This is a genomic window from Catenulispora sp. MAP12-49 (assembly GCF_041262705.1).
Classification (GTDB): Bacteria; Actinomycetota; Actinomycetes; order Streptomycetales; family Catenulisporaceae; genus Catenulispora.
Map to the genome: position 1 here is coordinate 170,583 of NZ_JBGCCP010000010.1, position 57,671 is coordinate 228,253.

Annotated in this window: 44 protein-coding genes (1 of these 44 only partly in view); 29 read left to right on the forward strand and 15 right to left on the reverse strand. The window is 71.5% G+C overall.

What is annotated here, in order from left to right:
* Positions 1 to 31: 31 nt before the first annotated feature.
* The 6 genes from ABIA35_RS20410 to ABIA35_RS20435 form a co-directional block, all read right to left on the reverse strand.
* Positions 32 to 1,522: a methyltransferase gene (locus tag ABIA35_RS20410; protein ID WP_370335956.1), complete on the reverse strand. Its 1,491-nt coding sequence runs from the start codon at positions 1,520 to 1,522 to the stop codon at positions 32 to 34.
* Positions 1,523 to 1,589: 67 nt separating this feature from the next.
* On the reverse strand, positions 1,590 to 1,943 hold the full coding sequence (locus ABIA35_RS20415; protein ID WP_370358904.1) for a hypothetical protein: 354 nt from the start codon (positions 1,941 to 1,943) through the stop codon (positions 1,590 to 1,592).
* Positions 1,940 to 2,350: a DUF6247 family protein gene (locus ABIA35_RS20420; protein ID WP_370358905.1), complete on the reverse strand. Its 411-nt coding sequence runs from the start codon at positions 2,348 to 2,350 to the stop codon at positions 1,940 to 1,942. The genes ABIA35_RS20415 and ABIA35_RS20420 overlap by 4 nt, the downstream gene beginning before the upstream one ends.
* A gap of 202 nt (positions 2,351 to 2,552) precedes the next feature.
* Positions 2,553 to 4,988: a sodium-translocating pyrophosphatase gene (locus ABIA35_RS20425; RefSeq protein ID WP_370335958.1), complete on the reverse strand. Its 2,436-nt coding sequence runs from the start codon at positions 4,986 to 4,988 to the stop codon at positions 2,553 to 2,555.
* Positions 4,989 to 5,287: 299 nt separating this feature from the next.
* The gene (locus tag ABIA35_RS20430) at positions 5,288 to 5,812 is read right to left on the reverse strand and encodes an ATP-binding protein (RefSeq protein WP_370335960.1); all 525 of its coding nucleotides are present in this window, start codon (positions 5,810 to 5,812) and stop codon (positions 5,288 to 5,290) included.
* A 108-nt stretch (positions 5,813 to 5,920) separates the two neighbouring features.
* Positions 5,921 to 6,262 carry an anti-sigma factor antagonist gene (locus ABIA35_RS20435; protein ID WP_015796998.1) on the reverse strand — a complete coding sequence of 114 codons (342 nt, stop codon included), beginning with the start codon at positions 6,260 to 6,262 and terminating at the stop codon, positions 5,921 to 5,923.
* 262 nt (positions 6,263 to 6,524) lie between these two features.
* Between ABIA35_RS20435 and ABIA35_RS20440 the strand changes: the two genes are divergently transcribed.
* From ABIA35_RS20440 to ABIA35_RS20475, 8 genes are all read left to right on the forward strand, one after another.
* Complete coding sequence (locus ABIA35_RS20440) at positions 6,525 to 8,945, forward strand: DEAD/DEAH box helicase (RefSeq protein ID WP_370358906.1); 2,421 nt, start codon at positions 6,525 to 6,527, stop codon at positions 8,943 to 8,945.
* A 10-nt stretch (positions 8,946 to 8,955) separates the two neighbouring features.
* Positions 8,956 to 10,773 carry an ABC-F family ATP-binding cassette domain-containing protein gene (locus ABIA35_RS20445; protein WP_370335964.1) on the forward strand — a complete coding sequence of 606 codons (1,818 nt, stop codon included), beginning with the start codon at positions 8,956 to 8,958 and terminating at the stop codon, positions 10,771 to 10,773.
* Between the two features lie 151 nt (positions 10,774 to 10,924).
* Positions 10,925 to 13,207 carry a sensor histidine kinase gene (locus tag ABIA35_RS20450; RefSeq protein WP_370358907.1) on the forward strand — a complete coding sequence of 761 codons (2,283 nt, stop codon included), beginning with the start codon at positions 10,925 to 10,927 and terminating at the stop codon, positions 13,205 to 13,207.
* Positions 13,207 to 13,953: a LuxR C-terminal-related transcriptional regulator gene (locus tag ABIA35_RS20455; RefSeq protein WP_370335968.1), complete on the forward strand. Its 747-nt coding sequence runs from the start codon at positions 13,207 to 13,209 to the stop codon at positions 13,951 to 13,953. The genes ABIA35_RS20450 and ABIA35_RS20455 overlap by 1 nt, the downstream gene beginning before the upstream one ends.
* A 126-nt stretch (positions 13,954 to 14,079) precedes the next feature.
* Complete coding sequence (locus tag ABIA35_RS20460; RefSeq protein WP_370335970.1) at positions 14,080 to 14,802, forward strand: response regulator; 723 nt, start codon at positions 14,080 to 14,082, stop codon at positions 14,800 to 14,802.
* Positions 14,803 to 14,827: 25 nt separating this feature from the next.
* Positions 14,828 to 16,321 carry a polysaccharide biosynthesis protein gene (locus ABIA35_RS20465; protein WP_370358908.1) on the forward strand — a complete coding sequence of 498 codons (1,494 nt, stop codon included), beginning with the start codon at positions 14,828 to 14,830 and terminating at the stop codon, positions 16,319 to 16,321.
* A gap of 192 nt (positions 16,322 to 16,513) precedes the next feature.
* The gene (gene msrB, locus ABIA35_RS20470; protein ID WP_370335973.1) at positions 16,514 to 16,930 is read left to right on the forward strand and encodes a peptide-methionine (R)-S-oxide reductase MsrB; all 417 of its coding nucleotides are present in this window, start codon (positions 16,514 to 16,516) and stop codon (positions 16,928 to 16,930) included.
* Between the two features lie 76 nt (positions 16,931 to 17,006).
* On the forward strand, positions 17,007 to 17,918 hold the full coding sequence (locus ABIA35_RS20475; protein WP_370335975.1) for an alpha/beta fold hydrolase: 912 nt from the start codon (positions 17,007 to 17,009) through the stop codon (positions 17,916 to 17,918).
* A 25-nt stretch (positions 17,919 to 17,943) separates the two neighbouring features.
* Here the strand turns inward: ABIA35_RS20475 and ABIA35_RS20480 are convergent, their stop codons facing one another.
* Both ABIA35_RS20480 and ABIA35_RS20485 read right to left on the reverse strand, forming a co-directional pair.
* Positions 17,944 to 19,086, reverse strand: a complete 1,143-nt coding sequence (locus tag ABIA35_RS20480) for a D-alanyl-D-alanine carboxypeptidase family protein (protein WP_370358909.1) — start codon at positions 19,084 to 19,086, stop codon at positions 17,944 to 17,946.
* Positions 19,087 to 19,332: 246 nt separating this feature from the next.
* Complete coding sequence (locus ABIA35_RS20485) at positions 19,333 to 20,508, reverse strand: acyl-CoA dehydrogenase family protein (protein WP_370335979.1); 1,176 nt, start codon at positions 20,506 to 20,508, stop codon at positions 19,333 to 19,335.
* Between the two features lie 49 nt (positions 20,509 to 20,557).
* Between ABIA35_RS20485 and ABIA35_RS20490 the strand changes: the two genes are divergently transcribed.
* On the forward strand, positions 20,558 to 21,712 hold the full coding sequence (locus tag ABIA35_RS20490; RefSeq protein ID WP_370358910.1) for a CaiB/BaiF CoA transferase family protein: 1,155 nt from the start codon (positions 20,558 to 20,560) through the stop codon (positions 21,710 to 21,712).
* Here the strand turns inward: ABIA35_RS20490 and ABIA35_RS20495 are convergent.
* Positions 21,697 to 22,353 carry a GntR family transcriptional regulator gene (locus ABIA35_RS20495; protein WP_370358911.1) on the reverse strand — a complete coding sequence of 219 codons (657 nt, stop codon included), beginning with the start codon at positions 22,351 to 22,353 and terminating at the stop codon, positions 21,697 to 21,699. The genes ABIA35_RS20490 and ABIA35_RS20495 overlap by 16 nt on opposite strands.
* Before the next feature lie 113 nt (positions 22,354 to 22,466).
* Between ABIA35_RS20495 and ABIA35_RS20500 the strand changes: the two genes are divergently transcribed.
* Positions 22,467 to 22,760: a type II toxin-antitoxin system Phd/YefM family antitoxin gene (locus tag ABIA35_RS20500; protein WP_370358912.1), complete on the forward strand. Its 294-nt coding sequence runs from the start codon at positions 22,467 to 22,469 to the stop codon at positions 22,758 to 22,760.
* Complete coding sequence (locus ABIA35_RS20505; RefSeq protein WP_370358913.1) at positions 22,757 to 22,996, forward strand: type II toxin-antitoxin system RelE/ParE family toxin; 240 nt, start codon at positions 22,757 to 22,759, stop codon at positions 22,994 to 22,996. The genes ABIA35_RS20500 and ABIA35_RS20505 overlap by 4 nt, the downstream gene beginning before the upstream one ends.
* Positions 22,997 to 23,104: 108 nt before the next feature.
* Here the strand turns inward: ABIA35_RS20505 and ABIA35_RS20510 are convergent, their stop codons facing one another.
* Positions 23,105 to 24,160, reverse strand: a complete 1,056-nt coding sequence (locus ABIA35_RS20510; RefSeq protein WP_370335988.1) for a LacI family DNA-binding transcriptional regulator — start codon at positions 24,158 to 24,160, stop codon at positions 23,105 to 23,107.
* A gap of 261 nt (positions 24,161 to 24,421) precedes the next feature.
* Here ABIA35_RS20510 and ABIA35_RS20515 point away from each other — a divergent pair, with 261 nt between their 5' ends.
* The 4 genes from ABIA35_RS20515 to ABIA35_RS20530 all read left to right on the forward strand — a co-directional run bounded on the left by ABIA35_RS20515 (position 24,422) and on the right by ABIA35_RS20530 (position 29,598).
* Positions 24,422 to 25,864, forward strand: coding sequence for an extracellular solute-binding protein (locus ABIA35_RS20515; RefSeq protein WP_370335990.1), 1,443 nt, complete (start codon positions 24,422 to 24,424; stop codon positions 25,862 to 25,864).
* An 89-nt stretch (positions 25,865 to 25,953) separates the two neighbouring features.
* Positions 25,954 to 26,901 carry a carbohydrate ABC transporter permease gene (locus ABIA35_RS20520; protein ID WP_370335992.1) on the forward strand — a complete coding sequence of 316 codons (948 nt, stop codon included), beginning with the start codon at positions 25,954 to 25,956 and terminating at the stop codon, positions 26,899 to 26,901.
* A gap of 112 nt (positions 26,902 to 27,013) precedes the next feature.
* Positions 27,014 to 27,850 carry a carbohydrate ABC transporter permease gene (locus tag ABIA35_RS20525; RefSeq protein ID WP_370336489.1) on the forward strand — a complete coding sequence of 279 codons (837 nt, stop codon included), beginning with the start codon at positions 27,014 to 27,016 and terminating at the stop codon, positions 27,848 to 27,850.
* Positions 27,851 to 27,963: 113 nt separating this feature from the next.
* Positions 27,964 to 29,598 (forward strand): glycoside hydrolase family 13 protein, encoded by a 1,635-nt coding sequence (locus tag ABIA35_RS20530; protein ID WP_370335994.1) that lies wholly within the window; start codon positions 27,964 to 27,966, stop codon positions 29,596 to 29,598.
* Here the strand turns inward: ABIA35_RS20530 and ABIA35_RS20535 are convergent.
* Positions 29,595 to 30,254 (reverse strand): ATP-binding protein, encoded by a 660-nt coding sequence (locus tag ABIA35_RS20535; protein ID WP_370358914.1) that lies wholly within the window; start codon positions 30,252 to 30,254, stop codon positions 29,595 to 29,597. The two genes, ABIA35_RS20530 and ABIA35_RS20535, sit on opposite strands and share 4 nt — an antisense overlap.
* A gap of 233 nt (positions 30,255 to 30,487) precedes the next feature.
* Here ABIA35_RS20535 and ABIA35_RS20540 point away from each other — a divergent pair, with 233 nt between their 5' ends.
* From ABIA35_RS20540 to ABIA35_RS20550, 3 genes are all read left to right on the forward strand, one after another.
* Positions 30,488 to 31,447, forward strand: coding sequence for a helix-turn-helix domain-containing protein (locus tag ABIA35_RS20540; protein ID WP_370358915.1), 960 nt, complete (start codon positions 30,488 to 30,490; stop codon positions 31,445 to 31,447).
* Positions 31,448 to 31,699 (forward strand): DUF397 domain-containing protein, encoded by a 252-nt coding sequence (locus tag ABIA35_RS20545; RefSeq protein WP_370335999.1) that lies wholly within the window; start codon positions 31,448 to 31,450, stop codon positions 31,697 to 31,699.
* A gap of 123 nt (positions 31,700 to 31,822) precedes the next feature.
* Complete coding sequence (locus ABIA35_RS20550) at positions 31,823 to 32,215, forward strand: ArsR/SmtB family transcription factor (protein ID WP_370358916.1); 393 nt, start codon at positions 31,823 to 31,825, stop codon at positions 32,213 to 32,215.
* 58 nt (positions 32,216 to 32,273) lie between these two features.
* Here ABIA35_RS20550 and ABIA35_RS20555 read toward each other — a convergent pair whose 3' ends face one another.
* Genes ABIA35_RS20555 through eccCa form a run of 3 tightly spaced genes read right to left on the reverse strand, consistent with a single transcriptional unit; the run spans position 32,274 to position 40,510 of the window.
* Positions 32,274 to 35,153 (reverse strand): protein kinase, encoded by a 2,880-nt coding sequence (locus ABIA35_RS20555; RefSeq protein ID WP_370358917.1) that lies wholly within the window; start codon positions 35,151 to 35,153, stop codon positions 32,274 to 32,276.
* A gap of 42 nt (positions 35,154 to 35,195) precedes the next feature.
* Positions 35,196 to 36,458, reverse strand: a complete 1,263-nt coding sequence (locus ABIA35_RS20560) for a S8 family serine peptidase (RefSeq protein WP_370358918.1) — start codon at positions 36,456 to 36,458, stop codon at positions 35,196 to 35,198.
* Positions 36,455 to 40,510 carry a type VII secretion protein EccCa gene (eccCa, locus tag ABIA35_RS20565; protein ID WP_370358919.1) on the reverse strand — a complete coding sequence of 1,352 codons (4,056 nt, stop codon included), beginning with the start codon at positions 40,508 to 40,510 and terminating at the stop codon, positions 36,455 to 36,457. Before eccCa ends, ABIA35_RS20560 begins: the two co-directional genes overlap by 4 nt.
* A 94-nt stretch (positions 40,511 to 40,604) precedes the next feature.
* On the opposite strand from eccCa, the gene eccD reads away from it, so the two are divergent.
* The 3 genes from eccD to ABIA35_RS20580 are packed head-to-tail and all read left to right on the forward strand — an operon-like array spanning position 40,605 to position 44,751.
* Positions 40,605 to 42,107, forward strand: coding sequence for a type VII secretion integral membrane protein EccD (eccD, locus tag ABIA35_RS20570; protein WP_370358920.1), 1,503 nt, complete (start codon positions 40,605 to 40,607; stop codon positions 42,105 to 42,107).
* A 3-nt stretch (positions 42,108 to 42,110) separates the two neighbouring features.
* The gene (gene eccB / locus ABIA35_RS20575; protein ID WP_370358922.1) at positions 42,111 to 43,535 is read left to right on the forward strand and encodes a type VII secretion protein EccB; all 1,425 of its coding nucleotides are present in this window, start codon (positions 42,111 to 42,113) and stop codon (positions 43,533 to 43,535) included.
* A gap of 31 nt (positions 43,536 to 43,566) precedes the next feature.
* Positions 43,567 to 44,751 carry a hypothetical protein gene (locus tag ABIA35_RS20580; RefSeq protein ID WP_370336013.1) on the forward strand — a complete coding sequence of 395 codons (1,185 nt, stop codon included), beginning with the start codon at positions 43,567 to 43,569 and terminating at the stop codon, positions 44,749 to 44,751.
* An 85-nt stretch (positions 44,752 to 44,836) separates the two neighbouring features.
* Here ABIA35_RS20580 and ABIA35_RS20585 read toward each other — a convergent pair whose 3' ends face one another.
* Positions 44,837 to 45,535, reverse strand: coding sequence for a winged helix-turn-helix domain-containing protein (locus tag ABIA35_RS20585; RefSeq protein WP_370336015.1), 699 nt, complete (start codon positions 45,533 to 45,535; stop codon positions 44,837 to 44,839).
* 127 nt (positions 45,536 to 45,662) lie between these two features.
* Here ABIA35_RS20585 and ABIA35_RS20590 point away from each other — a divergent pair, with 127 nt between their 5' ends.
* From ABIA35_RS20590 to ABIA35_RS20625, 8 genes are all read left to right on the forward strand, one after another.
* Positions 45,663 to 46,004, forward strand: a complete 342-nt coding sequence (locus tag ABIA35_RS20590; RefSeq protein WP_370336016.1) for a WXG100 family type VII secretion target — start codon at positions 45,663 to 45,665, stop codon at positions 46,002 to 46,004.
* 82 nt (positions 46,005 to 46,086) lie between these two features.
* The gene (locus ABIA35_RS20595; RefSeq protein WP_370336018.1) at positions 46,087 to 46,374 is read left to right on the forward strand and encodes a WXG100 family type VII secretion target; all 288 of its coding nucleotides are present in this window, start codon (positions 46,087 to 46,089) and stop codon (positions 46,372 to 46,374) included.
* A gap of 51 nt (positions 46,375 to 46,425) precedes the next feature.
* On the forward strand, positions 46,426 to 47,052 hold the full coding sequence (locus ABIA35_RS20600) for a hypothetical protein (protein ID WP_370336020.1): 627 nt from the start codon (positions 46,426 to 46,428) through the stop codon (positions 47,050 to 47,052).
* On the forward strand, positions 47,052 to 47,747 hold the full coding sequence (locus ABIA35_RS20605) for a hypothetical protein (RefSeq protein ID WP_370336022.1): 696 nt from the start codon (positions 47,052 to 47,054) through the stop codon (positions 47,745 to 47,747). Before ABIA35_RS20600 ends, ABIA35_RS20605 begins: the two co-directional genes overlap by 1 nt.
* 2 nt (positions 47,748 to 47,749) lie before the next feature.
* Complete coding sequence (locus ABIA35_RS20610; protein WP_370358923.1) at positions 47,750 to 48,616, forward strand: hypothetical protein; 867 nt, start codon at positions 47,750 to 47,752, stop codon at positions 48,614 to 48,616.
* 121 nt (positions 48,617 to 48,737) lie between these two features.
* Complete coding sequence (locus ABIA35_RS20615) at positions 48,738 to 49,166, forward strand: YbaB/EbfC family nucleoid-associated protein (protein WP_370336026.1); 429 nt, start codon at positions 48,738 to 48,740, stop codon at positions 49,164 to 49,166.
* Entirely contained in the window at positions 49,163 to 49,543 is a 381-nt protein-coding gene (locus tag ABIA35_RS20620) for a WXG100 family type VII secretion target (RefSeq protein ID WP_370336028.1), read from the forward strand. The genes ABIA35_RS20615 and ABIA35_RS20620 overlap by 4 nt, the downstream gene beginning before the upstream one ends.
* 1 nt (position 49,544) lies before the next feature.
* Positions 49,545 to 57,671, forward strand: the 5' portion of a protein-coding gene (locus ABIA35_RS20625) for a hypothetical protein (RefSeq protein WP_370358924.1). The gene runs 7,335 nt beyond the window's last position; 8,127 of the gene's 15,462 nt are visible here — the first part of the coding sequence; it begins with the start codon at positions 49,545 to 49,547; the stop codon falls past the right edge of the window.

A 57,671-nucleotide genomic window follows, 5' to 3' on the forward strand; every position in this document is an offset into this window, starting at 1 on the left:
CATCGACGCTGATGGCAGCACCGGGTACGCACTACGCCACGGGGAACAGATATCCGTCCTCGACCAGCCCCCGGATGGCCTCGACGGCCCCGGTGCGCAGGCTCCGGCCGTCGATTCCGTAGCGTTCGCCGACAGCGTCCAGGATTTCCCCGAGCGGGGTCTCCCCGTCCGAGGCGCCCACCACCGCGGCCCCGACCGGGTCGATGTCCGCCGAACGCATGAAGCCTTCCTGCTGGCTCAGCCGCGAGGAGTCGCTGCCCCAGCCGCTACCGCCCCCGTACGTCGGCTGCGCGACCTGCTCCCAGCGCACGTCCGGGGCCACCGCCAGGCGGCGCTGCATGAGCTCGTCGTCGTCGGTGCCGCGCAGGAAGTCGTGGCGGGCGAACCAGCTCGGGATGTGCGGCCCGAGCGGCTGCTCCACCGGGTGCGAGATCTCCTCCAGGCGCATCAGCGGGCTCTCGGCGCCGGCGTTGTGCAGGGTGATCCAGCCGAAGCCGATGGCGTTGACCTTGTTCTGCTCGAAGTAGTCCAGCCAGGCGTCGTAGCGCGCCGGATAGTCCGGGGTCCCGTACTCGCCGGAGTCGCGCAGCCAGAGCTCGACGTACTCGGCCGGATCCTGGGCCTCGCGCTGCACCACCCAGGCGTCGCAGCCGGTGTCCCGCACCCAGCCGGCCACCCGCTCGCGCCAGTCCACGCCGTCCACGTGCAGCCAGTTCGCCAGCACCTGGCACCAGCCGTCCTCGGCCAGGTGGCGGTGGGCGTTGCTGACCAGCTGCCGGCACACCTCGTCGGCCGGCAGCCCGGAGTCGCGATAGACGAAGCGACCACCCTGCGCGGCGTTGTCCGGCGAGATCACGAACGGCGGATTGGACACGACCAGATCGAACAACTCGCCCTGCACCGGCTCGAACAGCGAGCCCTCACGCAGGTCGAAGGGCTCGACCCCGGAGAGCTGCTGGGTGAGCCGGGCCAGCTTGAGCGCCCGCGGGTTCCGGTCGGTACCGACCACCCGGTCGACGTGCGTCGACAGGTGCAGCGCCTGCACCCCGCCACCGGTGCCGACATCGAGCGCGGACCGGAACGGGTCACGGATGGTGAGCTGCGCGAGCGTGGTGGAGGCGCCGCCGACGCCAAGAACGTGGTCCTCGCGCACCGGATGGCCCTGCCCCTGCGCATGAAGGCCGCCCGACAGGTCGGAGACGAGGTACCAGTCGTGGCCGTCGTCATCGCCATAGGGCCGGATGTCCATGGCGGCGCGCACCAGCTCCCCCTCGACCGTGACGAGCCCGGCCGCGACCGAGTCCTCGACCGGCAGCGCGGCCTCGACCGCCTTGCGCGCCACCGGCTGCTGAAGCAGGAAGAGCCGGATCAGGGTCTCCACCGGCGACCCCCCGCCAGTGGCCCGCAGCGCCGGGACGCTCTCGCTCCGGGCCAGCGCCGCGTAGGCCAGCGGGCCGAGGACCTCCAGGACGCCGTCCACGGTGTAGTCGGCCTTCATCAGCGCTTCGCGCAGCTTCTCCATGGGTCCATTGTCGCGGGAAACGTGCGGCGCCCCCGACCCGGAGGGCGAGGGCGCCGGCTGCGGTGACTCAGTCGGTGGCCTTCGGGTGACCGACGCCGGCGTAGTCGAGCCAGACCGTCCGGTTCGCGGCATCGATGTGGTACCAGATACGGCCACCGCCGGTGACCTCGTACTGCCAGTGCTCCATGCGCACGCCACCGCTGATCACGAAGGCGTATCCGTACTTAAGCCGGTGGTGACGGTCCGTTGATTCCGCAGGTCTGGGGTCCGCGCGGATGACCTCAAACGCCTTCCGCGTATTGCGCGGAGCCTTGCTGCACAGATCGCGCCAGCCATTGACGGTCGCCGTATCCGCGTAGCGGATCCGCCACTCGCCGTCGATCGGCGGAGGTGCCACGTCATCGTTCCGTTTCGGGCTCATGCATCGCCCTCGTCCGGCACGACAGGTACTTCCACCGGCCCGAAGTCATCCTTCCCAGAAAACTCCCTGTTCAGCAGCCGATACAACTCCGGATCCGCGTAGATCTCGGCCGTGTGCTGCCACTCGATGATCACCTGCGCGACCGGCCGCAGGTTGCGAATCTCGGCTGACGCCCTGGCCACCTCCACCAGTTCAGCCAGGAACTCGTCGACCGCATCGTCCGGAAGGAACCTCGTCCAGGCGAACACACCGGTCAGGGAGCTGCGAAGCACGTCACGCGACGGTTCCCGGGCGATTATCCCCACCAGCAACCGGGTCGTGATGTCGAAGATCTCGGCATCGCGCTCGGCACGCTCGACGGTCGCCAACATCAGGTCCGGCTGGTTCCGGCGCACCAGGCGCAGCATCTCGGTTTCGTCCAGCCGCGAGGTCGTCTCGCGGGGATGCTGAATCAGCTCGGAGAACGGTACGGAGTCACTCACAGTTCCCATGTCTTCAAAGGTACTTCAAAGGTCCGGGTCTGGGGAACGCAAGTCACCCAAAAAAGGCGCCCCCGGCCCGAAGGCCGAGGGCGCCGCATTAATAGGAGAAGACTCCCGGAGCCACCGCTCAGATCGACTGGGCGGAAGCCTCCATCGTCGTGTCCTCGTCCCCGTTGCGCGGGGCGCCCGGGGCCGGCGGGGCCGCCGCCTCCACCGCCGCGCCGGGGCCGGTGGCCGGGGCGTTGGAGTCCGAGTTGGAGTCCGAGACGGCGATCGACTTGCGCTTGCTGTTCCACACCGCCACCGCGATGACCGCCAGGGCGGTGATCGCGATCAGGGCGCGGACCGGGGCGTTGGCGGAGGTGCCGATCGACAGCTGGACCACGGCCGGCACGATCAGGAGGCTGACCAGGTTCATCACCTTGATCAGCGGGTTGATCGCGGGGCCGGCGGTGTCCTTGAAGGGGTCGCCGATGGTGTCGCCGACGATGGTCGCGGTGTGCGCCTCGGAGCCCTTGCCGCCGAAGTTGCCGTCCTCGACCAGCTTCTTGGCGTTGTCCCAGGCGCCGCCGGAGTTCGACAGGAAGACCGCCATCAGGACGCCGGCGCCGATGGTGCCGGCCAGGTAGGAGCCCAGGGCTCCGACGCCGAGGGTGAAGCCGACCGCGATCGGCGCCATCACCGCCAGCAGACCCGGGGTGACCAGCTCGCGCAGCGAGTCGGTGGTGACGATGTCCACCACGCGGCCGTACTCGGGCCGTCCGGTGCCCTCCATGATCCCGGGGATCTCCCGGAACTGGCGGCGGACCTCGTACACGACCGCGCCGGCCGCCCGGGACACGGCGTTGATCGCCAGGCCGGAGAACAGGAACACCACGGACGCGCCGATGATCAGGCCGAACAGGTTGCGCGGGTCGCCGACGTTGAGGATGCCGCCGAACTGCAGGGCCTCCTCCTTGCTGGACACCGTCGGGTTGTGGACCTGGGCGACCGTCTCGGTGATCTTCTGGGTGAACGCCCCGAACAGCGCGGTCGCGGCCAGCACGGCCGTCGCGATCGCGATGCCCTTGGTGATCGCCTTGGTGGTGTTGCCGACCGCGTCCAGCGAGGTCAGCACCTTCGCGCCCTCCTCGCCCACGTCGCCGGACATCTCCGCGATGCCCTGCGCGTTGTCCGAGACCGGGCCGAAGGTGTCCATCGCGACGATGACGCCGACCGTGGTCAGCAGGCCGGTGCCGGCCATGGCCACCGCGAACAGCGACAGGGTCAGCGAGGCGCCGCCGAGCAGGTAGGCCAGGAACACGCCGCCGCCGATCAGCAGCGCCGAGTACACCGCGGACTCCAGGCCGATCCCGATGCCGGCCAGGACCACGGTCGCCGGGCCCGTCAGCGAGGTCTTGCCGATGTCCTGGACCGGACGCCGGTTGGTCTCGGTGAAGTACCCGGTCAGCACCTGGATGGCGGCCGCGACCACGATGCCGATCACCACGGCGCCCAGCGCGATCAGGCGCGGGTCCTTGGTCGCGGCGTCGGCCAGCACGCTGGGATCGACGTGGTCCAGCGAGGAGATCTTGCTGGGCAGGTAGGTGAAGCACGCGATCGCCACCAGCACCACCGCCACCACGGCGCTGACGAAGAAGCCGCGGTTGATCGCCGCCATCGCGTTCTTGTCCCCCGTGCGCGGGGACACCGCGAAGATGCCGATCACCGCGGTGATGACGCCGAGCGCCGGCACCATCAGCGGGAACACCAGGCCCTGGGTACCGAAGGCGATCTTTCCCAGAATCAGTGCGGCGACCAGCGTCACCGCGTAGGATTCGAACAGGTCCGCGGCCATGCCCGCGCAGTCGCCGACGTTGTCGCCGACGTTGTCCGCGATGGTCGCGGCGTTGCGCGGGTCGTCCTCGGGGATGTTCTGCTCGACCTTGCCGACCAGGTCCGCGCCGACGTCGGCGGCCTTGGTGAAGATGCCGCCGCCGACGCGCATGAACATCGCCAGCATGGCGGCGCCGAAGCCGAAGCCCTCCAGCACGTTCGGGGCGTTGCCCTTGTAGATCAGCACCACCACGGCCGCGCCGAACAGGCCCAGGCCCACGGTGAACATGCCGACCACGCCGCCGGTGCGGAACGCGATCCGCATCGCCCGCGGCGAGCCGGACTCGTTGGCCGCCGCGGCCACCCGGACGTTCGAGCGCACCGCCAGCCACATGCCGATGTACCCGGTCGTGGCCGAGAAGACGGCTCCGACCAGGAAGAAGATCGAACGGCCGATGCGCTGTGACCAGTCGTCGGCCGGCAGCGCCAGCAGCAGGAAGAAGGCCACGACAGCGAACATCGCCAACGTACGGAACTGCCGCGCGAGGTACGCGGACGCGCCTTCTTGCACCGCGGCCGCGATGCGTTTCATATTCTCTGTGCCCTCACTGGCCGCCAGCACCTCTTTGACAAGGATGCCGGCGACGCCAAGCGCACCTAGGGCGATCACGGCCACCACGAAGATCCAGGCGAGGTTGCCCCCAGCCAAAGGGATCACCGTCGAGCCGCTGTCCGCAATTCGCGGCATGCGTCCTCCACTGTGACGATCCGTATTCCGACGCTGTAACTCAGATCACAGCCAATGGCAGGGGAGTCTACGCGCGAATACACGAGGTCGGTCAACAGATCGTTTCGCCGACCTCACGGATCGCTATGTGATGAAGGACACTTTTCACTCGGTTTGGTGAATGGAAGCGTCGCTTGATGTGGGGTGATGCCCAAAGAATCGGCGGGGCGGCCATGGATGGGGCGCCCCGCCGCGAAGAGTTGCGACCGCCTGCAGTTCGGGCCTACTGCGATGGCCCGAACCGGCGTTCATATAAGTGTTCAGAAATCCTTGACGGGCCAACCCATACGGACCGCGCCGCCCTCGGATCCGGAGGTGATGTCGAGATCGTCCACCAGCCCGGTCAGGACCGCCAGACCCATCTCGGCGTCGTCGAGGTCCTCCTCGTCCTCCGGCTGCGCCGCCGTCTCACCCTCGGCGGCGGCCGGGGCGCCGACCCCGTCGCGGGGACCGGGTACCGCACCGGAGACCTTGTCGGCCACGGTCACCACGAACCGGTCGGGCACCAGGCCCGAGCCGGAGGCGTCGATCGCGTCCAGCACCACGACCACCGGCTCGCCGGGGCAGTGCCGCTGGTGCAGGCCGACGGCCCGGGAACAGGCCTCGCCGACGGCCAGGCGGACCTCGTCGAGCAGCCCGGCCTCCACGCCGACCCGGCGGGCGTGGGCGACCGCGACCAGGCGCGCGGTCCTGACGTGCTCGGGCTGCGGGGTGAACCGCAGCAGAACGGCCGTGGCGCTCTCCGTCTTGGCCACCGTGCCGACGGCCGACGATTGCGCATCCATGTTGGCAGACCCCTTAGGAACAAGTACGGGATGGGACGGCCGGAGGCGGGCCCCGGTGCGCGGCGAGAGCTCTCGCACGGCGCGGCCGGCGAAGCCCGCCGGGCCCGGCTAGTCGACCGCGGTGACGGCCTGCTCCACGCTGTCGCTGATCGGGAAGACCTTGGTCAGGCCGGTGATCCGGAAGATCTTCAGGATCCGCTCCTGGGTGCAGACCAGGCGCAGCGAGCCGTCGTGCGCCCGGACCCGCTTCAGGCCGCCGACCAGCACGCCCAGGCCCGTGGAGTCCAGGAAGTCGACGTCCTCCATGTCCACGATCAGGTGGTACTTCCCGGCACCGACCAGCTCGACCAACTGCTCCCGGAGCTTGGGAGCGGTGTACACGTCGATCTCCCCGCCGACCTTGACGATCGTCCGGCCGTTCTCGTCTCGCGTCTCCAGCTTCAGGTCCACTGCCGGCCTCCAAAATGGTGCCTACCCGCCGCGGCGGGGGTGAGAAAAGGTGTGTCCTCGGCAACACAAAATACAGCTTCACCCGGGTCAGGGCTTGAGCACAGTCAATCACCTCGGGATGACACTCGGCCACGATTCGCGTCAAGTGCCCTCTAATGGTGCGTCGTCCTGCGCCTATGATCGCGCGCCGACGGGTGTCTGGGGGGCGCGCGTGGCCGGAAGGTCGTGTCGTGTCGGGTTCCGTGTCGGATACTGGTCTGCGATGTCGCCGATTTCTCCCTACCAGCAAAACCCCGGCACGGGCGGTGTGTCCACACCGGCACCGGCACTGAATGCTGCCAATACGGAGAACGGCGCTATCCCGGCAACGCTGGAGAGGCTGATCTCGGTTCCCGCGTCGCGCGCGGAGCGAGTGACGCATGTGCGCGTGGTACCGGCCCGGGACGCGGAGCACGGCGAGTGGCCGGAGTGGGCCGACGAAGCCGTGGTGCACGGGTTCCGCGAGGCCGGCGGCGTCGCCCGGCCCTGGCTGCACCAGGTCGCGGCGGCCGAGGCGGCGCGGGCGGGGCAGCATGTGACCCTGGCGACCGGCACCGCCTCCGGCAAATCGATGGGCTTCCAGCTGCCGGCCCTGACCGCGATCCGCGAGAACGCGGGCACCACGCTGTACCTGGCCCCGACGAAGGCGCTGGCCGCGGACCAACTCAGGCGTCTCACTCGGTTGGACGTACCGGGGGTCCGCGCGGGCCTGCTGGACGGCGACACGGACGCCGAGGCCCGCGACTGGGTCCGCCGCTACGCGAACTACGTCCTGAGCAACCCGGACATGCTGCACTACTCGATGCTGCCGGGCCACGCGCGCTGGGCCCCGTTCCTGCGCAAGCTCCGCTATGTCGTCATCGACGAGTGCCACACCTATAAAGGGGTCTTCGGCTCGCACGTGGCGGCGGTCCTGCGGCGGCTGCGCCGCATCTGCGCCCGCTACGGCGCCAGTCCGACCTTCATACTGGCCTCGGCCACGACCGCCGACCCGGCCGTGTCGGCCTCCCGGCTCACCGGGGTCGAGGTCGCCGCGGTCACCGACGACTCCTCCCCGCGCGGTCCTCTGGTGTTCGCCCTGTGGGAGCCTCCCCTGACGACCTTCATCGGGGAACGCGGAGCGCCGGTACGGCGGTCCGCTACAGCGGAAGCCGCGGACCTGCTGACGGACTTGGTGCTGGACGACGTCCGCACCGTCGTCTTCACCCGGTCCCGCCGCGGCGCCGAACAGGTGTCGATGCAGACGCGCGACTACCTGGAGGAGCGCCGCACCGGATACGGCAAACGCATCGCGGCCTATCGCGGCGGCTACCTGAAGACCGAACGCCGCGCGCTGGAAGCCGCCCTGCACATGGACCCGGCCAAGGACGGCGCCCTCGTCGGCCTGGCCGCCACGACCGCCCTGGAGCTCGGCGTGGACGTCGCAGGGCTCGACGCCGTCCTGATGGCCGGGTTCCCCGGTACCCGCGCCTCCCTGTGGCAACAGGCGGGGCGCGCTGGAAGGGCCGGACAGGGCGCGCTGGCCGTCCTCATCGCCCGCGACGACCCGCTGGACACCTACCTGGTCCACCACTCCGAGTCGATCTTCGACCGGCCGGTCGAGGCGTCGGTGCTGGACCCTGACAACCCCTACGTATTGGCGCCGCACCTGTGCGCGGCCGCCGCGGAACTCCCTATTACGGATTCCGACTTGTCGTTGTTCGGCCCGACTTCCGAAGCGCTGCTCTCGGACCTCACCCGCCGCGAGTACCTCCGCCGCCGCCCCACCGGCTGGTACTGGACCCGGCGCGAGCGCCCCTCCGCGCTGACCGACCTGCGCGGCACCGGCGGGCCGTCGGTCCGCATCGTCGAGGACAAGACCGGCCGCCTGCTCGGGACCGTGGACGAGGGCGCCTCGCACTCCTCGGTGCACGACGGAGCCGTGTACCTGCACCAGGGCCACACGTACCTGGTGGACAAGCTGGACCTGGAGCAGAACATAGCGCTGGTGCACCGGGCGAACCCGGACTACACCACGATGGCCCGCGACGTGGTCCAGGTGGGCATCCTGGAGACGGAGCAGACCCAGGACTGGGGCGACGCCTCCCTGCACTTCGGCTCGGTCGAGGTGAGCACGCAGGTGGTCTCGTACCTGAAGCGCAAGGCCGGCACCGGCCAGATCATCGAGACCAAGCCGCTGGACCTCCCCGAACGCATCCTGCGCACCCGCGCGGTCTGGTGGACCGTCGACCCGGCCGCCCTGCGCGACGCCGAACTCGACGCCGCCATGAGCGCCGGCGCCGCGCACGCCGCCGAACACGCCTCCATCGGCCTGCTCCCGCTGTTCACCCCGTGCGACCGCTGGGACATCGGCGGCGTCTCGATGCCGATGCATCCGGACACCGAGCGCCTCACCGTGTTCGTCTACGACGGCCACCCCGGCGGCGCGGGCTTCGCCGAGCGGGCCTACGGCGCGGCCGTGGCGTGGCTCACGGCGACCCGGGACGTGATCGCGGCGTGTGAATGCGTGGAGGGCTGCCCGTCCTGCGTGCAGTCGCCGAAGTGCGGGAACGGGAACAACCCCTTGGACAAGTCCGGTGCGGCCCGCCTGCTGAACCTGGTCCTGACCTGCGCACAGGAAGGACCCCCGCCCGGGACCCGGTAGCGTTGGCGCAATGGCACCCCAAGCTGTCAACCTCGTCAACCTGGAGAACGTCTCCAAGGCCTATACCGCCCGCACGCTCATGGACAAAGTCTCCCTGGGCCTGTCCGAGGGCGACCGGATCGGTGTGGTCGGCCGCAACGGCGGCGGCAAGTCCACCTTGCTGCGGGTGCTGGCCAAACTCGACGAGCCCGACTCCGGGCGGGTCACACACACCGGCGGGCTGCGCATCGCGTTCGTCGGGCAGCACGACACCCTGGATCCGGCGGCGACGATCCGGCACGAGCTGGTCGCGGACAAGCCCGACCACGAGTGGCTGGCCGACGCGCGGGTGCGCGACGTCATCACCGGACTGTTCGGCGGCACCGACTTCCCGGCCTTCCCCGAGGGCATGGACACCCGGATCGGTCCGCTGTCCGGGGGCGAGCGGCGCCGCGTGGCGCTGGCCAAGGCCCTGATCAACGAGCACGACCTGCTGCTGCTCGACGAGCCCACCAACCACCTGGACGTCGAGGGCATCGCGTGGCTGGCCCGGCACCTGGCCACCGCCAAGCCGGCGCTGCTCACCGTCACCCACGACCGCTGGTTCCTGGACGCCGTCACGACCCGCACCTGGGAGGTCGTCAACGGGCAGGTACTGGACTACGACGGCGGCTACTCCGCGTACGTCCTGGCCCGCGCCGAGCGGCAGCGGCAGGCCGACACCGAGTGGGACCGCAAGCAGAACCTGCTGCGCAAGGAGCTGGCGTGGCTGCGGCGCGGCGCCCCGGCCCGGACCAGCAAGCCGAAGTTCCGGATCGACGCGGCCAACCAGCTGATCGCGGCCGAGCCGCCGGCCCGGGACAGCACGGAGCTGCAGAAGTTCGCGACCAGCCGGCTCGGGCGGACCGTCTACGAGCTGGAGGACGTGTCCTACGCCGTCGGGGACGGTGTGGAGAAGAAGGAGCTCTTCAAGCGCGTCACCTGGCAGCTCGGCCCCGGCGAGCGGCTCGGGCTGATCGGCGTCAACGGCTCCGGCAAGTCCTCGCTGGTCCGGCTGCTGCTCGGCGAGGCGCACCCGGACTCGGGGCGGGTCGTCACCGGCCTCACGGTGAAGCCGGCGCACCTGTCGCAGGAGGTCGCGGAGATCGACCCCACCTGGCGGGTGCTGGAGGCCGTCGAGAAGGTCCACTCCACGGTCGAGATCGGCAAGGGCAAGACGCTGACCGCCGGGCAGCTGCTGGAGCGGTTCGGCTTCGCCGGCGAGAAGCAGTGGACGCGGGTCGGCGACCTGTCCGGCGGCGAGCGGCGCCGGCTGCAGCTGCTCAGGCTCCTGATGGACGCCCCGAACGTGCTGCTGCTCGACGAGCCCACCAACGATCTGGACATCGACACCCTCACCGCTTTTGAGGACATCCTCGACGGCTGGCCGGGCAGCCTGCTGGTGGTCAGCCACGACCGCTACTTCCTGGAGCGCACCACCGACCGGGTCGCCGCGCTGTACGGGGACGGCCGGATCCGGCTGCTGCCCGGCGGCGTCGACGAGTACCTCGCCCACCGCGAGCAGCGCCCACCAGAGGTTTCCAACTCCCGCACAACCAAAGCGCCCGCCCAGCCGTCAAACTCCTCAAGCGGCGGTACGGGCTCGCGCGAGGACCGCGCCGTGAAGAAGGAGCTGGCGCGCATCGAACGGCGCCTGGACAAGATCGCGGAGCTGGAGGCCAAGCTGCATGGGGAACTCTCAGAGATTGGGGGAGACTATCTCGCAGCGGCCGATGCGGACGCTAAGCTACGCGAGTTGCATGAGGAACGTCTCCGTCTAGAGGATGAGTGGCTCTCACTCTCCGAGTAGACGGGGGCCGACTTGGCCTCCGGTGCGCACCGGAGGCCGGAGCAAGGGGGAGGCGCGTGGCACAGTACGCGGACGGACGGCCGGGACAGGCCGCGTGTCCGCTTTGCCGCGCGCGCGACCGGACCCGGAACCGCTGCGGTGGGGGACGATCATGAGCACGACCACGGACACCGCCACACCGGGGGCGGACATGGGGGAACCGTCCGGGGGCGGATCCGCGCCGAAGGACCCGTACATCCGCGGCACGGACGAGACCGTCCTGCTGGACCTGCGCGAACTGCGGGCCCAGGAGGCGGCGGACAAGGCGGCGCGCGAGGCGGCCGCCGGGCGCGGCGCGGAGCTCGCGACCACCGGGACTGCCGGGGCCGCCGGAACCATCGAAGTCGCCGGCACCGCCGGCGCCACCGGGGCGGAGCTGGAGCGCTACCACGGCTCGCACCGCCGCGACGCCGTGCTGTACGCCGACGGCGGCACCGCGATCCCCCTGGACCGGGTCCGCGAGGTCTGCCACGACCTGCGCCAGCCGGTCGCCGCGATCCTGATGCTGGCCTCGGCGGCCGAACTGCGGCCGGACGTCCCCGAGCGGGTCCGGGACGTGCTGGGGGAGATCATGTCCCAGACCGAGGAGATATCCGCCACGGTCCGCCAGTTCCTCGACGACGCCAAGCAGGGCGTCGACGGCCTCGGCGCACCGGTCCCGTGCAACGTCGCGGGCCTGGCGGCGGAGTCCGTGGAGCGCTGGCGGGCCACCTTCGACGGCGCCCTGGACCTGGCCGCCGCCGAGGACCCGCTGCACGTGACGGTCGACCCGGTCCTGTTCAAGCGGGCCCTGGGCAACGTCCTGTCCAACGGCACCCGCGCCGCCGGCGACACCGGCCGCGTCCAGGTGACCGTCCGCCGCTTCGAGACCGCCGAGGGCGAACGCGCGGTGATCGAGGTCGACGACAGCGGCCCCGGCTTCGGCAACATCCCCAGCGGCCACGGCCTCGGCCTGGCCGTGGTCCGCCGCACCATAGAGGCGGCCGGCGGCTCGGTGGAACTGGCCGAGGGCCCCCTGGGCGGCGCCCTGGTCCGCCTGGTCCTCCCGGTCACCCCGATCCGCCCCCTGAGCGCCGACGACGAGCTGACGAAGACCTTCCACGGCGAGATCTCCCTGTCGCAGCTGGCCGCGGAACTCGCGGCGGGCGGCCCCGGCCGGCACCCGGCGCTGGCGGAGTTCGAGGGCGGGCTGTTCGACGACGATCTCTTCGACGAGGACGACGACGACTTCGAGGACGGCTTCGAAGGCGGTTTCGAAGGCGGTTTCGAGGACGAGGACGAGGCCGACGACGAGGAGGAGTTCGCGGAGGAGTTCGCGGAGGTTGTCGAGACCCCGGCGCCCGCCGCTCCCTCGCTGACCGGCGGCCACGCGTTCCTGACCAAGCTCAGCGCCTGGCCGGAGCCGATGGCGATCCCGAGCACGCAGGAGCAGCTGGCGATCGGCGGGCCCGCGGGGCCGGGGAACCCGTTCGCGGCCCGGGCGACGGAGCAGCAGGAGGCGGTCGCGGTCGCCCCCGCAACGCCACCGCCCGCAACGCTCCCCCCGGCAACTCCCTCGCCGGCCATCGCACCGCCGGCCGACAACCGCACCTACTTCGGCCTGCCGCTGAAGGACGACCCGGCGCCCCAGAACCGCCTCTACGGCGGATCCGCGGACATCGCCGCACACCCGGTCCCCGCCAGCGTGTTCGCCGCACACCAGAACGCCGCGCACACACCTCAGGCCCCCGGCGAGATCGCCGCCGCCGCGCACCAGGGCCGGTCGGCGGCGCAGGGCCCTGCCGCCCAGCTGCCCGCTGCTCCCGCTCAGCCGCCTGCTGCCGCACCGGCCTTTCCCGCGCTGTCACCGGCGGCCAACCTGCCCGCGTCCCCGCTGGCCGGTCCGGCGCAGCCCGCCGCCCGGCCCTCGGTCGCCTTGCCTGGCGCCGCGCCAGCCGCTCAGGCTCCTGCCGCCGTGCCTGCCGCCTTCGCCGCACCGGTCACGCCCTCGGCGCAGGCCGCCGAGCCACCCGCCGCCGCGCCTGCCTTCGCCGGTCCGGTAGCGCCCTCGGCGCAGCCCGCCGCCACGGTGCCGCCCACCGGCCACCCCTCGGCCGCCGAGCCGCCCGCCGCGCCAGCCACTCAGGCCCCTGCCGCCGCGCCTACCGCCTTCGCCGCACCGGAAGCCGCCCAGCCCACCGAAGCCACCCCCGCCACCACCCCCACCGAACCCACCTTCGACCCCGGCGACACCCAGCCCCTCCACATCATCCCCACCGGTCAGGACGACACCGCCCTCGCCTCGATCCAGCTCCCCTCCCAGGCGACCCTGACCCATCCGCCGCGCATTCCCGCCTCGGCGCTGCAGCCGGTCGCCTCGGTCCAGCTCTCCCTGCTCCCAGGAGGCGCTTTCTGATGCCCACCAGGATCGTGCTCTGCGACGACCACACCCTGCTCACCGAGTCCCTGGCCGCCTCGCTGGCCGCGAAGGGCTACCAGGTCGAGGCCGTGACCTCGACGCCGGCGCAGGGGTTGGCCGCTGTGGCGTCCCTGGATCCGGACATCCTCATGCTCGACGTGCACTTCCCGATGACCGTCTCGGCGCGGGCCGCCGCGTCGCCGCTGGCCACGGCCGGGGAGCAGGCGTTCCCGGTGTCGCGGCCGGGGAGTCGGATGGTGACGGCCGGGCTGGAGCTGGCGCGGGCGGTGCTGGAGCGGCATCCGCGGACCAAGGTGCTGATGGTCTCGGCGACCGATGATCCGGCGATCGTCAGCGCCGCGCTGGATCTGGGGGTTTCCGGTTTCACGCGCAAGGACCAGCGGATCGACGGGATCGTGCAGATCCTGGAGCGGGTCGCGGCCGGCGAGGTGGCGGTGGATCCGGAGCTGCTGCGGGCGGCGGTGCGGCATCTGAAGGCGCCGGACGTCGACCAGGCCGAGCGGACGCTGCGCTACCTGACGCCGCGCGAGCGCGAGGTGCTGCGGCGGATCGTCGAGGGCGAGTCCACCAAGCAGATCGCCCGGGCCATGGACATCGCGCAGTCCACGGCCCGCACCCACGTGCAGAACGTGCTGGTCAAGCTGGGTGCGCACTCCCGGGTCGAGGCCTCGGCGATCGTCGCCCGGGTCGGCGCGGTGGACCGGCTGGGCGCCTCGCAGTAACCGCCGGCGACGCCCCGGTGAACCGGCGGGGCCCGCGTCTAGACATGCGTCTACGTCATTTGGAGTACCGGCGGCTCCACTACATGGTGGTGGGCGGAAGCCCCGCGGCTTGCGAGGATGGGGAGCATGCTTGACGCCTCCACGATCGGACTCGAGGACCGCCTCGAGGAGCGCCTTGACGTGACGGGCCTCGGGGAGGTCCGGATCCTCGTCGTCGACGACCACCGCACCTTCGCCGAGGCCCTGGCCTCGCGCCTGCGCGCCGAACCCGGCTTCGGTGTGGCGGCGACCACCACCATCGACGGCGCCCGCCGCCTGATCGACGAGCGCCGCCCGGACGTGGTCCTGCTCGACGTCGATCTCGACGGCCGCGACGGCATCCGCTTCGCCGCCGAGATCCGCGCGAGCCATGCCGACGTCCGCATCGTCATGGTCACCGCCGGCGAGGAGGAGCGCCGGGTCGCCGAGGCGGTCCGGGGCGGTGTGAACGCCTGGGTCGCCAAGGACGGCTCGGTGGAGCACCTGCTCCAGGTCGTCCGCGGCGTCCTGCGCGACGAGACCCACATCCCGCCGCGCCTGCTCACCTACGTCCTGAGCGACCTGATGGCCGCCGAACAGGAGCGCAACGAGCACGAGACCCTGGTCGGCGCCCTCACCCCGCGCGAGCGCGAGGTGCTGCAGTGCATGGTGTCCGGCATGACCCGGGCCTCCATCGCCCAGCACCTGTTCCTGTCCCCCAACACGGTCCGCACCCACATGCAGAACGTCCTGGGCAAGCTCGGCGTACACTCCACGCTGGCCGCCGTGGCGGTGGCCCGACGTGCCGGAATCGGGGAAGACCCCCGCTGACCGGCGGAGGAACCGACGAGGAACGATGACCGGAAAGCCCGATGCGCTGTGGGATGGGCCCGAACGGCCCGCCCTGCTGCACACGCTGATCATCGGCGCCGGACGGGCCGGCCGGGCCCTGGCCCGGGATCTGCGCGACGACGAAAGCCACGGACTCCACCCGATCGGCTTCCTCGACGATGCCAAAGGTACCCGTGACGCCGAAGGTACCGACCGCCCGGTACCACCCCGCCTCGGCACCCTGGCCGACCTGCCGCGTCTGCTGGACGAGCACGCAGCCGACGCCGTCGTGCTCGCGATCCCCGGCCTGCCGACCCAGCGCGTCCGCGAACTGACCAGCACGGTGATCGCCGCGGGCGCCGTCGTCCGCCACCTGCCCTGGTACGCCGCCGCCCTGGCGCGCGAAGCGACCGCCTCCGACCTGCTGCCCCTGGACGTCAGGGCCCTGATCGACGGCCCGGAGCCGTACGTCGTCTCGCCCGAGGTCAAGGAGATCGTCACCGGCAAGCGCGTCCTGGTCACCGGCGCCGGCGGCGCGCTCGGCGCGGAGCTCTGCCGGCAACTGCACGCCTTCAACCCGGACAGGCTGTTCCTCCTCGGCGGCGAGAAGCCGTCGCGAAGCCTGCTCGCGGACGTATGGGGCGAGGAACCGGCCACCGACCTCCTCGACCGCGACGAGGCCGACCGGACGTTCCGCGACCTGCGGCCCGAGGTGGTGTTCCACGCCGCCGGGCTCAGGCACCCCGCCATCCTGGAACGCCGACCGAGCCAGGGCGTGACGGCCAACGTCCTCAGCACCGACAACCTCGTCCGCGCGGCGGCCCGACACGGCACCGAGCGCTTCGTCCGCCTCTCCACCGACGCCGACCCGGCCTCGATGCTCGGCGCCTCCCACCGCGCCGCGGAAGCCGTCGTGCTCGGCGCCGCCCAGAAGATCGACAGGACCGGCGGGACCAGCGGGACCACCACGGCAGGCAAGACCAGCAAGACCGGCAAGTCCGGCAAGAAGCACCGCGCGGAAACCGTGTTCGCCACCGTCCGCATCGGCGACGTCCTGGACGCCCGCGACTCCCTCCTGACCGTCCTGGCCCACGAGATCCGCGCCGGCGGCCCGGTGGCCGTCACCCACCCGGAAGCAGCCCGCTGCTTCGCGACCGTCGAGGAGGCCGTGGCCCTGACGCTGGAAGCAGCCCGGATGGCCACCGGCGGCGAGATCTACACCCTCGGCCTCCCCGAGCCGATGCGCGTCACCGAGGTGGTCTCGCGTTTCACCCGGCAGTACCGACTCCCCGAGGTGCCGATCCGCTACGTCGGGCAGCGCCAAAGCAGCAAAGCCCTCGAACAGGGCAGAACCATCCCCACCGCGCACCCGCAGATCTTCACGACGCCCGACCACGCGGACTCCGCCGAGGACGCGCGCCTGCCGGAACGCCTGGACAAGATCTACAAGGCCGCCGCCAAGAACCGGGACCCGAAGGTGCGTCAGATGCTGCTGAGTCTGGCTAAATCAACAACCTGATCAGCATCCGACGCCTGATTCCCCCTACTGCATATCCACAACGCCTCGGGCGGATACGGATTCGTACACGCATTCGCCCAGATGAGAGCACTGACCGCCGCTGCCCGGGCTCCGCCCCGGTACACGCTCCTCGCTGAGTAACGCCTCTCCAAAACGCTGGCGCCCGCGCGTCACATGAGTAGGCTCGACTACATGGCGTACAAGGTCGAGCGCACCGAGGCAGAGTGGCGGCAGCATCTGGGACCCGCCGCCTACAAGACCCTGCGCGAGTTCGGAACCGAGAACCCGTGGTCCGGCGCCTACGTCGAGAGTGACGATCCGGGCAACTACATGTGCCGGGGCTGCGACACCGCCCTGTTCGGCTCCCAGTCCAAGTTCAACGCCGAGTGCGGGTGGGCCGCCTTCTCCGGCCCCCTCACCGACGACCTCATCGAGCAGCACGAGGACCGTTCGCAGGGCATGCTGCGCACCGAGATCCGGTGTGCCACCTGCGGTTCGCACCTCGGCTACCTGTTCAACGACGCACCGGAGGAGTTCGGCGGCTGGCGCTACTGCGTGAACTCGATCGGGCTGATGCTGAAGGAGTCGATGTCCAGTACGGCTTCCTGAGGGGACGCGCGCCCGCCTTCTCGTGCGGAGAGGCTTCTAACGCATAGACGCCACACTATCCATTAGAATCATCGGCATGAGCGCTCTTGTCCTGCCCGCGATCCGCCACCGCGCCGTGACCGTCTCCGGCGTGAACGTCTTCTACCGGGAGACCGTCCCCGAACGCGCCGAAGCCCTTGCCGCGCCGGCCGTCCTGCTCCTGCACGGCTTCCCCAGCTCCTCGGCGCAGTACCGGCGCCTGATGGACGCCCTCGGCGGCGAGCACCGCCTGGTCGCCCCGGACTACCCCGGTTTCGGCCGCACGACCGTGCCGGAGGACTTCGTCCACTCCTTCGAGTCCCTCACCGATGTCGTCGAGGCCTTCGTCGAGGCCCTCGGGCTCACCGCCGGCGGCCGCCGCCTGGCCGTGTACGCCTTCGACTTCGGCGGCCCGGTCGCCTTCCGGCTCGCGGAGCGCCACCCGGAGTGGATCGCGGGGCTGATCGTGCAGAACGCCAACGCCTACGCCGAGGGCCTGTCCGAGATCGCCAGGAGCCTGACCGCCGAGAAGCCGGGCGTCCCGGGCGCCGAGGACCGCGTCCGCGCCATCCTCACCGAGGAGGTGACCCGCTCCCAGTACGAGGGCGGCACCTCGGACGTCGAGCTGATCGCCCCCGACGGCTGGACCCTGGACCAGCACTACCTCGACCTGCCGGGCCGGGACGCCGCGCAGATCGCGCTCGCCCTGGACTACCACGGCAACGTCGAGCGCTACCCGCGCTGGCAGCGCTGGCTGGCCGAGCACCGTCCGCCGGCGCTGATCCTGTGGGGCGACGGCGATGCGTTCTTCACCGTCGAGGGCGCGAAAGCGTATCTGCGGGACCTGCCGGACGCGCGGCTGCACGTCTTCCGGACCGGCCACTTCGCCCTGGAGGAGAAGCTTCCCGAGATGGCGCCGCTGATCGGCGACTTCCTCGACGAGTTGGGGCGAGCCGACGCGGTGCGGTAAGCCGACGCACTGCAGTGAGCCGCCGTCAGCGCTCCTTGCGCTGCTTCCACAGCACCCGGGCCCGCAACCCCCCGACCGCGAGCACCAGGAAGCCCAGGACGTAGAGCAGCGTCTCGAAGGCGTCCCCCAGGAAGGTGGACCCGGCCTCCTTGTGCGGCGCCGTGACGGCTGCCGGAGGCGGCGTGGTCAGGGTGCCGTCGTCGTCCGACAGCGACTGCTTCTTCGAGTGCAGCGCGTCCGGTGGCGGCAGCGTCTCGTTCGGCACCGCCGACTTCAGCAGCGGGTCCGGCGCCGCCAGCTGGTCCACGCCGGCCGCCGTGGCCGGCACCGCGAAGCCCCAGTCGAGCAGCTTGGCCGTCTGCTGGTAGATGTCGGTGCCGGCGTCGAACACCGAGACGATGAGCATGCGGCCGTTGCGCTCGGCGGCGCCGACGAAGGTGTGGTGGGCCAGCGAGGTGTAGCCGTTCTTCACCCCGAGCATGCCGGGGTACTTGCCCAGGAGCCGGTTCTCGCTGTCGATCTCGAAGGTGGTGCCGTTCACCGAGGGGAACTTGGCCTTCGCCAGCGAGCAGTACGCGCGGAAACCCGGGTCCTGCAAGCCCGCGCGCGCCATCAGGGCCAGGTCGTAGGAGGTGGAGACCTGGCCGTCGGCGTCGTAGCCGTCGTCGTTGACCACGACGGTGTCGTTCGCGTGCAGCCGCTGCGCGGTCTGGCGCATGAGGTCCACCGTCGCCGGCTCGCCGCCGGCCATGGCCGCCAGCGTGGCGATCGCGTCGTTGCCCGAGCGCAGGAACACCGCGTTCCACAGGTCGGAGACCCGGTAGGACAGCCCGGGCTTGATGCCGACCGCGCTGCCGCCGGGCTCGGCGGTGGCCAGGGCGGCGATGTCGCCGGGTACCGAGAGGTGGACGGCCGAGGGGTCCAGCCGGGGCATCAGGGCCAGCGCGGTCAGGACCTTGAGCGTGGAGGCCGGGCGCAGGCGGTCGTGCGGGGCTCGCTCGGCCAGGATCGCGCCGGTGGCCTCGTCGGCGATGACGAACGAGCCGGCCTGGACGTCCGGCGGGATCGGCGGGGTCCCGGGGCTGGCGACCGTCGGCCCGAGCGGCGTGGAGCTGGGCGCCGGGGGCGTCGGCGTGGGCGCCGCAGCCGCACCCGCGCTTGTAGCCACACCTGTACCGACACAGATCAGCGCCGTGCACGCCGCGGCGACCGTGATGGTCCGACGAACCAATGACCCTCGCATGCCTGCGGAGTATCCAGCCGACCGGCCCCGCCAAACCCCGGACCCGCCGGACGCGTGACGCCGTCCGCCGACGCCGTCCCCCGCTCCAGCCATCGGTGACTCGCTGCTCCGCACGGAGCCCAGACTATGCGGCCGGAGTGCGCGAACGGAGCATCATCGGGCACTGCGTCGCTACACGAAGGCCGAGACCCCGGTCAGCGCACGCCCGATGACCAGGCTGTGGATCTCGCTCGTGCCCTCGTAGGTGAGGACCGACTCCAGGTTGTTCGCGTGCCTGAGCACCGGGTACTCCAGCGTGATCCCGTTGGCGGCCAGGATGGTGCGGCACTCCCGGGCGATGGCCAGCGCCTCGCGCACGTTGTTGAGTTTGCCCAGGCTCACCTGCCGCGGGTCCAGCTTCCCGGCGTCCTTGAGCCGGCCCAGGTGCAGCGCCAGCAGCATGCCCTTGCCGAGCTCCAGCGCCATGTCGGCGAGCTTCTGCTGGGTCAGCTGGAAGCCGGCCAGCGGCCGGTCGAAGACCTCGCGGTCCATGGCGTAGGCGATCGCCGCCTCCAGACAGTCGCGCGCGGCCCCGAGGGCGCCGAACACGATGCCGAAGCGCGCCTCGTCCAGGCACCCGAGCGGCCCGGACAGCCCGGCGGCCTCCGGCAGGACCGCGTCGGCCGGCAGCCGCACGTCCTGCAGCACCAGCTCGCTGGTGACGCTGGCGCGCAGCGAGAGCTTCTTCTTGATCTCCGGCGCGCTGAACCCGGGGGTGTCGGCGGGCACGACGAAGCCCCGGATCCCGTCCTCGGTCCCGGCCCAGACGACCGCGACGTCGGCCACCGAGCCGTTGGTGATCCACATCTTGGTGCCGTTGAGCACCCAGCCCTCGCCCTCGCGCTTGGCGGTGGTCCGCATCCCGGCCGGGTTGGACCCGAAGTCGGGCTCGGTCAGCCCGAAGCAGCCGATCGCCTCGCCGGCGGCCATGCGCGGCAGCCAGGCCTGCTTCTGCTCCTCGGAGCCGTACCGCCAGATCGCGAACATGGCCAGCGAGCCCTGCACGGAGACCAGCGAGCGCAGCCCGGAATCGACCGCCTCCAGCTCCATGCAGGCCAGGCCGTAGGTCAGGGCGCTGGTTCCGGCGCAGCCGTAGCCGTGCAGGTGCATGCCCAGGACGCCGAGTCCGCCCAGGCCCCGGGCGATGTCGCGGGCCGGCAGCTCCCCGGCCTCGAACCAGTCGGCGACGTGCGGGCGCAGCTCGCGGGCGCCGTAGGAGCGGACCAGGTCGCGCATGGCGCGTTCCTCGTCACTGAGCAGGCCGTCGATCGCGAACAGATCGAGGGGGGACACAGGCTTGGAGGGCATGGCCCTACTCCACCACAGAATGGATTTTGGATCCAGTATGGTGGCCGCCATGGCTCCCCTGACTCCCAAGGCTCTCCCGCTGCACGGCGTCCTGGTCGCGGACTTCAGCCGCGTCCTGGCCGGCCCCTACGCGACCATGCTCCTGGCCGACCTCGGCGCGGACGTGGTGAAGGTGGAGCGCCCCGGCAGCGGCGACGACACCCGCGCGTGGGGCCCGCCGTTCGCCGCGGACGGGACGGCGACGTACTTCCAGGCCGTGAACCGCAACAAGCGCTCGGTGGCGCTGGACCTCCGGGCACCGAAGGACGCGGAGCTGGCCAAGGAGCTAATACGGCGCGCGGACGTGGTGGTGGAGAACTTCCTGCCCGGAACCATGGAGCGCCTCGGGCTCGGATACGAGCAGATGCGGGAGCACGACCCGGGAGTCATCTACTGCTCGATCACCGGGTTCGGCGATGGCGCGGGCGCGGAACTCCCGGGCTACGACCTGCTGGCCCAGGCGGTCGGCGGCCTGATGAGCGTCACCGGCGAGCCGGACCGCCCGGCGAAGGCGGGGGTGGCGCTGGTGGACGTGATCACCGGACTGCACGCGGCGTTCGGGATCCTGGCGGCGCTGCGCCACCGCGACGCCACCGGCGAGGGACAGCGGGTGTCGGTATCGCTGCTGACATCGCTGCTGTCGGGAATGGTGAACCACGCCTCGGCGTACCTCGGAGCCGGCGTGGTGCCGCGCGCGATGGGCAACCGGCACCCGAGCATCGCGCCGTACGAAGTCTTCGACGCCGCCGACCGGCCGCTGGTGATCGCCGCGGGGAACGACCGGCAGTTCCACAGCCTGTGCACAGCGCTCGACGCGCCGGACCTGGCCGCCGATCCGCGCTTCGGCACGAACACTTCGCGGGTCGCGCACCGCGACGCCCTGGCCGAGGAGCTGAACCGGCGGCTGGGCACACGGCCGGCCGAGGAGTGGTTCGCCTCGCTGACCGAGGCCGGGGTGCCGTGCGGGCCGATCAATGATGTGGCCGGCGCCTTCGCGCTGGCCGAGCACTTGGGACTGGACGCGGCGGTGGATGTCGGCGGCGCGCGGCAGACCGCGCATCCGGTGCGCTTCAGCGCGACGCCCGCCGACTATCGGACCCCGCCGCCCGCGCTGGACGCCGACGGCACGGCCATCCGCGAGTGGCTGAGTCAGCCCTCGATCTGAAGCGCCAGCGTCTCGACCGCCGCGGCCCTGTGCCGGTCGAACCACCGCACAGCGCCCTCGGCGTCACCGGCGCGCAAGGCCGCCAACGCGGCCCGGTGTTCGGCGACGACGTGCCGCCGATTGTCGTCGCCGGCGTAGTAGAGGGAGCGGTAGGCGTCGGTGCTGTCCCAGAGCGTGCCGATGATGCGCATCAACCGCGGCATCCCCGCGGCCTCGAAGAGCGTGAAATGGAACCGCCGATTGGCCCCGGCCATCATCGCGACGGCGCCTTCATCGGCAGCCTTCTCCACCTCGGCCTGCGCAGCCTCCAGCCGCTCGAAGACCGCCTCGTCGAGCAGCGGCACCGCCGCCCGCACCGCCTCGGCCTCCAGGATCTCCCGCAGCCGGTACACCTCGCGCAGATCGGCCATCGACAGCTCGACGACCCGATACCCCCGGTGCGCGCGATAGGTGACGAGGCCCTCGCCCTCCAGCGTCTTCAGGGCCTCCCGCAACGGAACGCGGCTCACCTCAAGACGCTCGGCCAGCGCCTCCTGCCGGATGGCGGACCCCGGCTTCAGCTCGCCAGTGGTGATGGCCCGGCGCACCTCGGCCAGCACGAACTGCTGCGCGGTCGGCGGTCGCGACCCCACCTCGGTCACCGTCGCCTCCCGCCGCTCACGCCCTGAACTGGATCCAAAACGGTAGCACGGGGTGGCGTTCGACCCCCGCAAATGCAAAAGTGCGCACTTTGCTGACTGCGTACACTATGAGCATGATGACGATAGGGATGACCGAGGCCCGTGGACAGCTGCGCGAACTGGCCGCTCGCACCCGACACGGCCACGAACGAATCGTGATCACCGACCACGGCCGGCCCACGGCCGTCCTCATCTCCCCCGAGGCCGCCGAGGAGTTCGCCCGCCTGGAAGCCGCCGAACTCGTCCGCGAGATCGCCGAGGCCAAGGAGGCCTCCGCCGGCAAGCCGATGGTGGTGGTCGGCGACATCACGGCGATGTCGTTCGAGGAGTTCGACGCCGTCGCCACCGACAGAGCCGACGACGCATGACGTTTCGCACCGTCCTTGCCGACGTCGCCAATCGCGCCTTGGCAGTCCTGGGCTCCGATGACCGCCGATCCGTCTACACCTCGCTGCGCGAGCTCGCAGGCAATCCCGAGCCCCGGCACGGCAACGTCGGGCGCCTGCACGCGGGTTGGCTGCGCGTCACCTACGAGATCTCCGCCGAGCCGAACGAAGACGGCACGACGACCATCACGGTGTGGAAAATCGGGACGGTCGCCTAGGAGCGCCGACCGGGGTCAAGCGCTTCATCTCTTACGTGCGCCGACCCCGCTCCACGGGCTGTCGACCAGTACTTGCCAACCAGTGCCACCGATCAGCCGACCGGCGTCCTACCCCTCCCCGCCCTCCGCCAACTCCTCCGCGTCGACCCCGGCCCCGCGCCCGACCGCGGACCCCGTGGACCCGCGCACCACCAGTTCCGGCTCGAACAGCAGCTCCTCGGCCGCCACGCGCGCGCCCTCGATCTGGTTCACCAGCAGGGTCACCGCGGCGCGGCCCAGGGCCTCGATCGGCTGGCGGACCGTGGTCAGCGGCGGGTCGGTGCAGTTCATGAACGCCGAGTCGTCGTAGCCGATCACCGAGACGTCGCGCGGTACCCGCAGGCCGGCGCGGCGGACCGCGCGGATGGCGCCCAGGGCCAGCGGGTCGCTCGCGCAGATGATGCCGGTCGCGCCGACGCGCAGCAGGCGCGAGGCCGCGGCCTGGCCGCCTTCGAGGGCGAACATCGCGTGCTCGATCAGGTTCTCCTCGACCGTGCGTCCGTACTTCTCGCATTGCGCGCGGTACTCCGCGAGCTTGCGTTGGGAGGGCACGTGGTCCTCCGGGCCCAGGACCAGGCCGATGCGTTCGTGCCCCAGCGAGGCCAGGTGCGCGTAGGCCTGTTCCACCGCGACCGCGTCGTCCGTCGACACCTGCGGCAGTTCCAGGTGCTCCACCGCCGCGTTGAACAGCACCACCGGGATGCCGCGTTCGCGCAGCAGGTGGTAGTGCTCGTGCGGGGCTTCGTCCTCGGCGAAGTGGCCGCCGGCGAAGACCACGCCCGAGACGTGCTGGTCCAACAGCATCGTCACGTAGTCCGACTCCGACAGGCCGCCGGCGGTGCGGGTGCACAGCACCGGCGTGAAGCCGCGCTGGGCCAGGGCCCCGCCGACCACCTCGGCCACCGCCGGGAAGATCGGGTTCTGCAGTTCGGGCAGCACCAGACCGATCAGGCGTACGCGCTCACCGCGCAACTGCGTGGGGCGTTCGTAGCCCAGGACGTCCAACGCGGTCAGAACCGCCGTCCGCGTGCTCTCCGACACCCCCGGCCGGCCGTTGAGTACCCGGCTGACGGTGGCCTCGCTGACCCCCACCTTCTGCGCCACCTCGGCGAGTCTGCTCGTCATATCGCAAGAGTAGAACGGAAGCCGGTAAGAACGCGATGGGTTCTCGCCAACTGGCGCAAGAAATTTCGAGCGGTCCGCAAGCAGGCGGTGACCCCGCTACCTGGCGTCAGACACCTGAGTGGATCATCCGTAACCTAGTCGTGTTCTTTCGATTTTTCATCAGACTCTTGCAGTCGACTGTTTACGGCTGTACCTTCTCGGCACGCCGATGACTGCGGCAAGGCACCTCCCCGATCCACCGAACGAAGGGGTGAAACACGCATGAAACACAACGCATCACGCATGATGGTCGCGCTCGTCACGGCGGCCGGTATAGCCATGGCGGGCGCCGCCTGCTCGTCCAGCCACAGCTCCAGCAAGGGCTCCACCGGTTCCACCAACTCCGCCGACGGTGTCGCCGACGGCAAGCCGCTGGACCCCAACGCCACGGTGACCATCACCATCGACGGCGCGCCGGGCGCGGACCAGGCGGCCAACAAGGCCTCGTACGCCGACGACCTGCAGGCGTTCAAGATCCTCTACCCGAACGTCACGGTGAACGCCAAGCCGTACGTGGGCCAGGTCGAGGACCCGGCGCAGTTCACGGCGAGCCTGAAGGCCAAGAACGAGACCGAGGCCTTCCACGCCTACTTCACGGACAAGAACCAGGTCCTGGACTCCGGCGACACGACGGACATCAGCGCCTACGTCAACGACCAGACCGTGCCGGGCTGGTCGCAGCTGCTGCCGGGCGTCAAGCAGAACCTGCAGGACAGCGGCAAGACCTACTCGCTGCCGATCAACTACTACACCGAGGGTCTGATCTACAACCGCGACCTGTTCACCAAGGCCGGTCTGGACCCGAACAAGCCGCCGACCACGTGGGACGAGGTCGAGGCGGACGCCGCCAAGATCTCCCAGCTCGGCGGCGGCGTGACCGGCTATGAGGACTACAGCGGCGGCAACACCGGCGGCTGGCACTTCGCCGGCGAGCTGGACAGCCTCGGCGGCCAGATGGTCAACTCCGACGGCACCAAGGCCGCCTTCAACAGCGACCAGGGCAAGCAGGTCCTGCAGCGCCTGCACGACATGCGCTTCAAGGACGGCGGCATCGGCGGGACGCCGGTGACGCAGTGGGCTGACGCCTTCCCGCCCATGGCCACCAGCAAGGTCGGCATGTTCCTGGGCGCTCCGGACGTGATCCAGCACCTGGTCGAGGTCCTGGGCGCGGACCCGAAGCTGTACGGCATGGGCCCGATCCCCGGCTCCACCGGGCCGGCGACCGGCACCCTGGCCGGCGGCGACCTGTACTACTTCAAGAAGGGTCTGACCCCGAACCAGATCAAGGCCGAGATCGCCTGGATCGACTTCGAGTACCTGACCCCGGGCAAGGGCCAGTTCGACTTCGCCCGCAGCAAGGCGCTGGCCACCTCCGACAAGCCGGTGGCGATCGGCATCCCGCAGAAGTTCTTCTGGAACCCGACCTCGCCGCAGATGCAGCAGGTGCAGTCGGACCTGAAGACCTCGGCGACCCTGCCGATCGACCAGTACGCCGACTTCGTCAACAACCCGATCGCGCCCGTCCTGGAACCCCCGGCGGCGCAGCAGCTCTACAAGGTCCTGGACACCGCGATGTCGGCGGCGATGACGGATGCGAACGCTGATCCAGCCAAGCTCCTGAGCACAGCCGAGTCGCAGGTCAACCAGATTCTGGCCAACCAGTAACGCCGCGTCCGCGGCAGGCGGCCGGTCCATGTTGAGGGACGCGGACCGGCCGCCCCACGCGGCCCGACCCACGGAAACGGAGTCGAACGATGGCCTACGCCTTGGCCACTGAGCGGCTGCACGACGGCACCGAACGCAGCGCCGGCAGATCGTCGTCCTGGAAGGCGCTTCGCCGCTCCGCCGGACGCAACCTGCGAGCGCACGCCTTCCTGTTCGGCGCACTGGTCTGCTTCGCGCTGTTCACCTGGTATCCGATGGTCCGCGAGATCATCATGTCCTTCCAGCGCGTGCACCGCGGCCAGACGACGTGGGTGGGCCTGGGCAACTACCGCCAGATCACCGCCGACCCCGAGTTCTGGCAGGCCTGGCGCAACACGGCGGAGTTCACGGCCCTGGCCCTGGTGTTCGGCTTCGCCGCACCGTTCTGCGCGGCCATCATCGTCAACGAGTTCCGCCACGCGCAGGGCTACCTGCGGATCCTGGTCTACCTGCCGGTGATGCTGCCGCCGGTGGCCGGGATCCTGCTGTTCAAGTACTTCATGGACCCCGGGTTCGGCCTGTTCAACCAGGCACTGCACTTCCTGCATCTGCCCCGGTCCCAGTGGCTGGCGTCCAAGTCCTCCTCGATGCCGTCCATCGTGGTGGTCTCGACCTGGAGCAACATGGGCACCGCGACGCTGGTGTACCTGGCGGCGCTGCAAGGGATTCCGGGCGACCTGTACGAAGCGGCCGAACTGGACGGATGCAACGTCTTGCAGCGGATCCGGCACGTCACCATCCCGCAAACCCGGCTGATCCTGTCGCTGATGGCGATGCTGCAGGTCGTCGCGACGATGCAGATGTTCACCGAGGCCTTCGTACTGACCGGCGGTGGACCGGAGGGATCCACCACCACCGTCGTCTACCTGCTCTACAACTACGCGTTCAGTTACAACAAGTTCAACACCGCTGCCGCGCTCGGCGTGATCATGCTGCTGGTGCTGGCGTGCTTCTCCGCGATCTACATCGTGCTGGAACGACGCGGAAGCGAGGACTGAGAACATGCCCCAGGCGAGATTCATCCGGGCCCTGGATACCCGGAATCGTTTCCACGCCCAGCGGATCAAGGCCCCGGAGACCTATCACCGGACCCTGATATCGCGCACCCAGATGAACACGGTGCGAGGCAAGCGCCTGTACTGGACCGCGCTGACCGTGGCCCTGGTACTGGCCACCGTGGTGTTCATCGGACCGCTGTTCTGGATGGCCACCGGCGGGTTCAAGACCTCCCAGGAACTGGTCCGCAACCCCCCGGTCCTGCTGCCCTCGCACCCCTCGACCCACGCCTTCAACCTGGCCTGGAACCGGCTGGGGATGGCGCAGCTGCTGTGGAACACGATCGTGTACGCCGGCGGGGCGCTGGCGTTCCAGCTCATCTTCTGCGTGGCCGCCGCGTACTCGCTGTCCAAGCTCCGGCCGATCTTCGGCAACTGGATCCTGGGGCTGATGCTGGCCTCGATGATGATCCCGGCCGCGGCGCTGGTCATCCCGCAGTACCTGACGGTGCTGGACCTGCCCTTCGTGCACTGGAATCTGCAGAACACACCGTGGGTGATCTGGCTGCCGACCGTGGCCAACGCCTTCAACGTGTTCCTGCTCAAGCGGTTCTTCGACTCCATCCCGAACGACCTGCTGGACGCGGCCTCGGTGGACGGCGCGGGCCCGCTGCGCACGCTGTGGCGCATCGTGCTGCCGATGTCCCGGCCGATCCTCGGGGTGGTCTCGATCTTCGCGGTGGTCGCGGTCTGGAAGGACTTCCTGTGGCCGCTGATCACCGTGCCGGCGCACGAGACGCTGAACGTCGGCGTCAACACGGCGGCCACCTCCATGCCGGACAACGCACTGATCGGCGGGCTGTTCCTGGCCTCGCTCCCGACCATCGTGCTGTTCCTGTTCTTCCAACGGAACATCATGTCCGGCCTGACGGCCGGCGCCGTCAAGGGCTGACAGGGCCCTGATCCCGTCGGACGGCCGACCGCCGTCCGACGGCTCCCCCTGTCCCTTTCACCGTCGGCTGTCCCGCCGTCGCTTCTGCTTCGAGTACAGAGAGCAGGTTCCCGGTGTCCGCGCATACTTCCCAAGCGCCTTGGTGGCGCTCGGCCGCCATCTACCAGATCTACCCGCGCAGCTTCGCCGACGGGTCCGGCGACGGCATGGGCGACCTGGCCGGCGTCCGCGCCCGGCTGCCGTACCTGGCCGAGCTCGGCGTGGACGCGGTGTGGTTCAACCCCTGGTACCTGTCCCCGCAGGCCGACGGCGGCTACGACGTCACCGACTACCGGGTGATCGACCCGCTGTTCGGGACCGTGGACGACGCCGAGGCGCTCATCGCCGAGGCGCACGAACTGGGCATCCGCGTGGTCGTGGACATCGTGCCGAACCACACCTCCTCGGCGAACCCCTGGTTCCAGGCCGCGCTCAAGGCCGGTCCGGGCTCGCCGGAGCGCGAGCGCTTCTGGTTCCGGCCCGGCCGGGGCCAGGACGGCGAACTGCCGCCGACCAACTGGCAGGGCATGTTCGGCGGCCAGACCTGGACCCAGGTCGTCGAGCCGGACGGCGAGCCCGGCGAGTGGTACCTGCACCTGTTCGACCCGGCGCAGCCGGACTTCAACTGGCAGCACCCCGATGTGCCGGCGGAGTTCCAGGACGTGCTGCGGTTCTGGTTCGACCGGGGAGCCGACGGCTTCCGCATAGACTCGGCAGCGCTGCTGGTCAAGGACCCGGCGCTGCCGGACCAGATCGGCGAGGACGACTCGGCGTTCGTCGACCGCGAGGACGTGCACGCCATCTACCGCTCCTGGCGCGAGGTCTCGGACTCCTACCAGGGCGACAGGGTCCTGATCGGCGAGATCTGGCTGCCGGACGCCGCGCGGCTGGCCCGCTACCTCGGCCCGGACGAGATGCACACCGTCTTCAACTTCCCCTACCTGGGCTGCGCCTGGGAGGCGGACAAGCTCCGCGAGGTCATCGACGAGACGCTGAGCCTGCACACCCCGGTCGGCGCCCCGCCGACCTGGGTGCTGTCCAACCACGACGTGGACCGCGTGGTGACCCGCTACGGCCGCGAGGACACCTCGTTCGCGATCTACGCCCGGCAGCTGGGCCGGCCGGTGGACCTGGAGCTGGGGACGCGGCGGGCCCGCGCCTCGGCGCTGCTGACCCAGGCGCTGCCCGGCTCGGTGTACATCTACCAGGGCGAGGAACTGGGGCTGTGGGAGGTCGAGGACATCCCCGACGACCTGCGCCAGGACCCGATGTGGGAGCGCAAGGGCCGCAACCCGGCCGACCCGGGCCGGGACGGCTGCCGGGTGCCGCTGCCGTGGTCCGGGAGCCAGGCGCCGTTCGGCTTCAGCCCGGAGGGTTCCAAGGCCGAGCCCTGGCTGCCGCAGCCGGAGTCCTGGAAGGACTACACGGCCGAGGGGCAGCTGGCCGATCCGACCTCGATGCTGACGCTCTACAGCACGGCTCTGCGGCTGCGCCGGGAGACCGAGGGCCTGGGCGACGGACCGTTCGCCTGGCTGGAGGCGGCCGACGGCGTGCTCGCCTTCGAGCGCGGCCCCGGCTTCGTGTGCGCGGTCAACTTCGGCCCGCGACCGTCGGACCAGCCGGTCGCGGGCCGAGTGCTGCTGGCCAGCGGGCCTTTGACGGAGGACGGCCGGATCCCGGCCGACACCGCCGTCTGGATCGCCCGCTAGGCCGTCCCCCCGTCCTCGCCGCCGGCGGACCCTCCCGCGGGACCGCCGGCGGAGCTGTGCGCGAGCCCGGTTCCGGATGCCGATCCGGAGCCGGGCTCTGGTGTCTGCCTTTCGGGTTCTGATGCCGGTTCTGATGCCGGTCCTGATGCCGGTCCTGATGCCGGCGAGTGTCCGGGTTCTGATGCCCCCGGCCAACCGGACCGCGGTCCGACCGGACCCGCGCCGGACCGCGCCAGCGGACTTCTGCCGGACCCGGGCCGTTCGGCGTTCTGACGTCCGACCTCGAACGAGACGGTCTTGCCGGCCTCGCCGACGTCCACGCGGAACCGGTCCACGGTCATCTCGACCAGGTCCATTCCGCGTCCGCACACGTCCTCGCAGTCGGCGTGCCGGTACCGCGGCTCGCGGACCGAGCAGTCGGCGACCTCGCAGGTCACCGCGCCGGCGCGGATCCGCGCGCACACCGTCACCGGCCCCACGCCGTGCACCACGGCGTTGGTCGCGACCTCGCTGTAGGCCAGCACCACGCGATCGGCGTCCTCGCCGGCGCCCCAGGCCTGCTCGACGGCGGCGGCCAGCCAGCGCCGGGACAGGCTCACGTCCAGGGCCGAGCCCGGGAACGACCAGTACAAGGCAGTGTTCTGCGGTACTGCCACCCCGCTGCCGGCGCCTTGCTGGCCGGTTCGGCACACCGCCGGAGCGGGGTGGCGTAATTGCTGCATGAGGGCCTCACATCGTCGATGTCTGCGCGATTCGTCTCCCCCAGCGCGCACCCCACAATGAAATATCCCACCGCTCGCCGGGCCGCCGCAGGGGAATCCTCGAAATCGCCGAGGCCGGGTCGGGCACAATGGCTCGCATCGCAAAAGCGAACCGCAGGGGGTTGGCGATGACATCCGCAGAAGTCCCCGGACCCGCCACCGGGACCGCGCCGGACGGCGGGCCGGACGAACCCGCCGGCGCGGTCGAGCGCGCGGCCCGGGTCCCGTCCGGGCCCTCGGCGCCGCCGATCCGCCGCCGCCGGCTCGGCGCGGCGCTGCGCCGGCTCCGGCTCGGTGCCGGACTGACGCTGCAGGGCGCGGCCGAGCGGCTGGAGATCTCCGACTCGACCCTGTCCCGGCTGGAGAACGGCCAGGGCCGGCTGCGGCGCATCGACGTGGCGGCGGCGCTGGACGTGTACGGCGTCCAGGACGATGACCTGCGCACGACGCTGCTGAACCTGACCGGCCAGATCAGGGACAAGGGCTGGTGGCAGTACTACCGGCGGGCCATCCCGGAGCCGTACGCGGACTACATCAGCGTGGAGGCCGCGGCGACGTCGATCGACGCGCACACCGTGCAACTCGTCCACGGCCTGCTGCAGACCGAGGCCTACACCCGGGCGCTGGCCGAGGCCTGGCGGATCCGGGCTGAACCGCTCGATGTGGACGCCCTGGTCGCGGTCCGCCGCGCCCGGCAGCGCATGCTCGGCGGCGCCGAACCGCTGCGGCTGCGGCTGGTGATGCACGAAGGGGCGCTGCGCCAGAGCGTCGGAGGACCCGAGGTCATGCGGGGTCAGATCGAACGCGTCATCGAGGAATCACGCCGGCCGAATATCGTCATCCAGATCATCACCCATTCAGCAGGGGCATATTCCGGTCTTGACGAGCCGTTCGCGATTGTAGGCTTTGGTAATCCTCTGGAACACGACGTGGTATGCCTGGACAACCTGACACGGACGCATTTCCTGGAGACCTTCGACGAGGTGCGCAATTACGCGTCGGTGTTCGACCAGCTGCGTGCCGCGGCACTTTCCCCCGAACGGTCGGCGCTCTGGCTGGCCGACCTGCTGACGAAGATGGAGAGCTAGTTGAGCACCAGCACAACACCGCACCAAGGCACCGACGACGCCGGGCACCCGGACCTGGCGAGCGCCGCCTGGCGCAAGAGCAGCCTCAGCAACGGCGCCACCAACTGTGTCGAGGTGGCCATGCTGGCGGACGGCTCGGTCGGCGTGCGGCACTCGCGCCGTCCCGACGGCGAGGTGATCGTGTACTCGGCATCCGAGTGGGCGGCCTTCGTCGCCGGCGTGAAGGCCGAGGAGTTCGAACCGGTCGGCTGAGCGCCGGCCAGGGTCCCGTTCCATGTGGCGCGGGGCCCGCCCCACCAGGCCGGGCAACCGGTGCGAAGCGCCGTGCGAACCGGCGGGCCACCGGCCGTCCGCGCAGGTGAGAGGATGGCCCCCATGGCCCACCCAGGCGAGCATCCCGACTCCCCCGCCGATCCCCCGGGCCACCACCCGGACCACGCCGACGCCGCCGACCGCACCCTGCCGGACCCGGTCGTGGACACCGCGGTCGGCTTCCTGGACCTGCTGGCCGAACCCAGCCGCCTGCGCCTGCTGTGGGCCCTGCGCGACGGCGAACTCGGCGTCGGCGCCCTGGCCGAGACCGCCGGCTGCACGCCCACCGCCGCCAGCCAGCATCTGGCCAAACTCCGCCTCGGCGGCCTGGTCGAGCAGCGCGCCGAGGGACGGGCCCGGCTCTACCGTCTGCGCGGCAGCCACATCAAGCGGCTGGTCGAGGAGGTCGTGGGGCATGCGGAGCACGCGGTGCGCGGCATCCCCTACGACCTGTGAGTCGCTGTGAGCCGCCGCAGCTCAGGGCTTGCTCAAGGCTCAGGACTTACTCAAAACCTCAGGGCAGGAACCACTCCTGCGCCTTGTCCCCGGCCACACAGGGCTTCAGCGCCAACGTGTTGGTCTGGCCGCTGTCGGTCAGACACTGCCCGGCAGCCCCCTGGCTGTTGATGTAGAAGGCACCGCTCGGCGTACTCGAGTCCTGCGACAGCCACCACATCTGGAACACCGACCCGCAGGAGCAGTGCGACAAGGTGACCTTGCCACCGGTCGCGTCGATCAGCTGGCTGGTGTTCAACCCGTCGCCGAACTCGTACACCGCCTGCCCGTTCGACGTCAGCGCGGTCGCCTGGAAGCTCTGCCCGGCCCGCCCCGCCTGCGGCTCGACGGTCAGCGAGGAACCGTCGGCGAACAGGGGCGACCCGGAGGAGTTGCCGAAGACGTCGATGGCATCGCCGTCGCCGACGTTGGTGATGTACCCGGACTTGTGCGGCACGGCCGGCGAGGACGGAGTCGTCGGCGGCGGGACCGCGGCCGAGGACGTGGCCGAAACCGGAGGCCGCGACGTCAACGCCGAACCGGAACTACTCGTCGGCACCGGCTTGCCCCCGACACTGGCCGGCGGCGCCGCAGAAGTCGCCACGGGCTTGCCGTGCACACTCGACGCCGAGGTCACAACGATCGTCGAGGTCTCAGAGACCACCGACGTGACACTCACATCAGAAGTGGAGACCCCGCCCGAAGCACTCGTCGCACTCGCCACACCCACCGGCGCACCACTCGCAGCCGAGGCATGCGAACCACCATGCGCGAGCGGATACGCCACAGCGATAGCCACCACGGCGGCGACCCCCACAGCGGCCAGAACGATCGCCCGCCGCCGACCCGGCCCGGCCTCCCGAGGCCCGGAAGCCTCCTCGGCACCGGCCGGACCGACGATGGTGAAGGAGCCCGGCCCGCCGGAACGGTCGGAATCACCGGAGTCGCCGGAGCCGCCGGACTCGGGCACGACACCGACGGTGAACGAATCCTGCGGAACGACGCGGCCGGCCGGGGCCTCTTCGACCGGATCCAGGTCGACGCCCGCGTTGAAGGAGTTCAGGGGCATGGCATGGCCGGCGGCGATGCGCGGGGGCAGGTCCGGGTCAGGGTCCGGGGCGGGGGCGGGGGTCGGGTCCGGCTCGGCTTCCGAGTCCGGTTCAAGCTCCGGCTCGGGTTCTGATTCGGGTTCCGGGGCGGCGCCGGCATCGAGGGCTTCGCCGGGCGCGCTGGAGTCGGTCGGCTCTGCGGCAATCGCATGCTGATCGCTCGGCTCGGTGGCAATCGCCTGCTGCTCAGTCGGCTCTGCGGCGGCTGCCTGCTGGCCGGTCAGCTCTACGGCGGCTGCCTGCTGGCCGGTCAGCTCTACGGCGGCTGCCTGCTGGCCGGTCGGCTCTGCGTCCGCTGCCTGTCGGCCGGTCGACTCCGGCTCGCCGATTGTGCGGGCCTCCTGCTGCTCCTTCTGCCCCTGCTGCTCCGCCGCATTCCGCTTGCGCCACCGAGCACCAAATCCAGCTCGCGCAGGCTTGCCGACCTCGGTTGCAGGCGCGCTCTGCTGAGCAGGCAGACCTTCGGCGTCCCGATCCACACCGGCCATGAACGAGTCCTGCGGCACCACCCGCCCGGCCCCGGCACGTTCCTCAGCCTTCGACTCCGGCTCGGCCGGCGCTTCGACGTCAGCCGTCGTCTCGCCAGAGGGCAGCGGCTCAGTCCCGTCCGCCGGTCCGCGCACCGTGAACGAGGCCCAGTCCGTCCCCTCCGCCTGCGGCCGTATCGCGTACGAAGCCCACGCCGGCGAACCCTCAGCGCCGATGCCGATGCCGGCCCCGGTCCCGGCCTTCGCCGCGCCGCCATCACCAGTGCCACTAGCAGCGCCAGCAGCACCTGGCACCTCGCCGTCGGCCTCCGCGTCCCCCGCGGCCTCCGCCTCCGCCGCGTCGTCCCGAGGCACCACCGTGAACGACAGGAAGTCCCCGTCCCCCCGCGCCGCCTCCGCGATCGCCGCGGCGGCCTCCACTGCCGCGACGTCCACGCCGGTCTGGAAGCTGTCCTGCGGTGTGCCGATCCGCGTGAGGCTCTCGCTGCGCGCTGCCAGGCGGCGGGCGGTCTCGGCCATTTCGCGGGCGCTCGCGAAGCGTTCCGCGGGGTCCTTCGCCAGGGCTCGCATCACCAGGTCGCGTACTGGTGCCGACACGGTGTCGGGCAGTGGGGGGACCGGTTCTTGGAGGTGCTTCATCATGATGCCGAGAGGGGTGCCGCCGTCGAAGGGCGGGGAGCCGGTCAGGCATTCGTAGGCGATCACGCCGACCGCGTACTGGTCCGCCGCCGCTGTGACCGCTGTGTGGCGGGCCTGTTCGGGGGCTGCGTAGACGGCGGTGCCGAGGACCACGTCGGCCGCGGTGAGGCGGCGGGCGTCGGCGGTGCGGGCGACGCCGAAGTCGGTCACGACCACACTGCCGCCGCGGAGCATCAGGTTGGCCGGTTTCACGTCGCGGTGGACGATTCCGCGGTCGTGCGCCGCCTGGAGGGCCTCCAGGGTCTGGGCGACGATGGTCAGGGTGGTGGCCTCGGACAGCGGGGCGCTCTCGTCCAGCAGGTCCGACAGCGGGCGGCCGGCGATGAGCTCCATCACCAGGAAGGCCGTGCGCGGGTCGTCGGCCTCGCCGTAGTCGAAGACCGAGACGATGCCGGGGTGGCTCAGCGCGGCCAGGACCCGGGCCTCGGTGTGGAAGCGCGCGGCGAAGCCGGCGTCGTCGAGCAGCGCCGGCAGCAGGATCTTGACCGCCACCTCGCGGCCGAGCACCGTGTCCAGAGCCCGCCAGACGTCGCCCATCGAGCCGCCGCCGATCCGCTGGCGCAGCTGGTACCGGCCGGCCAGGACGGTTCCCTCACCCCACATAAAAGCCGTACCCCAAGAGAATCGTGTCGGTCGGGACTCAGATCAGAGTTTTCCAGCAGGGACCGGCGGCTGCATGACACGCCTTCGGCGCCGAGCCAACCACGCAGCCCCGGCGACTCCCCCGGCGGACAGTATCCCGCCTCCGCCAACAGCCAAAGCCCGCCCGGTGAAATCCCTCTGTGCCGGTGCCGCTGCGAACGAGAGCGGAGCTGGAGAAGCAGGAGGCGGAGTCGTTGCCGGCGCCGGTGTTGAGACGGAAGTCACTGCCGCGTAGGGGTCGACGATGCCCCATCCGTAGAACGCATCCGGCGCCCCGGCGGCCATCCGGTCGGCGGTCGCGTACAGCCGCTGCCGTACCTGCGCGGCGGTCAGCGACGGGTAGCGGCTCCAGACCAGAGCGGCGGTGGCGGTGACGTAAGGCGCTGCGAACGACGTCCCCAGCCCCGAGGCCAGCGTCCCGTTGTCGGCCGGTCCGACGCCGAGCAGCGGAGCGTCCGCCGACCCGCCCGGAGCGGCCAGGCCGATGTACGCGCCGTGCTCGGAGTACGTCGCCACCGCCCGGTCCGTCCCGACCGCCGCGACCGCGATCACCCCCGGATACGCGGCCGGGTACTGCGGCGGGTCGCCATCCTGCTGCGCCCCGAGGTTCCCGGCCGCCGCGACGATCAGCACCCCCGCGGCCTGCGCGTCGCGCACCGCCGCGGCCAGATCGGGCGAGTCCGTGGAACTCCCCGCCGACACGTTGACGATCTTCGCGCCCCGCGCCACCGCCTCCCGGATCCCCTGGGCGATCGGCGCGTCCTCGCTCTCACAGGTCTTGTAGGTCCGGATCGACAGCAGACTGACCACCGAAGGCGCCAGCCCCACCACCCCGGACCCGGCCCGGGCCCGCGCGGCGATGATCCCGGCGACCATGGTCCCGTGCCCGAGCGCGTCGGCGGTCGGCGGATAGGTCTTGGGATCGACGAGCGAGACGCTGTCCGCGACATCGACGGCTCCGGCCAGCTGCGGCGCCGCCACATCGATCCCGGAGTCGACGACCGCGACCTTGACGCGGGTGCCGGATCCGGTGAACGGCGCCAGATCGCCGAAGCGCAAGGAGGTCTGGGCCCATGGCACCTGCGCGGTCACCGGCACCGCCTGCACCGAGGGCTGGCAGTCGTCGGCCGCGGCTGACGGCAGGCCGCCGACCGGCGCGGCCAAAAGCCCTGCGACGAGCACCGCCACCAGGCCACCGGCGGACGCCGCCCGCGCCGGCCCGCCGGAGCGCGCCCCGATCGATACGCCGTTCCCCACCCGTCTCACGCCACGTCCTCGCCGGCCCAAGCCGTCTGCAGCACCATCGTCCCGGTCCGCCGACTGACCAACTGCGCCCGCCCCGCCGGCAGCCGCATCGGCCGCGCGTCGCCGAGGAACACGCCCTCGTCCTTGCTGCACGACAGCAGCAGTCCCGGCGTGCTCAGCTCCCACAGCCGCCGCAGCACCGGGTCGTTCATGCCCCGGGCCGCGCCGGCCGTGGAGCGGGCCAGCACCAGGTGCAGGCCGATCTCCGCGGACTGCGGCAGCAGTTCCAGCAGCGGGGCCAGCGGCGTGCCGCGGCTGCCGATCATCAAGTCGTAGTCGTCCACCACCACGTACAGCTCCGGGCCGCTCCACCAGTCCCGCAGCCGCAGCCGCGCCGGCTCGACGTCCGGGCCCGGCACGCGTTGCAGCAGGACCGGCGTGATCTCCTTCAGCAGGTCCTCCAGCGCGCTCGCGGTCACCGCGTAGCCGAGCTGCTTCGACGGCGGCACCGCGTCGTGCAGGCGGCGGCGGGTGTCCGCCAGCAGGACCCTGACCTCCTTCGCCTCGGCGCGCTCGGTCACGGCCTTGGCGACCAGCCGCAGCAGGTTCGTCTTCCCGCTCTCGTTCTCGCCGAACACCATCAGGTGCGGCGTGGCGGCGAACTCGTGCAGCACCGGCTGCAGCCGCGTCTCGTCCCAGCCCAGCGCCACCGCCGAGCGGGAGTCCGGCTGCGCCAGCCGCGCGGCGGGCAGCAGGGTCGGCAGCATCCGCACCGGCGGCGCGGCCTGTCCGGGGTGGGCCTTGGTGACGTACCGCACCAGGTCGCGCGTGCCCTCGCCGAGGGTCGCGGCGTCCGGATCGCCGTCGATGCGCGGCAGCGCGGTCAGGAAGTGCAGGCGCCCGCTGGTCAGGCCGCGGCCCGGCACCGCCGGCACCTCCTTGGCCAGCGCGGCGTTCACCTCCGAGTCGATCGGGTCGCCCAGGCGCAGCTCCAGCCGGGTCCCGATGAGGTCGCGCAGCCAGGGCCGCACCTCGGTCCAGCGCGCCGCGGTGATCACCAGGTGCACGCCGAAGCCGAGCCCGCGCGCGGCGATGTCCTGGATGGAGGGTTCCAGCCGTTCGTAGTCCTGGTGGAAGGTGAACCAGCCGTCGATGACCAGAAAGACATCGCCGAACGGGTCGTCCGGGAACTCCCCGGAACGCCGGCGCCGCCGGTACTCCGCCATCGACCCGATCCCCCGCGCGGCGAACGCCTGCTCGCGCTCGGCCAGCAGCATCGAGACCTCGGCGACGGTCCGCGTCACCTTCTCCCCGTCCAGCCGGCCGGCGACCCCGCCGACCTGCGGCAGGTCCGACAGCCCGGTGAGCCCGCCGCCGCCGAAGTCCAGGCAGTAGAACTGCGCGTCGCGCGGGGTGTAGCGCAGGCTCAGGGAGCTGATCAGGGTCCGCAGCATCGTCGACTTGCCGGACAGCGGCGCCCCGACCACCGCGACGTGGCCCGCCGCCCCGGCCAGGTCCGCGACCAGCGGATCGTGCCGCTGCTCGAAGGGCCGGTCGGTGACGCCGAGCACGGCCAGCAGGGTGTCGTCGGGCCCGTTCACGCCGCGCGCGGGACCGGCCGCGCCGGACAGCGCCAGCGAGCCGTAGTTCGTCGCCCGCGGGTCAGGGTTCGGCAGCCCGCCGGTCAGCGCCGCGACCGCCTCCGGCAGCAGCGCGTCCAGGGTCGGCGGCGTGGACAGCGGCGGCAGCCAGATGCGGTGCGCCGGCCGGCCCTGCCCCTGCATCCGGCCGGCCAGGACCTGAAGCGTGGTCTCGGAAACCGGGGGGCTGGTGAACTCCTCCTCGGCCTCGGCCTCCGCCGCCTCGGCCTGCGGGGCGACCCGCGGCGCCAGGTACGACGAGCGATACCGGATCACGTGGTAGCGCCCCGAGTCCTCGGTCTCCTCGCCGGCCTTCGGCGGGACGTACGGCGCCGAGACGTACCCCGCGCGGAACCGGATCAGCGGATCGGTCCCGCAGCGCAGGAAGCCGTGCCCCGGCGTCGACGGCAGGTCGTAGGCGTCGCCGACGCCGAGCACCGCCCGGGACTCGGCCACCGAGAACGTCCGCAGACCGACGCGGTAGGACAGGTGGCCCTCCAGCGCGTGGATGCGGCCCTCGTCAAGCCTCTGCGACGCCAGCAGCAGGTGCACGCCGAGCGAGCGCCCCAGCCGGCCGATCATCACGAACAGCTCCAGGAACTCCGAGTGCGCCGCGAGCAGTTCGCTGAACTCGTCGACGACCAGGAACAGCGACGGCAGCGGCGCCAGCGGCACCCCGGAGTTGCGGGCCGCCTCGTAATCGCGCAGCGAGGCGTAGTTCCCGGCGGCGCGCAGCAGCTCCTGCCGCCGCACCATCTCCCCGTGCAGCGCCGTGTACATGCGCTTCACCAGCGGCAGCTCGTCGGCCAGGTTGGTGATGACGGCCGAGGTGTGCGGCAGCTTGTCCAGCCCGAGGAACGTCGCGCCGCCCTTGAAGTCGACCAGGACGAAGTTCAGGATCTCGGGGTCGTTGCGGACCGCCATCGCCAGCACCAGGGTGCGCAGCAGCTCGCTCTTGCCGGAGCCGGTGGCGCCGATGATCATGCCGTGCGGACCGGTGCCGCCCTGCGCGGCCTCCTTGATGTCCAGCTCGGCGGGCAGCCCCTGCTCGGTCAGGCCGAGCGGGACCCGCAGCCGCTCCCGGTTCGGGCGCGGCTGCCAGGTCTGCGCCGGGTCCAGGCCGCGCGCGTCGCGAATGCCGAGCAGGCCGGTGAAGGAGATGTCGCCGGTGCCGCGGCCGCCGGAATCCCCGGTGCCGCTCACCCGCAGCGGGGCCAGAATCCGCGCCACGGCCGAGGATTCCGCGGTGCTCAGCGTCGCCGCGCGTCCCAGCGGATTGACGTCCTCGCTACCGGCCCGGTCCGAGGTCACGGCGGCCAGCACGGCGTCGGCGCCCTCGCGGGTCGCGCGCAGCCGCAGCGTCGCCACTGGGGCGTCCGGCCCGACGGCCGCGCCGGTCAGATCCAACAGCACGGCGTTGCGGTACCCGCTGCGCAGCGCGCGGTGGTCGGCCGGCAGCTCGCCGCCGTCCAGCAGGATCACGGTGAACGGCTCGCGCGCGGTCGGCGCCGCCGCCGGATCATGCGGCCCGCGCTCGCGGAAGTCGCCCGGATCCAGCAGCCGCTCCAGGTCCGCGAAGCTGTCGCTGATCAGCCGCACCCGGCCGACCGCGTCGACCTCCGAGGCGTGCAGCGCGTGCGGCAGCCACTTGACCCACTCCCAGCGCTCGCGCGTGGTGTCGCCGCAGTGCACGGCGATCCGCAGGTCCTCGGGACTGTGCATGACCGCGAGCTGGGTCAGCAACGCACGCGCCACGGCCCGGGCCGCCGGTCCGTCGCCGTCGAAGGCCACCCGCGAGAACGCCCGCAGGTTCGCCGCGATCGGCAGGTCCGGGATGGTCTTGTAGGCCTGCAGGAACCGGCGCAGCGCGTTCGCCGACACCGGGTCCAGGTCCTCGATCGGCTTGGTCTGCGGCGGCGCCATCCTCACCGCCAGCGCCATCGGCCCGGTGGCCAGGCGCACCTCGGCGAAGTCCCGGTCGGCCGGGCCGCGCTCCCAGAGCCGGCCGCTCATCGCCACCGACCACAGCGCCGCCGGGTCCGGGTGCCGCCAGGTGAGGGCCTTGATCTGGGCGTCGATGTGCTTGCGGACCTGGCGCCGGTTCTGGTCCAGGTGCCGGAGGTAGTCACGGCGGTCCCCGGACAGCTTGGCCTTCTTGTCCCCGCCGCCGCGGCCAACCTGCATGCCTACCATGCCCAGGGAGGACACCGCCATCATGCCGCCGGCCAGATAGTTGGTGGGCTTCGCGCCCGGCTGCAGGAACATCATCGCCATGGCGCCGCTGCTGGCCGCCATCGGTACAGCCATCATCGCTTGTCCGAGGCCTCCGGACACCGGCTCCAGGATCGCCGGGGGTTCCTGGAAAGCGATCTCTCCTTGAGGGAACTGCGGGGCGGGGCGGCGCGGCACCGGCCGGAATTCTCGGATGCTCAACGTTAGCTCTGCTTCCCCTGGCGGCCTGGTCACACGACCCGCGATAGTCGAGCACTCGTCTGGACCAGTGCGCAAAGGAAAGAAGAGCGGGACGTTGAGCATCCGAGCCACGCTGCCAGAGGCCGACTTGTGTCGGCTCTCCATCGCGACCCCTGCCAACGTGCTGGAACTCGCGCTGCCCACCGCGGTCCCCCTGGCGGACTTCCTACCAGCAATCTTGAGCTTCGCCGGTCCCGAGCTGGCCGACGCCGGCCTGGCCCACGACGGCTGGGTGCTCCAGCGCGTCGGCGGCGCCCCGCTGCCGGCCGCCCGCACCCTGGCCGAGCTGCAGATCCTCGACGGCGAGACGCTCTACCTGCGGCCGCGCCGCGCCACCGCGCCGACCGCCGTCTTCGACGACGCCGTGGACGGCCTGGCGACCGCGGTGCGCGAACGCGAGGACCGGCTGCGCGAGGGTGCCGGCCGCTGGGCCGGACCGGTACTCGGCACGGTGGCGCTGGCCGCCGGGGCGGCGGGTGTGGCGGCCGGCTCCGGCCCGGTCGGGCAACGCGCCGGGATCGCCGGCGCGGTGGCCGTCCTGGTCCTGATCGCCTCGGCGGTCGCCGGCCGCGTGATGGCCGCGCGGCCGACCGCCACCGCGCTCGGCGTCGCCGCCGTCGGCTGGGCCGCGCTCGGCGGCTGGCTCGCGGCGGACACCTTCGCGCACTCGATGACGCACCCGGAATCGGCGTCCGCGCTGTGGGCCGGGGCGGCGGCGCTGCTGGCCTCCGCCGGCGCCGCCGCGGCGGTCGGCGGATCGGTCGACACCGCCGGGCACTTGGCGGCCGCGCCGCGCCGGTCGCAGACCGGGACCGCCGTCCTGGACGAGCCGGTGGCCGACGCCAGCGGCCTGGAACCCTTCGCCACCACGGCGGTCGTCGCGTTCGGCACGGTCGTGGCCGGGGCGCTCGGCGTCGGCCTGCACCACGCGCTGACCCAGACCACGGTGCTCTCGGCCGTGATCGGGCTCGCGTTCGTCCTCGCGGTACCCCGGCTCGCGTTCCGCCTTGCCGGACAACGGCTTCCGGCCTTGCCCGCCACGGCCGAGCGGATCCAGGTCGACCTGCCGGCCCGCGGCCAGGCGGACCTGTGGGCGACCTCGGCGCGCGTGGACCGGATCATGGCGGCCCTGCTGCTCGGCAGCGGACTGCTCGCGGTCGGCGGGGCGACTCCGGCCGCCGGGCACGGGGTGCTCGGCGCCCTGGCCGCCGCCGACCTGGGCGTGGCCTTCCTGTTGCGGGCCCGCGTGTTCGCCCGCACCGCTCTGAGGCTGCTGATGCAGAGCATCGGGATGCTCGTGCTGGCCGGCGCCGCCTGGCGCGCGTCCGCCATGGGGCACACCCACACCGGCACCGTCAGCGTCACCGCCGGGATCGCCGTCGCCACGCTGCTGATCGGGCTCATCGCGGCCTCGGTCGGGCCCCGGCAGGCCAGCGACGACCCGCCGTACGCGGCGCGCGCCGCCGACATCTGCGAGTACTTCGTGCTGATCGCGCTGGTACCGCTGGCGCTCGGGGTGCTCGGCGCCTTCGGCTGGGCGCGCGGACTGGCGGGCTGAGACGTGGCGACACGGCGGCAGGAACTGCAGGCCCACCGGTTCATGGTGCGGCGGCTGACCGCGGGGCTGGTCAGCGGCGACCCCGGCGCCGCGCAGCCCCCGGCGCAGCGGCTGAGGGCGGGGCTGTTCCTCGGGACGGCGGTCGGAGTGCTGGGCATCGGCGGGGCGGCCGTGGTCGGCCTGATCTCGCCGAAGACCGATGCCTCCTGGCGGGACGGCCAGTCGGTGGTGGTGGAACAGGGTTCTTACAACCAGTACCTCTACACCGACGGCGCGCTGCACCAGGTCCTCAATCAGGCCTCGGCGATGTTGGCGCTGCCGAAGTACGCGGTGCGCGCCGTCCCGGCCTCGGCGCTGAAGAACGTGCCGCGCGGCACCCCGGTGGGGATCATCGGCGCGCCCGCGGACGTGCCGGACCCCGCCGCGCTGATCGGCGGTCCGTGGACGGTGTGCTCCTCGGCCGGCCCCGACGGCAAGGCCCAGGTCTCCGCGGCGCTCGGCGTCGAGGTCACGGGCACCGATGTCGCCGACGGCCAGGCGCTGTACGTCGGCGTCGGCGACGCCCGGTACCTGGTCTGGGGCGGGCAGCGGCATCTGCTGAAGGCCCCGTTGGCGACGATGACGGCCTTCCAGATGACCGCGGCGCAGGCGACGGCGGTCGGCGCGGCCTGGCTCAACGCGGTGCCGGCCGGATCGGACATCGCGCCGCTGAGCGTCGGGGCCCGGACCGCCTCGGCCGGTCTGGGGACGGTCGGGGACCTGTACACCTACCAGGACGCCAGCGGCAGCTACGAGTACGTCGTCACGGCTCAGGGCCTGACGCCGGTGAGCCCGACGCAAGCCGCACTCCTGCGCGCCGGCGGTTCTCCGGCGCCGCGTCCGCTGGACCCGAACCGGCTCGTCGCGGCGAAACAGCAGAACCAGGTGACCGCCGCACTCTCCGGCGACCTGCCGGCCGCGCTGCCGACGCTCGCCGCAGGCTCCGGTTCGGGTCTGGGTCTGGGGCCGGGTCAGAACGGAGCCGCCGGCGGCGCGAACGCGGTGTGCCTTGAGGAGACGCCGGCTTCGGACCCGACGGCCGCGCCGGTCTACCGGCTCCGATCGGTCACCGCGTCGGCTGTCGATGCGGCCGGCGCCTGGAGCGCCACCGACGCCGCCGACAGCGGCGCCGGCCGCGCGGACCGCGTCCTGGTCCGGCCCGGCGCCGGCGCCCTGGCGACCTCGACGGCCGGCGGCGTGGCTCAACTCCTCAGCGCGGTCGGCGAACGCTTCCCGGTGGCCTCCAAGGACGACCTCGGCCGCCTCGGCTACGCGTCGGCCACCCCGGCGTCCGTCCCGGCCCCGATCCTCGACCTGTTCCCCGAAGGACCTGCGCTCGATGCGAACGACGCGCGGACACCTAGGCCCGCTACCGTGTCAGCGCCATGATCGCCCGACCGCCAGCGAGGAGGAAGCGCCGATGGCGTTTGACGAGGACGGAACCGAGCGCGAAACCGTTCCCCTGCCCGACGCGGAAGCCGCACACGACGATCTGAACTCCGAGGCCGGACTCGATGGCGATGTCGACAGCATCACCGTCACCAGCTCCCGAGCCGGCGGCGAGCCCGCCGGTGAGCCCGATGACGGACCCGGCGATGAGCCCAGAGACGAGCCCGCGGATGAGCTCGAAGACGAGGGCGAATCGGCAAGCCGGTGGCCGGATGCCGCACCCGCCGGCCGTTCCAAGGGCCTGATCGCCGCCGCGGTGGCCGGGGTGCTGGTGGTCGGCGGCGCCGTCGCGGCGACCGTCGGCGGCGGCTCGGGCAAGGGCGCCGACAAGTCGGCCGCCCCCACCGCCGGACTGGTCGGCCAGCAGGTGCCCAGCAGCGGCGACGGCGGCTACGCCAGCGGCGCGACCGGCGATTCGCCGTGGGTGTGGCAGACCGGGCAGCAGACGGCCAAGTACCCCGGCGCGACCACCGGGACCGGGACCGGGTCCTCGGCCGGCGCGCCGAAGCCGACCGGCGCAGGTTCCACGTCCGGTCCGGGCTCGCAGTCCTCGGGCCCGGGGTTGGCGCAGCGCAGCTCCTCCGCGCCCGGTGCCCCGCCCGCCCCGTCGTCGTCCGCAGGCGGACCCGCGACCCCGCCGGCGTCGGCGCCGCCGGCGACCTTCACGCTGGTGGCCGGCCCCGGCTGTCCGGGACTGGCCGGGAACGGCGGCTACAGCTCGGTCGGCTCCGGCGCCAGTTCCGGCTGGGGCAGCAACGGCAGCGGCGGATGGGGAAGCGACGGCTGCGACGGCTCGATGCAGTCGATGCCGATGACCGGCGACGCGACCAACGGCTCCAACCGCGCGGTCTGGTCTTTCGGCAGCGGCACCGCGCAGGCCGCGTCGTGCACCGTGAGCGTCTACGTGCCCTGGGACGGCAAGGCCACCGACACCGGCGGCACCGCGGCGGACTACCAGGTCGCCGAAGGCCCCTCCGACACCACGGTCGCCGACTACACCGTGAACCAGAACACGGCCCACGGAAAGTGGGTCACGCTGGGCACGGTCAACGTCGGCGGCGCCAGTGTGAAGCTGCGCCTGCTCGACCACGGCGTCGACTACCCGGCGGGCTGGCGCTACGGGATCTCGGCGGCCAGATTGCAGTGCACGGCCTGAGCTCCCTGAGCTCCCTGAACTCCCTGAGCTCCCTGAGCAATCCCGGCGGGGGCGGATCCGGCGAGTGGGGCACGCCGGCTCCGCCTCACGCCGCCGTCAGCCGGTGGAACGACTCCGGCGTCACCATGCGGTAGCCGACCCCGCGCACCGTGGAGATCATCCCGGGCAGGGCGATCTTCGCGCGCAGCGAGGCCACGTGCACCTCCAGCGAACGCTCCGCGCCCTCCCAGCCGGCCGGCCACAGCTGGGCCACCAGCTCCTCGCGCGGCACCGCGCGCCCGAGCTGCCGCAACAGCACGAGCAGCAGCTGGTACTCCTTGGGGCGCAGATCGATGCGGGTGCCGTGGACCGTGACCGCCCGGGAGTCCTCGACCACCACCAGCGGGCCGGCCGTGAGCCGGCGCGGCGGGCCGGCCGGCGCGACCGGGGCCGCCGGCTGCTCGCGGCCCGGCGCCACCGCCAGCCGCAGCCGGGCCGCCAGCTCCTGCAGGCCGAACGGCTGGACCGCGTAGTCGTCGATGCCCGCCTCGTGCCCGCGCAGCCAGGCCTGCAGGTCCACACGCTGCGTCACCGCGATGATCGGCGCCTGGGTACGGCGCCGCAGACGCCGCACGTATGCCAGGACCTCGTTGTCGACCACGCCGCAGTCCAGCAGCACCACATCAGCCGCGACCTGCGGATCGGCGTCCGCGTCGGTTTCGCGGACGTCGAACCCCAATATCCCCAGACCGCCGCTGATCGTGCGGCTGCGCCGCCGACCCAGACCGGTCACCAGAACTCTCATGAGTCCACTTTCGCGGGTGGCTCACCATTTGCTCAACATCTCACGGACCAGCCCTTGTTGGGTCTTGGCGGCGGCTGTTCAGATTTCAGTGACGACCGGCAGCAACGAACAGACACAGGAGCCCGCCATGGTGGACCCGACACTCCAGCACGAACACGAAGCGATGTCCCAGGCGGCCGGCGAGTTCTCGCGGGCCCTGGACGACCTGAACGGCTACGTCGCGCCGGTGCGCGCCGACCACGACGCCCTGCAGTGGCAGAGCGCGGCGGCCGACCGCTACCGCGAGCTGTTCGACCAGTGGCTGATCCAGTTCGGCGACATCTGCAAGGCCCTGGAGACCATGCGCGAGGTGCTGGGGGCCAGCGCCAAGGACTACGCCGACAACGAGGACTGGGCGGTCCAGGTGGTCAAGAGCATCGGCGGCCCGGACGACTACACCGCGGCCCAGAAGGCCCTGCTGGGCATGTGATCCCGCCCCCGGGCCGCCGCGCGGCGGGCCCGGATCGCACCCCGAATGCTCAGCGACCACACCGCACCGTAAGGAGACCGTAATGGCTTTCGTCGCCAACACCGACAACATGGCCCAGCTCGTCAGCACCCTGGGCGCCGCCAGCAAGAACATCGAGGACCGGCTGACCGCGCTGCAGGCCTACGGCGACCGGCTGAAGTCCACCTGGACCGGCCCCGCCGGCGACGCCTACGAGGCCCAGAAGCAGAACTGGGACCGCGCCGCGAACCAGATGAACGAGCTGCTGTCGCACTTCGGCCTGCACCTGAACAACATCACCGACGGCATCGTGACCACCGAGAACCGGGCCACCAAGCGCTGGCAGCTGTGACGCCGGCCACCCCCGCCAACCAGTCCGCGAGCTCGAGAGTAGGAGACGGTCGTGAGCACCGATTCCGGTGACGATTGGAATGTCGGTTCCCACACCGCCATCCCGGGGCCGACCATCGGCACCGTGGCGGCCGACAGCGACGCGATCAAGGCTCTGGCCGACTGGTTCGAGAAGACGCTGACCGCCGACGGCGGGCTGTTCACGGCCGGGGTGTCGTGGCTGGTGGACTGCTCGGCGACCGGCGGCTACTCCGGCGCGGCGCTGCGGTACGACCTGTACGCCGGGCGCAGTTCCGGCAAGGGCAGCGCGCTGGCCGGCCCCGACGTCACCTCGGTCGGCATCCTGCCGGGCTACGCGAAGGACGACACCTACATCGCGAGCGCCTACAACCTGAAGAACACGGTCGACACGCAGCTCTCGACGATCTACACGAAGCTGAACCAGGACCCGAACAGCACCCAGATGTCCGACGGGAACCTCTACACGATGGTCTCGATGCTGGCCGACACGCTGAAGAAGGTCGCCGAGGACTACGACAAGGGCGACGCGCAGATCGAGACCGACCTGCAGGCTCTGGGGAACGCGCTGACGGACAACCTGAACAACTACCTGAACAACCACGGCGGGTCGGGGCCCGGATCCGGGAACGGCAACGGCAACGGCAACGGAGGTTCGTGATGGCCGACCAGTACACACCGCCTCCCAAGAAGACGCCGCCTCCGCCGCCGAAGAAGACCAGCACGTCGTCCACCAGCTTCGACGCGACGTGCAGCTACACGCTGAACGTCACGGTCGGCAACCCGCCCGGCTCCAGCGACCGGCACGACGACACCACCGCCCCGGCCACCGGCAAGGGCTTCGCCGGCTACACCTGGAACCAGGCCATCACCGCCATCGTCGGCGGCTGCGGCGACGGCTCCTACGGCGACCTGCCGCCCGAGGGCACGTGGGCCAAGCCGCTGACGCTGGAGACCGCGCACTACGCGATCCTGAGCATCCGCGAGATGATGGACAACTACGTCACCGCGGTCAACACCGCCCGGGACAGCATCCTGAAGAGCTGGAAGGGCCCGGCGGCGGACGCGTTCAAGACGGTCCTGAAGGCGTTCACGGACTACATCACCGCGCTGTCGACGGAGATGCACAAGTACAACGAGGCCGGGCCGAACAACCTGCTGCACATCGCGCACATGAACCAGGCGATGGGCGACGCGGCCGGGTTCATCTGGGCCGGCTCGACCTACGAGGACGGCCACGACCGCAAGACCCCCGTCACCCTCAGCGGCGACCTGAGCTACACCGGCACGATGCTCGGCGCCGGCGACGCGATGGTCCAGGCCTACGACGCGGCCCTGACCGCACTCAACGAGTAGCCATGCCCTTCTTCAACGTCCAGAACACGAAGTACAAGGACCCGAGCATCACCCCGCCCCCGGACGGTGGCGGCGGTGGGGGAGGCGGCGACGGCGGAGGCGGAGGCGACTTCGGCGGCGGTGGCGGCGGAGGCGGCAACTTCGGCGGCGGCGGAGGGGGCAGCGGCGACTTCGGCGGGGGCGGAGGCGGCGGCGGTTCCTTCGGCGGAGGCGGCGACCTCGGCGGCGGCGGTGGTGGCGGCGGCTCCGGCAGCTTCGGCGGAGGCGGCGACCTGGGCGGAGGCGGCCTGGGCGGCGGCGGCCTCGGTGGCGGCGGCCTCGGTGGCGGTTCCGGCAGCTTCGGCGGCGGCGGAGGCGGCCTGGGCAGTGGCCTCGGCGGCGGGCTGGGCGGCGGCGGCGGCACCAGCTTCACCCCGCCCCCGGACAGTCTGCTGTCGGGCATCCGCCCGCCGACGTCCGAGTTCTCCTCCCTGCCCCGCGACGGCTTCAGCTCCGGCGGAGGCGGCAGCGGCTCCTTCGGCGGCGGCCTGGGCGGCGGAGGTCTCGGCGGAGGCGGCCTCGGCGACGGCTCCGGAACCGGCAGCGCGGGCAACTTCACCGGCACCAACGGCCCCGACCCGAGCGCCGCCGACCTGGCCGCGAAGACCGCGGCCGACGAAGCAGCCGCGGCGCGCACCGCCGAGGGCGCCGAGGGCGGCGCCATGCCCCCGATGGGCGGCATGGGCGGTATGGGCAGCGGCGGCCAGGGCCAGAACAAAGAACGCGAACACAACACCTGGCTCACCGAGGACGAGGAAGTCTGGGGCGCCCGCAGCGACGCCCTCGGCGGCGTCCTGGGCACCCTGCCCGAACCCGGCGGCCGCCGATGAGGCGTACCGCGTCCCGCGGCCCGGTCTGTACTCTCCCAAGTCACGACCGGGCCGCGGTACCGGCATGTCCGCACCCGACCGAACGCCCGCTCCTCCCCCACCACACCGAAGGCCCGCGCCCATGACCTCCGGAGCCCACACCTCCGCCGACGACGTCCCTCCCGGCCACCCGCGCCTGGCGTTCGACCGCGCCAAGCTCGCCGAGCTGGTCGCCGACTCCGAGCGGCGCATGGCGGCCATCGCCGATGCCCAGAAGCGGGTCACCGAGCTGGCCGTCAGTGTGCGCTCGCGCGACCGGTCGCTGACCGTGGGGCTGGGCGCCGGCGGCGCGCTGACCGAGCTCACCTTCCACACCGGCGCCTACCGGGACATGGCCCCGGCCGAGCTCTCGCGGCTGCTGCTGGACACCGTCGCTGCCGCGCGCGCCGAGTACGCCACGCAGGTCGCCGACGTCATGGCGCCGGTGCGGGAGGGCGCGGTGCTGCCGTACGAGGACATCATGGCCGGCAAGTTCGACATCTCGGAGTTCCTGCGCGGGGGTGCGTCGTGACCGACATCCAGGCCGATCCGGACGACCTGGAGAAGCACGGCCACGCCTTCGACGGCCACGTCGCCGACATGACCTCGGTCCACGACCAGATGTACGCCCTGCTGGCCGGGGACATCGGCATCGGGAACGACGACTTCAGCCGCGGCTTCCGGGAGAACTACGTCGCCCAGGTCCGCAACCTCGCCGACAGCGTCAAGGGCGCGCGCGACGGCGTCCAGGGGATCAGCCTGGGCATGGTCAAGATGGCCCAGGACTACCGCGCGACCGACGACGCCTCACTGAAGGGCGTCACCAACCTCGGCGACAGCCTGAACCTGCCGCCGGCCACGTCGCACACCCCCGGCACCGGCTCGCACACCACCCCCCACGAGCCCTGAGATGGGTATCGACCTCCCCGAGCCGCTGCGCTGGCTCTTCAAGCTGACCGGCTCCGAATGGCCCGACGCCGACGAGGACAAGATCGCCCGGTTCGGCGAGCAGGTCGGCGGGTTCAGCGACAAGATCGACTCGGTCAACTCCAACATGGTGGACACCGTCCGGCTGGCCAACCTGTCCAACTCCGGGCCGGCGATGTCGCAGTACACGGACAACCTGCGCGACGTCGTCAACAACGGCATGCCCGGCATGTCCGTCGGCGCGCGGGCGATGGCCGTGGAGATCCACGACGCGGCGCTGCAGGCCGAGTACAGCAAGGGCACCGCGGTCATCAACATGGCGATCATGGCGCCGATGATCGTCGAGGCCATCGCCAACGCGCCGGAGACCTTCGGCGCCACGATGGCCATCGCCGAGGCCGGCGTCGCGGCCGTCCGCACCACCGTGCCCAAGCTGCTGACGCAGATGGTCGAGAAGGTCGTCACCAACACCGCGATGATGGAGGCCGGGGACCTCGCGGTTCAGGGCTACCAGGTCCTGATCAAGCGCGACCGCGCCGGCTTCGACGGCAACCTGTCGCTGAACACCGTCGAGATGGGCGCCATCGGCGGCGCCGTGGACGGCGCGCTCAGCGGGGCCCTGATGAAGGCCGCGCCGAAGTTCTTCAAGGCCGCCGAGAACGACGTCACCGACGCCTCCAAGCTGGTCTGGGCCCCGCCCAAGTGGGCCAACATGGCCACCCAGGTCGCCAACAACACCGTGACCTCGCTGATCATGGACGGCATCAACGGCCAGCCGATCGACGGCCTGAGCCTGCTGCAGGGCGCGGCCCTCGGCGCGGCCATGGGCGGCCTGCACCACAGCCCCGGCGTCAAGGTGAAGCCCTTCGACGAATTCCACATGAACGAGGACTTCCTCAACGGCGACAGCTGGGTCCGCCCCAACAGCGCCTATGAGGACAACAAGACCGGCACCAACGACTTCTCGTTCAACGTCCGCCGCCAACCCGGCTCCACCGACGGCAGCAAGACCGTCTGGTACGGCGACCCGGAGGTCACGCACCCCGAGGGCACCCCGCCCCTGAACGAGCGCCTCGGCTCGGTCATCGACAAGACGCTGGAGAACCACCCCGAAGGCGCCCCCAAGCCGCGCTTCACGGTGCTCGAGAACGTCCCCCCGGCCCAGCTGGACGGCATCCGCACCCTGGCCGCCGACAAGGGTGTGGACATCGTCGTCCCGCACGGCGCCGTCGAGACCGGCCCGCACGGCTCGATCCGCGTCCCCGGCACCGACGGCGGCTCCGGCTTCCGCATGGTCCGCCCGGACGGCACCGTGGAGCACCTCGGCTCGGTCTACGACCCGCGCCAGACCGTCGGCGACTCGATCACCGGCGGGGAGCCGCCCGAGGCCCGCATCGCGCTCGGCAGCGGCGGCACGAAGTTCGTGTCCAAGGAGGTCGCGGGCGAAGGCGACTGCACCGTCGCCTCGCTGGCCGACTCGGCCCTGAGCCAGGGCGTGACCAAGAAGAGCATCCACGCCGAGGGCCTGGACCTGTCGACCGACGGCGGCATGCGCGAGTTCCGCAACCGGATCGCCGACCAGGTGACGTCCCAGAGCACTGACACGCGCCCCGGCTCCGCCGTCCTGCTAGGCGAGCTCTCCCCCGACGGCGCGCGCACCATCCTGGACCGCATCGGGTCGCCGAAGGCATCATCGAGCTCGCACATCGACGCGCTGGACCTGGCCGGCTCCGCGACGCCGCACACCATGGACCGCGACTTCACCGGCTTCCCGGAACGCAAGATCGCCGATCCCGTCCAGGAACTCTCCCGCCGCCTGGAACAGAATCCTGCGACAGTCCTGTCAGCGCTGGAGGACCACTACAGCTCCGACGGCGACAAGGGCATGGCCCAGCTCGCCGCCTACGCGAAGGCGAAGGTCGATGCCGGCGGAGATGTCCCCCAGCACCGAGACCTCCTCGACTACGCGATCCGCGAACGCACGCTGGCCGAGACCCCGCTCGGCGGCGAGATGCTCCAGGCCGTCGCGCACACCCTGGGCCTGGACGTGGTGGTGGTCAGCGACGACAAGCCCGCGTTCCACCTGAACGGCGACTCCTCCAAGCGCGTCTACATCCACCGCGTCAGCACCGAGGACGGCCGCAACCACTACCGCGCGCTGCGTCCGGCGAATTCGAAAGGAACACAGACCAAGCCGCTGGGCAAGCTGAACAAGCGCACCCCGCATCCGCTGCCCGGTGACCGCGCCAGGCCCTCGCGGCACAGCGAAGGCGACGGCACCGGCGAGAAGCCGCGCGGCACAAAGACAACAAAGACATCCGAGACATCCCACACCGGCGACGCCCCGAAGTCGCACAGCACCACCGGAAGCGGTGGCAGCCGGCGAGCCCGCGGCCGCGTCCCGGTGTCCTCGCGCGGCGGCCACGGCGCCCTCACCCGCCGCCCCGACGGCTCGGCCGGCAACGCCCTGCACCGGCTGGCCGGCGGCGCGCACGATCCGAACGACCACGGCCTCATGGCCCCCACCACCCCGCATCCGGACGTCCCGCGGGAACCGGCCCAGGACGTCAGAGACCTGATGCGGGACGCCGGCTACACCCGCGGCGCCCCGGACCGGCCGCTGGACGGCTTCGAGAACGTCGGCGGCCCGGACGTCATGGGAGTCCGGCAGGTCCCCACCAAGCCCGACTTCCTGGGCGGCCGGCGGCTGGACGACCTGCCGCAGGAGAACCTGGACCGCTTCTTCGCGGGCATCGACCTGGCCCGGACCGACGGCCCCCCGCACGACCTCACCGATCTGTTCAGCGGGCCCGGAGCCCAGCACGACCCGCCGCAGATCCCGCGCGTCCTGCACAGCATCTGGCTCGGCGGCCCGCTGCACACCGGCGACGCCGCCCACCGGAGTTTCCTGGACACGATGCGGGACAACGCCGCCACCACCGGCCTGACCTCGGTGCTGTGGACCGACGTCCCGCGCCACGAGATCGACGCACTGCGGCGGCTTGCTCCCGGCGACGAACCATCAGAACGCGAGCAGCGGATCCAGCAGATGCTGGACTGGGCAGGAACGCACAACATCAGGCTCGCCGGCATCGACGAGGTCTTCGCCGGCGACGACCGGGCCGAGCTGCACGCCGAGATCGCCACCGAACGCGGCCGCGGCACCAAGTACAGCTACGCCACCGCCAGCGACCTGCTGCGCCTGGACATCATGCACCGCTTCGGCGGCTTCTACACCGACGGCGACAACCGGGCCACCGGGCATCTCGCCACCCTGATCGGCGAGGTCGAGGCCGACACCGGGCACGGACAGTTCGCCCTGTCCCGGCTGGACGGCGCCGAGAACAACTCGGCCTTCATCGCCCCCGCCGGCAACCGGATCGTGGAGCAGTACCGCGCGACCCTCAAACAGCGCTACGCACTCTCCCTGAACGACGTCCTGGCCGAGAAGGGCGCCCAGGGCAGGGACAACCAGATGCAGACCTGGCGCGACCTCACGCGTCCGTCCCTGCTCTCCCACCGCAACGTCCGCGCCGAGGTCATCAACCGCACCGGCCCGACGCCCTGGTTGTTCGCCAAGCTGGCCGCCGCGGTCAGGGACCCCGCCGAGCCGAACACCGGAAGCAAGTGGCTCAGGGGCATCGACAAGGCGGATCTCGACACGGGCTCGGCGTCCGCGTGGGTCCCGAATCCGCACGCCCCGGCGGGCCCTCCCCAGGCACATCCGGACCCTGAGAAGGTTGTCAGGGCGGCCGTCACGATCCTGCACCGCGAGGCGGCCAGCCGCGAAGGCGTGCTCCACCTGCCGTCGGTGATGGACGTGATCGCCGAGGCCGCGCCGGGACACCAGGAGCAGATCTGGCACGCGGTCCTGCACACCATGAACGAGACCTGGCCGCACGGAGAGCATCCGAAGCCTGACATCGTCGTGTCGGGCCGGTTCGCGAACTCGCAGAGGAGCAAGGACCCGCTCCTGCTCAACCAATCGGTCCCGCGCTCGGTCAAGGACTACCTGAACGACAGCGGCTTGTTCCCAGAGGCCACCCTGCACAGCGCGGCCGGATTCGACACGAAGCCGCCTGAAGACAGGTGGCTGCATCAGGACATGGAGAACGCGGAGTTCGGACACCTCTCCATCGAGGACGCCCGCGACGTCTACCACCTCCACAAGGGCCTGTTCAACGACGACTCCCTCCTGGACGGGTCAGAGATCGAACAGACCACCAAAGTCCTCGAACTACTGCACGTCACCTCACCCCGCGGCGACCACTCCGATCCGCTGTGGGCGCACAAGGCCCTGCGCGACCTCGTCGAGGCCCGTTTCGGGAACGAGGGCAACTACGACAAGGACACGCACCTAAAAGCCCTTCTGGACGACCACCGCCACTTCATGCGCCGCGGCCAACCCACCCAGGACGCCTACCGGCGCCACCTCGCGTACGCGAAGGCGGTCCCGACCGGTACGAAACCCGAAGAGCTCGCCACCCGCCTGAGCTCCGAGCCGCCGAAACGCCGGTTCTTCAAAACCCTCACAGCGGACGACAACGTCCGGCGCTGGGACCGTGCCGTGGACGTGCTGGCGCTGGGCGAGAAGCTCGGCGGCAACCTGTCCCACGGTCAACAGCGCGGCTTGTGGAAGCTGATCGGGCTCTACTACAACTCTCCAGACCGCGTCGCCTCCACCAAGCCTCTGACCCTGGAGGACCTGGACGGGTTCCGCAACTGGCTCACCGATGTGCATCACGCTCCCGCGAGCACCACGGACCGCGTGACCTGGACCCGCCGGATGGCCGAGCGGGCCAACGATCTGAGCCGGGTCTCCGGCAAGATCACCCCTGAGCAGCTGGCGCAGAACGCCCGGAACCGCCCGGACGAGCCGCCGGCCGGCACCTCCTCCGGCCAGGGCCACCACCTGGGCGCCGGTACCAACCTGTCCGGTCATCAGGCCTCGGCCTCGACCTCGACGGACCCGCACTACGGCACCGGGCACAGCGAACCGCGCGCGACCCTGAAGCAGTTCCACGAGGACGCCGTGCAGACCGGGCGCGAGTTCGACGAGCTCGGTCCGCTGGTCGAGCACCTGCCGCCGGCGCAGTTCCGCGACCTGATCACGCGCTCCGGGACCGCCACCGAGCACCCGCAGCGCCAGGAGCTCCTGCGGCAGTTGCACGCCAACATCGCCCAGCTGGAGCCGGCGGAAGTGCGCGCCTCGATCCAGGGCTCGCGCTTCCACCGCCACCTGTCCGACGAGCTGCGCGCCTACGGCCCGGACCCGGAGGTCGACGCGCACGACCTGCCCGCGTTCCACGACGCCGCCGAGGCCGACCGGTTCCGCGCCGAGTACGTCGAGGCGCGCCCCGACGGCAGCGGCATCTGGATCCGCGATCCGCACTCCCCCGACGACATGGCGACCCGCCACGCGTCCACCACGATGCTGGCCGACCCGGGGCACTTCTCGGTCACCATGCACGGCTCGCCCGAGCAGGTCCGCGTGGGCAAGACCACCCTCAGCGCGCACGACATGGCCAACCTGCTCCGGCACACCCCGGAGTGGAACGACGACCCGCGCCCGATCCGGCTGATCGCCTGCAACACCGGCGAGCACGACGAGGGCTTCGCCCAGCAGCTCGCCGACCTGCTCGGCGTCGAGGTCAAGGCCCCGAACACGACCGTGTGGGGCCGGCCCGGCGGCAAACCCTACGCCAGCGCGCTGGTCCGACGCCCCGACGGCACCTACCGGCCGGTCAAGGAGTCCGACGGCGCGTACCGCGTGTTCTCGCCGCGCACCGCGGGCCCGGACGGCAGCGACGGCCGGAGCCCGATCCGCCTGGACACCGCGGACCTCGGCCGCAAGCCCGCGCTGACCGTCCTGAGCCGCGCCATCGCCGGCCCCTTCGGCGACGCCCTGGCCGGCTCCGATCCGGTCACCCGGAAGATCGTGGGCGACTGGCGGCACCTGATGGGCCAGAGCGGCGGGGACAGCGAGAAGGCGTTCGACGTCTCCGAGTCGGCCCGCGACACGCTCGACAAGGTGCTCACCCCCGACACCATCGAGTGGATGGCCCGGCACGCGCCGGAGGGCACCGAGGTGAAGCAGGCCCTCGACGCTCTCTCCCTCTCCAAGGCGCGGAACCGCCCGGATCACGGCGAGACGCCTTCCGGACCGGCCACGGCGTACGTCTACGACCCGGTCACCGCGCACGCGATGAGCGCCGGCCTGTCGGTCGATCCGGTCACGGCGCACCAGCTGTCGGCCGTCCACCGTGCGCTGTTCCCGGACACCGCGCCCTCCGACACCGCGTCGATCCGCCAGGCGCACAGCCTGATGATGCTGGCGCGCGCCGACCGTGGCAGCGGCACCGTCAGGCCGGCCCATGTCCAGGACGTCATCCGGCACCGCTTCGGTCCCGACGCGACGGCCACCCCTGAGCACATCCAGCGGCTCAGCGATGAATACACCGCGCTCAAGACCCTCGGTCCGGTCGACCAGCACGCCTGGCGTACTCACCTGGAGTACCAGAAGGCCCGCGACACCCAAGTCAGCGGAGTCCCGCGGTCCTTCACGGCGGACCGGGCGCCGACCGAACGCGAAGCCCGCACCTGGACCGACGTCCTCACGGTCGCCGACGGCATCGGTTTCCATCCCGACGCCGACCATCCCGGCGCGGAGCTCAGTGCCCTGTGGTCGACGGCCGAGGCCCACCGCGAGGTGCTTCCCGCGCATTCCGCCGCTCTGGAACGTCCGCTCCGCTACTCCGACATCGAGAGCCTCGGCCGTCAGCTCGGCCTGCACCGCAATATCGCGGAAGGCGAGACCGAGCTCGAATTCGTGCGGCGGCTCAGCACGAACATCGGCGAGTTCCACGCGGCGCATCCGAACGAGCGCCTGTCGGCCTCGGCCATGGCGCGGCATCTCGATACCCACGAGGAAGCGCGTGTTCCGGCGGCACGGCCGACGCGCACGGCCGCTCCCCCGCAGCCCCGCACCGAGATCACCGACGACCAGGCCCGGGCCCTGTCCGCCGGCCTCGGTGAGCGGACCTCGCCCACCGAGGCCGGTCACCTCGTCCCGCCCGAGGGCATCAAGAAGCTCGCCGCGCTGAACCTCAAGAAGTTTCCGGCCTTCAGCGACCCGCGCCGGGAACCGCAGCTCTCCGACTTCACCGACATCGTCCACCAGCTCCTCGGCCCCGAACACGACCTCAAGACCGGCGTGGCGACCCTCGCGGCGGCGGCGACGCGGGCCCGCAAGCCCGGCAGCCTGAGCTCGCTGGACGGCGCCCTGTTCCACGACGACGGCGACTTCGTCCGCGCGCCGTGGTCGCGGGTCCGCTACGAGGCCTACGTCCCGTGGTCCGACCGGCACGCCATCGAGCGCGACGCGGCTCTGGTCTACTACCACGCCTTCGGCGAGCACGCGCCGGCGAACCCCGATGCCGGCACCGTGCGGAACATGCGCCGCGCCATGCAGGTCGCCAAGCTCGCGCACTCGTCCTACGACCGGCGCGGCCAGAGCGACCCGGAGGCGTTCTACCGGCAGCTCGGCAACCGTCTGCGTCCGCGCGCCGGCGAGAGCGGCAGCGACACCGACTCCTTCCGGCGGCTGATCACCGCCGCCGGGTCCGGCGACGGCCGGTATCAGAACCCCGACTTCCTCGCCGGACCGATGCACGGTCGGCTCAACGGCGCCGCAGACCCGCGACCGCCGCTGGGCCACAGCCTGCCGCACGCGGACGTCGAGGCCTCCCGCGCCCACGCCAAGAAGCTGCCCGGACTGTTCACCCCGACCGACTTCGGCGGCCACGAGCAGATCGAGACCCGCCTGCGGGCCCTGATCCCCGGCCGCGGCCCGCTGCACTTCGAGGTCGGGCTGCCGATCGAGCTGCGCGAGGGCTTCGGCGCGATGGCCGACCGCGGCCTGACGCTGCGCGTGACCCGCGACGGCCACGCTTACGACGTCCATCTCAAGGCCCTGCTCAAGGGCGGCCCGGAGCGCGTCGAGGAGTCGAAGGCCACCGCCAAGAACGAGAGCCGGATGTTCCGCACCGGCGACGACGGCGGCGCCAGCCTCGGCACCAGCCGCACGCTGACCGTGGACGGCGGCGTCAAG

What these genes read in the sequence shown, in the direction of transcription:
- ABIA35_RS20465 (WP_370358908.1), top strand. Translation starts at nt 14,828, where the DNA reads ATGACCGGAAAGCCCGATGCGCTGTGGGATGGGCCCGAACGGCCCGCC.
- ABIA35_RS20475 (WP_370335975.1), top strand. Translation starts at nt 17,007, where the DNA reads ATGAGCGCTCTTGTCCTGCCCGCGATCCGCCACCGCGCCGTGACCGTC.
- ABIA35_RS20590 (WP_370336016.1), top strand. Translation starts at nt 45,663, where the DNA reads ATGGTGGACCCGACACTCCAGCACGAACACGAAGCGATGTCCCAGGCG.
- ABIA35_RS20415 (WP_370358904.1), bottom strand. Translation starts at nt 1,943, where the DNA reads ATGAGCCCGAAACGGAACGATGACGTGGCACCTCCGCCGATCGACGGC.
- ABIA35_RS20605 (WP_370336022.1), top strand. Translation starts at nt 47,052, where the DNA reads ATGGCCGACCAGTACACACCGCCTCCCAAGAAGACGCCGCCTCCGCCG.
- ABIA35_RS20485 (WP_370335979.1), bottom strand. Translation starts at nt 20,508, where the DNA reads ATGCCCTCCAAGCCTGTGTCCCCCCTCGATCTGTTCGCGATCGACGGC.
- ABIA35_RS20580 (WP_370336013.1), top strand. Translation starts at nt 43,567, where the DNA reads ATGGCGTTTGACGAGGACGGAACCGAGCGCGAAACCGTTCCCCTGCCC.
- ABIA35_RS20585 (WP_370336015.1), bottom strand. Translation starts at nt 45,535, where the DNA reads ATGAGAGTTCTGGTGACCGGTCTGGGTCGGCGGCGCAGCCGCACGATC.
- ABIA35_RS20525 (WP_370336489.1), top strand. Translation starts at nt 27,014, where the DNA reads ATGAACACGGTGCGAGGCAAGCGCCTGTACTGGACCGCGCTGACCGTG.
- ABIA35_RS20540 (WP_370358915.1), top strand. Translation starts at nt 30,488, where the DNA reads ATGACATCCGCAGAAGTCCCCGGACCCGCCACCGGGACCGCGCCGGAC.
- ABIA35_RS20510 (WP_370335988.1), bottom strand. Translation starts at nt 24,160, where the DNA reads ATGACGAGCAGACTCGCCGAGGTGGCGCAGAAGGTGGGGGTCAGCGAG.
- msrB (WP_370335973.1), top strand. Translation starts at nt 16,514, where the DNA reads ATGGCGTACAAGGTCGAGCGCACCGAGGCAGAGTGGCGGCAGCATCTG.
- ABIA35_RS20550 (WP_370358916.1), top strand. Translation starts at nt 31,823, where the DNA reads ATGGCCCACCCAGGCGAGCATCCCGACTCCCCCGCCGATCCCCCGGGC.
- ABIA35_RS20425 (WP_370335958.1), bottom strand. Translation starts at nt 4,988, where the DNA reads ATGCCGCGAATTGCGGACAGCGGCTCGACGGTGATCCCTTTGGCTGGG.
- ABIA35_RS20595 (WP_370336018.1), top strand. Translation starts at nt 46,087, where the DNA reads ATGGCTTTCGTCGCCAACACCGACAACATGGCCCAGCTCGTCAGCACC.
- ABIA35_RS20410 (WP_370335956.1), bottom strand. Translation starts at nt 1,522, where the DNA reads ATGGAGAAGCTGCGCGAAGCGCTGATGAAGGCCGACTACACCGTGGAC.
- ABIA35_RS20610 (WP_370358923.1), top strand. Translation starts at nt 47,750, where the DNA reads ATGCCCTTCTTCAACGTCCAGAACACGAAGTACAAGGACCCGAGCATC.
- ABIA35_RS20440 (WP_370358906.1), top strand. Translation starts at nt 6,525, where the DNA reads ATGTCGCCGATTTCTCCCTACCAGCAAAACCCCGGCACGGGCGGTGTG.
- ABIA35_RS20520 (WP_370335992.1), top strand. Translation starts at nt 25,954, where the DNA reads ATGGCCTACGCCTTGGCCACTGAGCGGCTGCACGACGGCACCGAACGC.
- ABIA35_RS20505 (WP_370358913.1), top strand. Translation starts at nt 22,757, where the DNA reads ATGACGTTTCGCACCGTCCTTGCCGACGTCGCCAATCGCGCCTTGGCA.
- ABIA35_RS20445 (WP_370335964.1), top strand. Translation starts at nt 8,956, where the DNA reads ATGGCACCCCAAGCTGTCAACCTCGTCAACCTGGAGAACGTCTCCAAG.
- ABIA35_RS20455 (WP_370335968.1), top strand. Translation starts at nt 13,207, where the DNA reads ATGCCCACCAGGATCGTGCTCTGCGACGACCACACCCTGCTCACCGAG.
- ABIA35_RS20460 (WP_370335970.1), top strand. Translation starts at nt 14,080, where the DNA reads ATGCTTGACGCCTCCACGATCGGACTCGAGGACCGCCTCGAGGAGCGC.
- ABIA35_RS20515 (WP_370335990.1), top strand. Translation starts at nt 24,422, where the DNA reads ATGAAACACAACGCATCACGCATGATGGTCGCGCTCGTCACGGCGGCC.
- ABIA35_RS20420 (WP_370358905.1), bottom strand. Translation starts at nt 2,350, where the DNA reads ATGCTGCGCCTGGTGCGCCGGAACCAGCCGGACCTGATGTTGGCGACC.
- ABIA35_RS20450 (WP_370358907.1), top strand. Translation starts at nt 10,925, where the DNA reads ATGAGCACGACCACGGACACCGCCACACCGGGGGCGGACATGGGGGAA.
- ABIA35_RS20615 (WP_370336026.1), top strand. Translation starts at nt 48,738, where the DNA reads ATGACCTCCGGAGCCCACACCTCCGCCGACGACGTCCCTCCCGGCCAC.
- ABIA35_RS20500 (WP_370358912.1), top strand. Translation starts at nt 22,467, where the DNA reads ATGATGACGATAGGGATGACCGAGGCCCGTGGACAGCTGCGCGAACTG.
- ABIA35_RS20490 (WP_370358910.1), top strand. Translation starts at nt 20,558, where the DNA reads ATGGCTCCCCTGACTCCCAAGGCTCTCCCGCTGCACGGCGTCCTGGTC.
- ABIA35_RS20555 (WP_370358917.1), bottom strand. Translation starts at nt 35,153, where the DNA reads ATGTGGGGTGAGGGAACCGTCCTGGCCGGCCGGTACCAGCTGCGCCAG.
- ABIA35_RS20430 (WP_370335960.1), bottom strand. Translation starts at nt 5,812, where the DNA reads ATGGATGCGCAATCGTCGGCCGTCGGCACGGTGGCCAAGACGGAGAGC.